This is a genomic window from Thermosynechococcus vestitus BP-1, from assembly GCF_000011345.1.
Taxonomy (GTDB): Bacteria; Cyanobacteriota; Cyanobacteriia; order Thermosynechococcales; family Thermosynechococcaceae; genus Thermosynechococcus; species Thermosynechococcus vestitus.
On the sequence record NC_004113.1, the window covers coordinates 854,067 to 908,336 of the forward strand.

Here is a 54,270-nt window from a genome sequence, read left to right on the forward strand (position 1 = left end):
CGCGCCACAATCATTCGCACGAATGATAGCCAGTACGTGATTGTTCCCAACAACCGCTTTATTGAAAAGAATGTCGTCAACTGGAGTTACGGTAGCCCCGATAGCCGCATCCATATCCCCGTAAGTGTTGCCTACGGCAGTGATACGGTTCTAGTCACCGAAGCACTCCTGAGTGCTGCCCGTCAGGATCCGCGCGTCCTACTAACCCCACCCCCTAGCGTTTGGTTTCGTGGTTTTGGGGAGAGTGCCTATCTCTTTGAATTGCTGGTCTGGATTAACCGCCCCCAGGATTCTGAACCCATTAAAAGTGCCCTCAATTTTCTCATTGAGCAGGAACTACGGCAGCGGCAGATTGAAGTGCCCTTTCCCCAGTTAGATCTGCGGTTGCGGGACTTGGGGGAACTGCGCTCCTTGGCTCATTATTACCACCGTTGTGCAGCCAGTGTACCTCAAACTTCAGCGGTGACTGCGCCAGCCGCTCCCGAAATGGCCAAAGCAGAACCCTCCCTTACTAATTTACTGCGCAATATCAGTTGTTTTTCCCGCTGCTCCAATGCAGAATTGCAAATGCTGATTGAGTTGGGCAATCGCGAATTTTATACTGTAGGGGAAGTTATCTGCCGTGAGGGGGATCCAGGGGATGCCTTTTACATCATCCTTGAAGGATCCGTCGAAGTCCGCTCCGAGCAATTGAATCAGATTTTAGCTACCCTCTATGAGGGGGAATTTTTTGGTGAAATTGCCGTGCTTACGGGGATGCCGCGATCGGCCACGGTACGCGCCTTAGAAGAAACAGTTCTATTTGTGGTCCATCGTGCAGCGGTGCAGCGACTGCTGCAGGCCCACCCCCAATTGGCGGAAGAGATTGCCCGCGAGCTCGCAGTACGACAACAGGTCCTCCAAGAGCTGGGCCTAGTGAACTCCCAAGAAATTAAAAGCCTGCCCCCTTTGCATTGGATTCGCCACCGTTTGAAAACCCTCTTTGATGTTTAGAAGGTTTAGGGCGTCAAGCGTTCAATTAATCTCTGGTGTTGGGGAAACTGCTGCTGCAACTGCTGGCGATCGCCCAATTCAAAATCGCGAAAGTCAAACCCCGGTGCCACCGTACAGCCGACAAGACTAAAACTGTCTGGCGCATCCACTGTGGCTCCAAACCATGCCCCCGCCGGCACCACCTGTTGCAATTGCTCCCCCTGATCCAGATTGATCCCCAACCGTAGGGCCTGGTACTCACCCGTTGGTAGAATCACATGAATCCTGAGGCTACTGCCCGTGTAAAAGTGCCACAGTTCATCACTGGCAATGCGGTGTAGTCGCGAGCAGGCCGTGGAGGGGAGCAAGAAATAGATGCTCGTACAGTAGGGGCGATCGCCCCCCTGAAAGCCTGAGGGCAAAACCGCTCTGGGAATGCTCCCTGCTGAACGATAGACCTCACGGAAATAGCCCCCCTCCGGATGGGGCTGCAGGCCAAGTGCCTCAATCCACGCCTTAGCTGGCCAAGTATTCATACATTTGCTGGCGCCGCCGCCGCAGGTGATCAAGGGCTTGCCGCTCCAGTTGCCGCACCCGTTCACGGCTAAGGTTGAGCTGCTCACCCACCTTGGCGAGGGACAGTTCTTGGCCATCCCCCAACCCGTAGCGCAGGGTGAGGACTTGCCGTTGTTGGGGCGTCAGTTCCGCCAGCCACAGGTTGACATCATCCCGCAGGGATTCCACTGTGGTAAATTGCTCTGGCGAAAGACTGTCATCCTCGAGCAGTTCACCGAGTTCAGTGTCCTGATTGTCCCCCACACGTAGATCAAGGGAAACCGGTTGGCGAGCTAGGGTCAGGTATTCCCGAATTTGCTCGGGTTCGAGTTCTAGAGCCTTGGCCACCTCAGCAGGCGTGGCACTCCGTCCCAGCTTTTGCGCCAGTTCCCGTTGGGTGCGTTTGATCTTGTTGAGCTTCTCAGTGATATGGATGGGTAGCCGAATGGTCCGCGCCTGTTGGGCGATCGCCCGTGTAATTGCCTGACGAATCCACCAGTAGGCATAGGTAGAGAACTTGTAGCCCCGCGTGGGATCAAACTTTTCCACACCGCGTTCGAGGCCCAGGGTGCCCTCTTGCACCAAGTCCAGCAACTCAAGATTACGTTTTTGATACTTCTTGGCCACCGAAACCACGAGCCGTAGGTTGGCTTCAATCATTTTTTGCTTGGCGCGTTCACCGCGCTTGAGGATATTGCACAATTCCGTAGGCGTCAGATTACAGGCCGCTGCCCATTCTTCAAAAGTGGCTTCACGTCCGAGTTCTTTGGTTAAGGCATCGCGTTTTTCCCGCAGTGCCATCATTTGCTGCACCTGTTTACCGAGAATAATTTCCTGTTCATGGGTCAGCAGCGGCACGCGCCCAATTTCCTGGAGGTAGGTGCGCACCATGTCGGTGCTAACGGTGGGTGTAGGGGATGCATTTTTAGAAGCGGAGTTCATCATAGCAGCACAGGTTCTAAACAGGGTTTGGTAAGGAGTAGATAAAAGATTGATCAGAGATTTATCGAGATGAAGATGACGACTGGTACTAATAAAGCTGAGGTTTGTATAGGGTTAGCCTAGCAGGGGAGAGGGAGTTAGCCTGTATCCTAATCTACTTAGACTTCAATTGTGCCCTGAAAGTTGCCAATTCATAACAGCCGATTCCTGAAATAAAGATTAAACTTTGTCAACTAGAGGTGGGGATCAGGAGATCAGCAAGGGCTTTGGGGGCAAATTCGAGCCCAAAAACACGGCTAAAGGCAGCAACAAACTGCTGCCGGACATCCTCCAGCTGAATGTCGGCACAAAATTGCCGCAGGTTGCCCACCGGGCGATCGCCAATGCCACAGGGGACAATGCGACCAAAACCCTTTAAATCGTTCACCACATTAAGGGCAATGCCGTGGAAGCTAATCCAACGGGTCACCTTGATCCCAATTGCGGCCACCTTGTACCCCTCTACCCAAACACCGGTCAGACCGGCAACGCGCTCTCCCTTAATACCGTAGTGTCTTAGGGTTTGAATGATGACTTCCTCCAACTGGTGGAGATACCAATGTAAATCGCAGCAGTGGCGGCGTAAATTCAAAATCGGATAGGCCACTAATTGGCCGGGGCAGTGGTAGGTGACATCGCCACCCCGCTCAATACGCAATACCTCAATGCCCGTAGCCACGGGATCAAAGTGAATGTGGGCGGTGGTTGCCCCTTGGCCAAGGGTGTAGATGGCGGGATGCTCAAGGGTGAGGAGAACATCTGGGGCTGCCAGATTTTGACGGCGCTCAGCCACCAGTTGCTGTTGCCAGCGCCAAGCATCGCGGTAGGGGATGATTCCCAAGGCACAATGCCAACCGAGGGCATTTTTCATAGGGGGGCCCAATTGTCAAAAGCTAGATGATAAGAATTATCACAGAACACGAATAAAGGTGAAGAGCCTCAGGATGCCCTGTAATCCCCGATACGAAGATGTTAGGGTGGAAGTAGATCAGCCTTAGATTTATCTGTTTTGCTCAGGGGAGGCAACCCTATGAGGCTAGTGATTCACGGTAAAAACATTGATATTACGGATGGCATTCGCAGCTACCTGAACCAAAAAATTGAGCGAGCCACCAGTCATTTCCAGAATGTGATTAACGAAGTTGATGTGCATCTTTCCGTGGCTCGTAACCGCAGCACAGCCCCCAAACAAACCGCTGAAGTAACTGTATTTGTTAATGGCTCAGTGATTCGCGCTGAAGAAAGCAGTGAAAATCTCTACGCCAGTATTGATCTCGTTGCTGACAAAATTGCGCGCAAACTTCGCAAGCTTAAAGAGAAACGCCAAGATAAGTCCCGCGCTAAAGACACCAATAGTGTTGTTGAACCTGAAGTGGTGACCGATTTAGTGGGCGATCGCACACCACAACTGCCCGAACAAGTGGTGCGCATGAAATACTTTGCCATGCCGCCGATGACCATCCAAGAAGCCCTTGAGCACCTAGAAATGGTGGATCACGACTTCTATGTCTTCCGCAATCGCGATACGGGAGAAATCAATGTGGTCTATGAACGTAATCATGGGGGCTATGGTGTCATTCAACCCCGGCCCACTTCCAATAACCACCATCACAATACTGCGGATGCCGCTGCCAAAGCCACCGCTAAAGCTGGTCCTTAACACAGGATAGACGCTATGGTGTAAAACTCCCTCTGCCAACCTAGGACGTCCCCTAGGGGCGGAGGATCAACTGCCACTCTTGAGTCTGGCGATCGCGCTCTAGTTCGCTATTTTCGCCAATCACATAGGGTCCCCAGTAGCGTTTGGAACCGTCGAGGGTAAAGGCCAGGACAATATCCCCTAACTGGAGGGTGAGCTGACCTTCGGGCAGTGTTAACAGTAAGCCCTTAACGTTACCTTCCATAGGCGCAAAATCCCAGTGAACTGCTCCTTTGTTGGGATGGGCGCGATCGCGGGCAGCAAGCAAGACCACGCGCACAGGAAAGGCCGTCTGATTACTGACGCGCAGACCATTTGGTTGCGGGTTGGTTGGCACCTGGGGAGGCGGTAAGGGCTCAACAGCCGTGGTTTCTGATTCTGCCTCAACAATGGGTGGCGGTTGTGTCAGCAGGTCTGGCTCCCACCACAGTGTAAAGTGCAGTTGGGAAAGGATAATCGCCCCAATGACCCCGATCAGCACTGCCACGAGGTAAGGAAGAAATTTAATTCGGATAGACATAGGGATAGGTTACTGCGGATGCCGCGCCTTTCTTTCCAGTTTAGGGAGTTGTCGCAGAAGCCGCAGTCGCCAAAAAGTTTGATCTCAATTGCCCGTGCCCTGAACTTCAGAGGAAAGCCGCTCCTGCAAGCGTTGCAAAGAAATCTGAGCTGCTAAGGCCACATGGGGATGCTCGTCTTTGGCGAGGCATTCTAGAGCGGCTTGAGTTTTGGGGCTAGGCAGGTTGCCCAGAGCTTCCGCAAGCCGTTGCCGTAGCAACCAATCCTCTGCGGTGACAAAGGGCAAAATATCTTCGACAACACAGGGGTCGCCAATTTCCCCTAGGGCAGCGATCGCCCCTTGAAGCATCACCACTTCCTGACTTTTCAGCGCCGATCGCAACACCTCCACTGCCCGCGGATCCTTGAGATTGCCCAGAGCGACAGCGGCGCTAAAGCGCACTAACCAATCGGTGTCTTCATAGAAGGCGCGCACCAGAGGTTCAAAGGCACGCCCGTCTTCAAGATAGCCCAGGGCCCCCGCCGCATCGGCACGAATACCATAGTCAGGCTCACTCTCAAGCAACTGCACCAGAATTTCAAAGCACTCCGGTGTGGATTTGACGCCAAGGGCAAAGACAGCCATTGAGCGAATTTGCAGATTTTCGTCCCAAAGGACTTTTTTAATCAGGGGTACGGCATCTGCAGAAGGGACATCCCGTAGTGCCGCTAGGGCCAGCAGGCGATCGCGGGAATTGGGACTTTCCAGTTGGTGGGCAAGCTGTTCGAGGGAAGGCATGGCAGTAACCTGAAAACTAATTTACAAAAGTTAACAATATATTCGCCATTATAAAAAATTCTCCCCAAAGTAAAACCAGGGGAAAGACACCTACCGATGGTTTGGGGAGAACTTGCCCACCAACTCTCTCCAATGCAAGTCCTAGGCTGCTTTTGCTTTTTGCAGCAGCTTTTGAACTTGCTTCACTGCATAGGGCAGAATATTGCGAACTGCCCAGCCCGCCGCCAGTAGGACAGGTAATAGGACAACCAGGACACGCCAATCCATACCCATAACCTCCCAAAATGTTTTCTGAAAACTTTATGAACTATTGTACAGCCTTCCCTCAGGAGAGAAAGGGGGGACACGATGTCACAAAGAAAAATTCTCAGGACAGACTTTCTAAACCATTGACAGGCTAGCTCATCCGAGTCCGGACTTTCGCAGTTTTAAGCGCGTTCTGCCCTTGAGAAAAGGTCTGTATGATTGGGTTAATTCCTTTAGGGCAAATCTTGATGGGCGAAGACAACATGACCCTCCGTGAAAACCAGACAGCGTCTGCTCTGCGTCCCAGTAAAGTGTTGGCAGCCCGCAACCGTTGGCGCATGGGTTGGCAGTCTCTGCGTTCCGTGTTGCTGCCCGTTGCCATGGTTGCGGTCTTGGTGGCTTGGGGACTGGATTGGCATGGGGGTGGGGTGGTGGCTGCGCTCGTGCTGGGGGGACTGAGTTTCCCCTTGGTCTGGACTTCCGCCTACCACTGGTTTACGGAGGATTTGACGGAAGAGCAGCGGCAGTTCATTTTAGCCTCATTGGGTTTGAGTTTGGCAGTGGTGGCACTCATGGCCATGACCGGGGCTATGGACTGGATTCGGGCACGGTTTCAAGGCACAAATTGGGAGGCAGTGGGGGCACTGGCTGAGGGCTTCGGTGCCCTGGGACAAATTTTGGTGGCGCTCTTGGCTGCCTATGTGGCTTGGCGACAGTACGTCATCTCGCGGGATTTGACGATCCAACAGAACCGCATTACCCAACAGCAAACGATTGACAGTTATTTCCAAGGGATTGCTGATCTCATCCTTGACGATGAGGGCCTATTGGAGGATTGGCCGCCGGAGCGGGCGATCGCCGAAGGACGCACTGCTGCGATCTTGGCGGGACTAGATGCCGAAGGCAAGGCCAAGGTTATTCGCTTTTTGTCAGGAGCAAAGTTACTATCGCCGCTGAAGCGCGATCGCCGGCTGGGACGGCCGATTTTTGATGGGCTGGGTGGCTACGAGGAAGACATTGAGTATGGTGTGCGGGTGATTAACCTTGGCAGTATGCTGGCGGGCGCAGATCTCAGTGGTACCGACTTGCGCTGGACCGAGTTGAGTGATGCCAATCTAACGGGAGCGCTCTTTCGCAACTGTAATTTGACGCGAGCCAATCTCGCAGGGGCGATTTTGCAGGGGGCGGATTTCACCAATGCCGATCTCAGTCGGGTTCGCTTATTTTATGGCACGGTCGAGCAGGCCAGTCCCCGCGATCGCCTGAATCCTCCGAATTTTCGCACGGGGGCACAGACGGGCGCAGTGGTCGAAGATGTGAACTTTACCAATGTCAAAAATCTTTCTGAGGAACAGCGCTACTATTGCTGTGCTTGGAGTGGTAGCCGCTCCCGTGAAACAATCCCCGGTGGCTGTGAGGGAATTCCTAATAAGCTAGGACGCTAGAGCCTCGGTGAGTCGGGCGATCGCGGGCAATAATTCGCTCCGGAGAGCACCCTACCTCAGCCAAGATCCGTCCCTAGCAGCGCTGAAATGACCGTAGTTGCCCAAACAGCCCCCAGCCGCAGCCATCCACGCCTCGCCAAGGCTAAAACCAGCTAGAAGTCCGCCGTCGGGGTCCTCCCCTAGTCATCAGCAACTCTCCTAATCTCTCTTAGGGGGGTCGTCTATCGATTGCCCCAAAAGGGTGCCAGCAACAGCTCCGACAACCGACAGGAAGCCTTGCGGTGGTGTATTATCCGAAAGGTTGATCTTTTTTAATATTCCGTCCGACAAGGAGCGATCGCAGTGGCAACCCTAGGGGTCAACATTGATCATGTAGCAACGATTCGGCAAGCCCGGCGCACGGTTGAACCCGATCCTGTCGCCGCAGCTCTCTTGGCAGAACTCGGGGGCGCCGATGGCATTACCGTACATCTGCGTGAAGATCGTCGCCATATTCAAGAGCGGGATGTGCGGCTCCTGCGGCAGACGGTACGCACCCATTTGAACCTAGAGATGGCTGCCACCCCCGAAATGGTCGCGATCGCCCTTGATATTCGTCCAGATTACGTGACATTGGTGCCCGAGCGACGCGAAGAAGTCACCACTGAAGGGGGGTTAGATGTGGTCAGTCAGCAGGAACCCTTGACCCAAGTGGTGCAAACCCTTCAAGGAGCGGGGATTCCTGTGAGTTTATTCATTGATGCGGATCCTACCCAACTGGCAGCTGCCGCCAAAACTACGGCTCAGTTTATTGAATTGCACACCGGCCGCTATGCGGAAGCCAAGGGGGAAGTGGCGCAACAGCGGGAATTAGCGATTTTAGCCGACGGTGTTCAACAGGCAAAAGCCTTAGGCCTGCGGGTGAATGCGGGTCATGGGCTGACCTACAGCAATGTCGGAGCGATCGCCCGCCTTGAAGGCATTGAAGAACTGAATATTGGCCACACGATTATCAGCCGCGCCGTTCTTGTGGGCATGGTACAGGCGGTACGGGATATGAAAGCCCTCATTAGCCCTTAAACTCAGCCCTAAGGGCGTCATCATAGTCATCGGCTAGGGTTGCCACAATCGTAATTAGGCGGGAAATTTCACCGGCAGTAATGCCTCCTAGGGTGCGGCTAGCCACCACCTGGACTTGCTCTTCGGCAATGGCAAAGTGGGCCTCGAAGGTGGTGAGCCAGTTCAACGTCAGGAGCTTGCGATAGAGTGCCAATTCATCTGCTACGGGCAGGGGCAGCACGGGGGACCAAATTGTGAGAAAGTCCTCCTCGGTGTGGCCACTCAACTGCACAAAGACCTCGGCACTGCCATAGCGAAACATCCAAATTTTGCCACTATCCGTTTGGCCAACGAGGGGAGCGTCCCCTTGATGGAGACTAGAAATAACCGTTTCAATAATCTCAACCGCGTTTTCTAGAGGTGCGTCCAGGGATGCTGGGGACACAGGCTGTACTTCACTGACCATGGTCATTCCTTGTTGTGAATCAGAACAACTCTTTAGAGGACTTGGTGGGTATAGGCGTGTTGTTTGACATTGTCGGCGGCGGTAACGATGCGCTCGGAGTTGAGCACCCGTTTGCGTTCTGTAGAGGTATTAAAGTTGCGGTAGGTTGCCCCAAGGGGAATATGACGGGTACTTTGGGGACGGGCAATGTAGGTGCGGGCGGCCGCTGCCAGGCGATCGCCATAGTCATCACACAGATGGGCATGGGGGGGAAACTGCTGTCGCGCCTGCTGCGGGTCTTGGGCAGTACCGTAGGTGAGGGCATGGGCTTCACTGTAAGACGTGGGCAAGCCGTGGAGCAAGGCTTCCAAAGCCGCTGAGGGAATTGGCTCAATGATCTCTACGGGCTGGAGTTTTCCCTCTACCTGCACAAAACAATGAGCCAGTCCAAGCACGACATAGGCTTCGGGGGGGGGAACTTCTTGACTCATTGCCACCTCACAATGATGGGGTTCCCCTCAAGTCTAGCCTGCTTTTTGAAAAATCAGCGCAGTGGGCAACCTAAGGATAAGCGGCAGTTGTCATTGGAGAAATGGCTAAGATCATTTAGGCCGATTTCATGAGTCCTGTCATTATTGCTGTATAGTGAGCACTCTAGAGCGTATGGAAACGGCAAACTCAATGCCAGCAGCAATCGAATCCCCTGAAGTGGAGCTATTACCCCCGATGTTGGCCGCACTGCCCGACCCCCAAGGGGTGAGTGTGTGTCCTCGGCGGGCCCGTTGGCAATTAGACTTATTGTTGCTTGCCCTAGAGTGCGTGGATTTGAATGCCTCTGAGTTGATGCTCCAAGTGCTGCGGGATCTGCAACTGCAAGTGATGATCCCCAATCGGGTCATCTTTTGGCAAATTCGCTGTACCAATCCCTTTCGCCAAGTGACCCAGCGTACCCCTTTGCCCTTGGCGGAAACAAAGGCACTCACCGCCGTCGTTGTCCAGGTGGCGCGGCGGCAGACGGCAATTCTGCGGCATTTACTTTTGGTGCTGGATCAGTTGCAGGCGCAAAATTTGCCCCCAGAAACCTATGCCCCCTTGGCGGAATATTTAGATCGCTTCCGCCGCCATTTTCGCAAGCGCATGAACCTCCAGCGATCGGGTCTCTTTCTCTACAAAAATAACCAAGCCCTCAATGAGTTGGCTCTGAAGCTTTTGGCACAACTTCTGCTCTGCGCAGGCACAAAGGGCATGGAACGCCTTTGGTTTAGTTTATTTGATGGGGAAGTGAGTTAATGCTGCTGCAACGCCAGTATTCATTGCCCAACTGCACCCTGCGAGTTGAAGGGCTCAGCGGTCCAGCCGGTGCACAACAGTTGGATATTGTCACCCTTTGTGAGTGGGAAATTGTTGGCCAGAATCAGCGGCTCAAGGGGGGCAAGGAATTCCTTGTTGCTTTGCTCAATAGCGTGCCAGCCGCTGCCCAAACCTGGTTGAGTGGTGTCAAGTTGCGGCGATCGCCCCAGCACCCGATTCAGGTCGAGATTCAGGGTTTTAACCAAGTATCCCTCCACATTCCGCGAAAATTGCTGCAAACGTCCGCCGAAGAGAATGCAGAGCCACCCCCTGAACCCCTAGAAGTGCGGCTCACTTGGCTGCAACTGGCGGATCTGGTGGAGGCGTTGGATCAACTCTGTAGTGATAGCCAGACACTGCCTACCCTGAGACCCACATTCCATTCCCTCCCTCGGCGGGCGATCGCCCCTGCTGTGCCCCTGCGCAAGCAACTCATGCCCTTAGGTATTGGCGCCGCTAGCTTAGCCGTCATGGCTGCGATCTTTTTCCACCTACCCGTGCCCGAGCGCCGTCCTTCCCGAGAGGAGGCTCTCCCTCCCACCCCCGAAGCCGTCACGCCCTCACCGGCACCCACGACACCAGCAGTTCCGAATCCTTAGGTTGAGGTTGGAAACAGTTGTTATACCGTTTTGAGGCTTGGGATACACCATGGTAATCACTGCTCCTAGTGCTTTTTGGCCACCCGTTGCCAGCGATCGCGCCGCCTTTATTGCCCCCAATGCCACCCTTGTTGGCGATGTTCGCTTGGGTGAAGGCTGTAGCATTTGGTACGGCGCTGTTTTACGCGGTGACGTCACCTACATCGAGATTGGTGCCCACACCAACGTGCAAGATGGTGCCATCCTCCATGGCGATCCGGGGCAGCCTACAATTCTCGGTGAAGAGGTCACTGTTGGGCATCGCGCGGTCATTCATGGGGCAACGGTGGAAGACGGCTGCCTAATTGGCATTGGCGCGGTGGTTCTCAATGGCGTTCGGGTGGGAGCTGGCAGTATTGTCGGTGCTGGGGCAGTCGTCAGCAAAGATGTTCCTCCCCGCTCTTTGGTTCTGGGCATTCCCGCCAAAGTCGTGCGCGAAGTGAGTGACACTGAAGCTGCCGATCTACGTCAGCATGCCCGCAAGTACGAACAACTTGCCCAGGTCCACAAGGGTACAGGCCGCAATTTAGGTTTCTCTGCCTAAATGGGCTGCTCGCTTTGACCGTGATTTGAAAGGAAAAGGTTCAGGAGGACTTCAGCCCCTTTTTTGCCAATTGGGCTAGGGATTGGGGGATTGAAGACCCTCTGCTCCTGGCCGCCCTGGGGGATTGGCCATCCATAGGAAAAGGGCTACCATCTGCTAAAATTCTGAAGGATTTTGTCGTAAGAGTGCAGCCAATGACTCGTGCACGGATTGCTGTGGATGCCATGGGGGGTGACTATGCTCCCGATGAGATTGTTGCTGGTGCCCTCAGAGCCAGTGAAGAATTAGATGCCGATATTCTCCTTGTGGGTAATCCGGTGCCCATTCAGCGCTACCTTGATGAACATGCCCCCACAGCCAAGCCCCAAATTGTTGCAGCCAATGATGTTGTTGACATGGGGGAAGAACCCCTCAGCGCCCTCAAACGTAAGCCCAAGGCCTCGATTAATGTGGCCATGGATCTGGTCAAAGCAGGTGCAGCCGATGCAGTGGTTTCCGCTGGTCACTCAGGGGCAGCCATGGCGGCGGCACTATTGCGCTTAGGTCGACTCCCCGGCATTGATCGCCCAGCCATTGGTGCAGTTTTACCCACCCTCCTCCCCGGCAAATCCGTTCTTGTTCTCGATGTCGGTGCCAATGTAGACTGCCGCCCCAAATACCTTGAGCAATTTGCGGTCATGGGCTCCATTTACAGCCAATACGTTCTGGATGTTGAAAATCCCAAGGTGGGCTTACTCAACATTGGCGAAGAGGACTGCAAAGGCAACGATCTGGCCCTAAAGGCACATCAACTCCTGCGGCAAAATCGCCAAATCTCCTTCTTGGGCAATGCAGAAGGCCGCGATGTCCTGTCGGGACAATTTGATGTTGTGGTCTGCGACGGCTTTGTTGGCAATGTTCTGCTCAAATTTGCTGAATCCTTGGGGAGTGTCCTTGTACAAATTCTCCGTGAAGAGTTACCTCGCGGCTGGCGGGGTCAACTGGGTACGGCGCTGCTGCGTCCCAATCTCCGCAAAATTAAGCAGCGCATTGATCATGCAGAACACGGGGGTGGCCTCCTTTTGGGGGTGGATGGCATCTGTATCATTAGCCACGGCAGTTCCCAAGCGCCCTCGATTTTTAATGCCATTCGCCTGGCCAAGGAAGCAGTGGATCATCGGGTTTCAGAGCGGATTCAGGCCTGTTACCAGGATGCGGTTGCCGTTGAGGATCAGGCTTAGTGACTGTGCAGGGCGTTAAATTTAGCGGCGTGGGTGCGGCAACCCCCCGTCAATGCTTGACCAATGCCCACCTCAGTGCTCTTGTGGACACCTCAGATGAGTGGATTCAGTCCCGTACCGGCATTCAAGAACGGCACGTAGCGGCTCCTGATCAGCGCCTTGTGGATCTAGCCAGCGAAGCCGCAGGTGCGGCCCTACAGATGGCGGGACTAGACCCCACAGCGGTAGACTTGATCATCTTGGCCACCTCGACGCCCGATGATCTCTTCGGTACGGCCTGCTTGGTGCAAACTCGCATTGGGGCGGTGAATGCCGTGGCCTTCGACTTAACAGCGGCCTGTTCTGGCTTTCTCTTTGCCTTGGTCACGGCGGCTCAGTATTTGCGCACCGGTGCCTACCGCAGTGCCCTTGTCGTTGGGGGAGATATTCTCTCCCGTTGGGTCGATTGGGGCGATCGCCGCACCTGCATTCTCTTTGGCGATGGCGCCGGCGCCATGGTCTTGCAAGCCAGCGATGTCGATCAGCTCTTGAGCTTTGAACTGCGCAGTGATGGTCGCCTCAATGAGCACCTGACCCTTGCCTTTGCGGGGACTCCCCAGACCCTAGGGGAAAATCTCGCGATCGCCCAAGGGGGATTTGCTCCCATTACTATGAATGGCCGTGAAGTTTATCGCTTTGCCGTCACCCAAGTTCCCGAGGTGATTGAGAAAGCCCTGCACCGTGCCGGGTGTACGGTTGAGGAAATTGACTGGCTGGTGTTGCATCAGGCAAACCAGCGCATCCTTGACGCGGTGGCTGAGCGTTTAGGTATTCCTCAGGAGAAAGTGATTAGCAATGTGGGTCAGTGTGGCAATACCTCCGCCGCCTCGATTCCCCTCGCCCTGAGCAAGCCGATTCAACAGGGGCATATTCAACCTGGAGATTTAATTGCCACCGCTGGCTTTGGCGCCGGTTTAACTTGGGGAGCTGCCCTGTTCCGCTGGCAATAGCCTATGCAAGGGGACACTGACCTGCGTACATTAACGATGCGGGTAGAGGCAATTCTATACCTGAAGGCCCAGCCCCTGACGCTGACTGAACTGGCAACCCTTGCCGGCACTGACCGTGAGGCCATTGAACTGGCGCTAATTGAGCTACTCAACGACTATGCCCATCGCCAGACGGCCCTTGAGATTGTCCAAATTGACGATAAATATAGCCTGCAACTAAAGTCCGCCTTTCAAGAACTGGTTCAGTCCCTTGTCCCCGTTGAACTGGGGGTTGCGGCACAACGCACCTTAGCCCTAATTGCCCTTCGTGGACCCATTCGCCAACCAGAGGTGATTGCCCTGCGGGGTGCTAACGCCTACCAACACATTCAAGAACTCCTTACCTTAGGGTTTATTCGGCGGCGGCGGGATAGTCAAAGTCGTTCCTATATCCTCCAAGTGACTGAGCGCTTTCACCAGTATTTTCAGGTGGATCACCTGCCAACTATTGCGGAGCAGAGGGCGGACGATTCACATACTCACTGAGCAACTGGGAGGGCAAATCATCAGTTATTGCCAATTGCAGATTCAAAAGAGTAACTGCGAGCTTGTCTTGATCTAGTGTGTTGCGCCCCAAGGCCTTGAGAATGCGCCGCAATTGAGCCGCAATTTCTGCCCCAAACATTGTCAGATTTTCATCGGGCAGTGCCGGCAACCAATCCATTGCCCCATGTTCTACTGCCCATTGTCGCTGCACGGGGGAAATATGGTTGTCGTAACGATCAATGAGGAAACTGCGCAGCTGGGGATACGTTGCCTTGATCCAATTCAAGAGGTTACCAATATCCGGTTTTTCCAGTTGCGAATCAAGGAGCAACAGGTCAGGGTTGCGCTGCATCACGGTCACAAAATCACTAATGATGCGGCGGCTGTTGATTTGTCCCGATTCAACGATAACTTCTAGACCCTGACTGCGCAGGAGTTCTTGCCAAATTTGTACCTGAATGCCGGTGGGTTGAATGATGAGAATGGTGGGTTGAAGAGTAGCAGAGGCATCTGGCGGTCTGGTGGAGACAGCTTCATCGGTGCGAAATTCAAGGGTTGTTTTGCCGATAATGAAGCGATCGCCCGTTTTGAGGAGCGTTGGCACCTGAATCATTTGGCCATTGAGAACAGAGCCATTGCGACTCCCCAAATCAATAAGGTAATAATCATCATTATCTAGACGCTGAATCATCGCATGGCGACGGGAAGCCCAGCGATCTGCCAAAACAATCGTGCAGTCTTTGCCCCGGCCAATCACCCATGAATTTCCCTCAATAAGAGGGACGATATAGGTACTCGCCTCTGTGGAGATGACCAATTGTGGATACTGTCGTAGCAAGGTGATCCCTCTGCCAACTGTCTATAGGAGGTGTTATTCCAAATGATAGTCGGGACACTGAATCGCGGCCTCGGTGCCTGCCCAATCGGGATGCAGTGAACACTTTAACCGATAGTCTCCTGAAAAGAAGCGACAGCGGGCACAGGGAATTTGATGCAACCGGCGAGCGATCGCCAGCCCCTCCTGTGTCAGCTGCCACAGATTCCAAGCCAAGATGGCCAGCAGTAACCAAGCAAAACAAAAACAAATGGGCACTAGAACTGGCCCTACTGCCTGTAAAAAAGAGACTAACCAAGCAACCATAGGCGGCCACGCCAAACCCTAAAACGGCAGGGTGCTAGCTATCTATTATCTTATTTTGTGATCTTGTAATCTGACCTTAATAGTTTTTCAGCATATACCCCCTATACTAACCACATATACTAAATTTGAGTGGGGCAAATGCCCCCAGAGATAATTACAGCGGAAACACCTATGGGCATTCAAGAGATTGTTGAGCAAGCACTGCGCAACGGTTATTTGACACCAACGCAGGAAGCAGAAGTAGGGCGCATTTGCGATAAAGCTACAGAACTTTCCATGGAAGATTACATGGCGTTAGATCGCCTCATGGGTGCCCTATTGACGGGTCAAGTGGTCGCTGTCCCCCGCAAGCAATTCATCAACGTCATGGAAGAACTGGTGCTCACCGAGGCCATGACCCGCATTGCCGCCATTGAAGCAGAGCAAAAGTGCGCCCTTGATTTGGGAGATATTGCTGCCTATGCCCTCAATCGTCTGCCGCCACTTTATGCCACCACGGAAGAGGGAGCACAGTACCAGCGGCAGCGGGCCCAAGAAGAGCTGATGGACTTAATTCGCAGCCAAGTTCAAGAGGCCATTAACCACAACATGGCGCGGCCACAATTTCATCCGGAGCGATCGGTCATTGGCAAAACCTCCGGCAAAGAGGTCTTTAGCCAAGTCAGTTCTCTCCTACAAGCCTACGCCAATGACTATGAGGGTCCCAAGGGAGAGTCGGCACGGTGAAAATTTGGCTGTACGATACCACCCTGCGCGATGGCGCCCAGCGGGAAGGTCTCTCGCTCTCCCTGGAAGATAAACTGCGGATTGCCCGCCACCTCGATCGCCTTGGCATTCCCTTTATTGAGGGGGGATGGCCGGGAGCCAATCCCAAGGACGTACAGTTTTTTTGGCAGTTGCAGGAGACACCCCTACAACAGGCAGAAATCGTTGCTTTTTGTGCCACTCGTCGCCCCGGTCGCAAGGCGGCAGAAGAGCCAATGTTTGAGCCGATCCTAGCAGCCGGCACCCGCTGGGTGACACTCTTTGGTAAGTCTTGGGATCTCCATGTCACCGAGGGGCTTAAGACCAGCTTGGCGGAAAATTGCGCCATGATTGCCGATTCCATTCAGTTTCTGAAATCCCACGGACGGCGGGTGATCTACGATGCTGAGCATTGGTTTGATGGTTACCTTGCCAACCCTGAATATGCGCTCCAAACCCTTGAAACGGCTCTGGCCGCTGGTGCCGATTGGTTGGTTCTCTGTGATACCAATGGCGGTTGCCTCCCCCATCAAATTCAGGCAGTGGTGGCAGAGGTGATGGCGCACTTGGGGGGTCTTGACTGTTTGGGGATCCACACCCACAATGATGCAGGGACGGCAGTGGCCAATGCCCTGGCGGCAGTACAAAGCGGTGTGCGGATGGTGCAGGGAACTATCAACGGCTATGGCGAACGCTGTGGCAATGCCAATCTGTGTACCTTGATTCCCAATCTGCAATTGAAACTCGGCTATGACTGTGTCACCCCAGAGCAGTTGGCGACACTGACGGAAGTCAGCCGCCATGTGAGTGAAATTGTCAACCTTGCCCCCGATGATCATGCCCCCTATGTGGGGCTGTCGGCTTTTGCCCACAAGGGGGGAGTCCATGTCAGTGCTGTGCAGCGCAACCCCCGTACCTACGAGCATATTGAGCCGCATTTGGTGGGCAATCAACGGCGCATTATTATTTCTGAGCAGGCAGGTATCAGCAATCTCTTGGCGAAAACCAGTGAACTCGGCTTTGAGTTGGATCGGCAGCATCCCCTGAGTCGGACGATTTTGGAACGCATTAAGCACCTAGAAAGCGAAGGCTATCAATTTGAGGCGGCGGAAGCTAGCTTTGAACTGCTGATTCAGGAGGTCCTAGGGCAACGCCAGCGACCCTTTACCCTCAAGGGCTTTGATGTCTTTTGTCGCACCGATTCACGCCAACTGGAGGCCACGATTCGCAGCCAGTCTTTGGCCACGGTCAAAGTTGAAGTCAATGGTGAGGAGATGCTCACGGCGGCGGAGGGCAATGGCCCTGTCTCGGCATTGGATCAGGCACTGCGCAAGGCCTTGATGTCCTTTTATCCAGAGATTGCCGAGTTTCACCTGACGGACTACAAGGTGCGGATTTTAGATGGTCATGCGGGCACGGCGGCCAAAACTCGGGTACTGGTGGAATCCAGTAATGGGCGCGATCGCTGGGCAACGGTGGGCGTCTCTGCCAATATCATTGAAGCCTCCTACCAAGCGGTTGCCGAAGCCCTCGAATATGGCCTACAGCGCACTCGGCGATCGCAGGCTTTCCCTTTAGTCCCCTCCTAAAGCCTCCTAGGGCTGAGCTTGGCAAAATCCGCTAAGATCAAAACTGGTGTTTAGGTTGCATCACTGCCAAGGAGCCCCGTGTGCTCAGCACCCTCAAAGCAGATTTCCAAATTATCTTTGAGCGGGATCCTGCTGCCCGCAATTGGTTAGAGGTTGTTTTTTGCTATCCCGGACTGCAGGCCATTGTTCTCCATCGGTTGAGCCACTGGCTTTGGCGGCGGGGCATTCCCTTTATCCCCCGGTTCATTTCCCACATTGCCCGCCTCCTCACGGGGATTGAAATTCACCCCGGTGCCACGATTGGCAAGGGGGTTTTCATTGATCATGGCATGGGGGTCGTCATTGGTGAGACGGCCGTTGTGGGGAACTACTGTTTGATTTATCAAGGGGTGACCCTCGGCGGTACCGGTAAAGAAACAGGAAAGCGCCACCCCACCCTTGGTGAAAATGTGGTTGTTGGTGCAGGGGCAAAGGTGTTGGGCAACCTCACCATTGGGGACAATGTGCGCATTGGCGCAGGGTCTGTGGTGCTGCGGGATGTGCCTTCCGATTGTACGGTGGTGGGGATTCCCGGGCGGATTGTCTATCGTGCAGGAGCCAAAATTGCCCCCTTGGAACACGGTCAACTGCCTGACTCTGAGGCCGAAGCCATTCGCTATCTTTTGGATCGCATTGAACTCCTAGAGCAACAGGTGCAAACACTGCAACAGCAGAAAAAGGTGCCTGCCCTTGTTCAAGGACATTTGCAACCATCCCAAGGACAGGCCTGTCGCCTCAGCGATCGCCCCATTGAAGAGTTTCTCAACGGCGCTGGTATTTAGGCTGACCGCGCATAACACAGCCCGCAAACTCCCCAGCGCTGGAGTTCTTTGAGCGGCGTGGGGCACTGACAGCGGGGACACAGAGGATAGTCTCGCAATCGCTGGCGGACTTGGGCTTGCCACCGTTGAAAGGCCTCCTGGGGAGTGGCTGCAGGTGCCACATTGGGAAGATGCCCTACTTTCGGTAAGGCCTCATGGTGGGCGATCGCCGGGCTTTGGGGGCGCCAGTCCCGATTGGAAAAGCGAATATCCCTGAGGGTAATGCCTAGGGTCTGCTGAATTTTAGCGATCAGGGGCGATCGCGAGAACATTAGATGATGTGCCCAAGTACTACTGGCAACCGCCACGAGCAAAACCCCTTGAGCGGTAAGTTCCAGCGGTACAGTGTGCTCAGCCACAATCGTCCCCACCAGCTCTGGCCAGTGCTTTAAGAGACGCAAAAAATCCCGTGGCTGCTGCCATTCAGGAGCCTGCTGCCATTGCTGAAGTACCGTGGCCAGGGGGGTATAGGCCATTGGGGACTATTTCCGACTATTTCCGACTATTCGTGATCGTATTCCTCTTGCTTTTGCCGCTGCTCAAGGCGAATCGGTTGCTGTTCTTCCCAAGGATCCGCAGAGGGTTCTGATTCCGGTAGTTCTACGGGCATGGCTTGGGCTGGAGGTTTAACTTGGCGGGGGCGAGGACGCTCTTCGTACTCATACTCCTCCTCCTCGTACTCCACATACTCGGGCTGACGACGGCGCCGCCGTGGAGCAGTTTCCCAATCGACTTCGTAATCGCTGCGGCTGCGTTGGGGGGGATAGACGGGCGATCGCGCCCCTGAAGGCAGTTGATTACTGCTCGGCGTAACGGGTTGATAGTACTCATCCTCGTCGCTTTCCCAAGGAGGTGCTCCTAGACCAATCCGTTCTAAGAGTCCCACTGTCAATTGCCGCAGGCGGGTTTCTGCCCCTTCAAAGACGATAATGCGATCGGGTCCGGTGCTGACAATTTCCTCAATGGGCAATTCGTAGGTGCTAATCAGTTGGGCCGGAATCCATGGCAAGCCAATGGACGCCAAAATCAAATCCGTAATGTCGCCCGTGTCTGGATCAAACTTAAAGCCCCGCACCTTACCCAGCAATTCGCCGGTTTCCGTCACAATCTCACTATCAATCAGTGTGCTGTAGTTGTAGGTATTCAGAGCCTCGATGACATCATCATCGTGCTCAACGAGAATGACATCGCCAATTTGGCGAATACTGTCGAGAAGAATGTAGCGTTGCTCTCCGGTAAAGAGGGTATTGCGTACCCCCAAGGCCACCACTTGCCGCTGGTCAGTATCGACCCAAACTTGATTAATGACGCCTAACTTCCGACCAGTATCACGGGTAATTACCTGTGTACCGATCAAATCTGCCCGTTGCAGCAATTGCGTCGATATGGTCATGCCTTTGTGTATCCCAATGAATCTTAGTAATACTATAGCGGCGAATACCGATGGTACGCCAAAGGCGATCGCAGGAGTCATCCATTCCCCATGCCATCGGTGCTTCTAGGCTAGCGCATTTTTGCCAAACTGCTGCGTTGGATCGGACTATTTCCCTAGGATAGACTGGGTCAGTGCCATCACAGGCTGCATGAACGGTACTTCCTCACCCGAGAGCACTTGATGGACGACTTCGGGCAGAACTTGGTACGTCGCCTGAGCCGCCTTCTCATCCTTGAAGGCCTTGATGATTGTGCGGTACCACAGCAAGAAGCCATCCCGCAGGGCATCCAGATCTGCAAATAACATCGCGGTTGCCGCTAGGCGCAGCACATGCTTGCGATCGCGCCGACACACCGCTGCATAGTCCTGATTACCCTTACGGAAGATGTGGGGATTTTTGAGCCGCAGTTGCTGATCTACCTGATCAAGGATTTTCTCCTCAGCATCCCGGATTTTTTCGTAGGCACAAATGCGCTGCTCTGCCGCCGCTAGATAATTTCTGAGAAATTCTAGTTCCGTCGCACTGGCATAGCGACCGTCGGCCTCAAGGCTGAGTTTTTCCAGTTGACGCAGCATAAGTCTTGCCCCAGAGCAATTCTATTCTGACAAAATTGAACTGCCGAGGGCAAGGACAGGCTGCATCACCCGTTGTTCTTCGGGCGTGAGCAGTTGCTTGATCATGGTCGGCAGGTACTTGCCATAGGTGGAGGAAGCGGCGGCCTCATAGTTGAAGGATTTGACAATCGTGCGATACCACAGCAGGAAGTTATCCCGCAGCAAATCTAACTCGGAAAAGAGCATTGCCGAAGCACACAGGCGAATCGTATCCACCAAGTCGCGACGGCAGATTTCTGAGCGATCGCCATTGACGAAATGGAAACAGTGGGGATTTTCTGCCTTTTGCATAGATTGAATTTTATCCGCCATCATTTCCGCCTCAGCACGGATTTTTTCGTAGGCACTGATGCGAGTCTCCACCGAGGCCAGATAATCATGCAGAAAGTTTAACTCCTCAGGACGAGCATAGCGACCATCGGCAACAACGGTTAAGTGATTCAACTGACGGAACATAGGGCAATCCTCGCTAGAAAATCAATGAACACACTTCCCTATCGCTTATCGTTTCACCAGCTCCCCTTGGCGCAGGCGTTTTTCAATATCCCGTGCCGTCGCTCCTTCGTTTTGCCAGAAGGCAGCAGCATCAATGCGATCCTGTTTACCGACGAGGAACTTACAGTAGGTTTCCCCCATGGCGTAGCACTGCAACTCAATGCAACCCAGGGGCTTTTGAATCAAGCCCGAAAAGAAGCCGGCAAATAGACCAGCATAGATATAGCAGACCGGTTTGCCCACATCCCCCAGAGTGCGTGCTACCACGGAGTCAAAGATATTGATGAACATAAAACCGTTCTTTTGCTCCGTGAGATCCACTTCCCAGTTTCCCCAGCCTAGGGTTGTAAAGGGCCACCACCAAGCCTCTAGAATAAATGTCAAAGCAGCCTTGCGTAGCTCCCGCTGGTACTCCTGCTCAAAGTGTTGCTTAAAGACAACTGCATCGCGCTTACCCCATTCTTCGCCAATTCTGTACATAACGAGGGTCGAGGCAGGGCCAACTTCCTCTTCGAGACCTTCCACTAGACCAATAACAAAGTCTTCGGTCGCTAAGGCAATCCGCTGATCATACCAGTCAGTAATGCTGCCCCGTTGGCTATCAAATTGGAGATAGTCCCGCAGGCTATAGTGATTGGTGCGGCTTGGATGGATTTGGTGTAACCGATGCTGATAGCCCTGGGCAGGGATCATAGGATTGGCACTTTCAGCAGCGTGAGACGGCGTGACAGAAACCATAGATCAGCGAATTGCCCCCTATTGTGCTTCAACGTTAGGTACTAAGCAGCCACACTTTTTAGGCTAAAAGATTTTTCAGAGTCGTGACTCCGTACTGCCACGGATTTTTTGCCTAACGACACATTTGTATAAGTTCTGTTTCATTGATGCAGGGGATGCCCAATTCTTGAGCACGTCGTAATTTGCTCCCTGCTTTTTCGCCCACCACCAGATAATCCGTTTGCCGACTCACACTCTCACTCACGTGGCCGCCGTGTTTTTGGATCAGGGCTTTTGCTTGCTCACGGGTGAGGGTGGGCAGGGTGCCGGTAATCACAAAACGTTTGCCATTGAGGGATTTCTCCGTCGTCAGGGCCTTTTGCGCAGGGTGAAGCGCTGCCGCCAGTTGCAGTCCCAATGCCTGCAGATCAGCAATTAGAGACTGGTGATCAGGGTCTTGAAACCACTCCTGAACTGCTTGGGCAATTTCCTCACCAATGCCATCAACCCCACACAGATCGGCGACGGTGGCGGTGGCGAGTTCCTCAACAGACTTGAATCGATCGGCAAGCAGTTGGGCATTGACACTCCCCACATGGCGAATGCCTAAGCCGTAGAGCACCCGTGGCCACGGTTGTTGTTTCGAGTTGGCGATCGCCACCAACAATTTATCAGCGGACTTTTGACCCATACGCTCGAGGCTCAACAATTGTGCTGCCGTCAGGCGATAGAGATCCGCAGGGGTGCGCACCAATTCCTTCGTCACCAATTGCTGTACCAGCTTTTCCCCTAGGCCTTGAATATCCAAGGCATCCCGACTTGCCCAGTGCCGGATCTGGCCGCGCACGATCGCTGGACACCGAGGATTGCCACAGCGACTCACCGCCTCATTGGCAGGACGCACCACTGGCTGGTGGCATTCGGGACAGGCGGTGGGCATCGTAAAGGGTCGAGCCGTTGGCGGTCGCAATTCAGGAAACACCCGCACAATCTCTGGAATGATTTCCCCTGCTTTGTGGATGACGACTTTATCGCCAATGTGCAAATCCAACTCAGCAATGTAGTCTGCATTGTGCAACGTTGCCCGTGATACAGTGGTACCTGCTAATTGCACCGGCGCCAGTTCAGCCACGGGAGTAAGGGCCCCTGTGCGTCCCACCTGAACCGTAATCGCCAGCACATCGGTAATGGCCTGCTCCGGTTCGTACTTCCAAGCAATAGAACCTCGGGGAAACTTTTGCGTAAACCCAAGGGTCTGTTGCAGCTTTAAGTCATTGAGCTTGACCACAATGCCATCGGTCAGATAGGGCAGTTGGTGGCGTGCGGTTTGCCAGCGATCGTAGTAGGCTTTCACAGCCTCGAGGTCAGGGCAGTCGGCATGGTGGGGATTGACCCGAAAGCCAAGGTGTTGCAGTGCATAGAGCACTTGCCGCTGCGATTGGGGTTCCCCTGCTTGGTTCTCCCCCAAAGGAACGCTACCCCCTTCAGGCAAATGCAGGGCATAGGCAAAAAAGTCTAATTGGCGTTGGGCAACAATGCGGGGATCCAGTTGACGCAGGGTACCAGCTGCGGCATTGCGGGGATTGGCGAAGGGGGGCTCCCCCTGGGCTTGGCGTTCTTGGTTGAGTTGATGGAATCGCTCCAAAGGCAAAAAGGCTTCGCCGCGAACCTCAACGACAGGGGGTGGATTGTCAAGGGCTAAGCGCAGGGGAATTGGGCGAATTGTGCGCACATTGCTGGTAACATCCTCACCGCGTTGGCCATCGCCCCGAGTCGCTCCCCGCACGAGTAAACCGTTTTCGTAGGTTAAGGCAAGAGCCACGCCATCCATTTTGAGTTCGCAGACATATTCTGCTGGGGGGAGGGGCTCCTCTTGCCGTAGGGTGCGCCAATAGCGCTGCCAGCGTTCCTGCCACGCCACCATGTCGGCAAAGGTAAAGGCATTTTCAAGGCTATAGAGGGGAATGCGATGGCTAACACTCTCAAATTGACTGACGGGCGCTTCACCGATCCGCTGGGTGGGACTGTCGGGGGTAATGTACTCGGGATAAGCGGCCTCTAATTCCTGAAGCTCGCGATAGAGTTGGTCATAGACCTCATCTTCCATGATCGGCTGATCGAGGGCGTAGTAGGCGTAGCTCGCACGCTGAAGTAAGCGCCGCAGTTGTTGAATTCGTTCAGCGGGGGGTTCCTTCAAGACCATTTGCCCTATGAATCTGTACTCTTTTTGGCGCGTGGCTTGGCCACATGGGGCAGTCCCCAGCCCAGTTTTTGCTGCAGCACATGGAAGAATTCTGGCGCCCGCAGGCGAATAAAGCGGGCGCGGTAGGGGGCACGTTGCACAAAAACCTGATCCTCTGGCTGAATGTAGCAACCCGCATTGCCATCCACCACAAGAATCAGATGCTTGAAGGGGTTCGCTGGGTAGATCCACACTGGTTCGCTGTTGGAAAAGACAAGGGCACGGGAGGCTAAAGAGTGCGGACAAATGGGCACCAATTGCAAAGCTGCCACGCCTGGGGTAATCACAGGACCCCCTGCCGAGAGGGCATAGGCCGTAGAACCCGTGGGGGTAGAGAGAATTAGACCATCGGCAGCAATATCAACTCGGGCATGGGCACCCACATCCACTTCAAAGTGGCACATTCCCGTCAGGGGTTCTTTGTGGATCACCATTTCATTGAGGGAGAGAGCTTCCCAAATGACGGTTTGATCCCGCAGGACTTGAACCGTGAGCATCGTGCGATCTTCAATCGTGTAGTCGCCGCGTAGCACTTGATCAAGGGCAGGTTCTAGATCGGCCACGTAGCCCTCGGTAAGAAAGCCCAAGTGCCCGGTGTTGATGGTGAGCAGGGGAATCTCGCAGGGAGCCAACTGCCGAAAGGCAGAAAGCACCGTGCCATCGCCGCCAAGAACAACCGCAAAGGCCATGGAGGCATCAAAGCCAGGGGGCACCAGTTGATCAATGGGGGTATGGCAGACGGGACTATCGGGACGGGAATAGCCAAGAATGCCACCAATTCCCGTGGCCATGTGTACTTCCCAGCCCTGAAGTTCTAAAATTCGGCGGACATGGGCAGCTAACTCGACCGCAAGGGGTTTGCCTTCGTTGTAGATGATCCCCGCCTTCACAGCAACTCCTAGGGGGTGGACTTAAAGGGACTGCGTTTTTTGCGTCCAGATTTTTTCTGTTTGGCTTTTTCGTAATCCAATTCTTTGAGTTTACGCAGAATTCGGGTGAAATAGTCCTGTAAATACTCCTCAAGGGTCAGGGTTGCGTTGGGATCGAGGTCAAAGGTGCGATAGACGTCCTCCATCGGGGCATTGAAAACTTGACCACTGGCAATCACTTCCGTAAAGGCCAGGCGATCGCTAATGTTCCATGTCCACTGAAACCACTGGGTGGCCTGCCGTGCTGCTCGCAAGACGCCAATGGGCAAGCGGGTAATTTTTGCCTGCTGTCCTGAGAGGTTTTCACATAGCTGAATAATTTCATCCGCTGTCCAAGCGCGGGTGCCCGCTAAGTCAAAGGTTTTGCCATAGGTGGCAGGCCGATCAATGGCCCGCACTGCAAATTTGGCCACATCCTGGGTATCCATGTAGGCAATGGCGGTGGACTCTCCTAAAACCCAAATGGATTGATTTTCCAAAATCGGGATCGCATATTGGCCAATTAAGCCCTGAAAGAAGCCACAGGGACGCAGAATCGTGTAGTTTAGCCCCGATTCGCGCAGGAAGTCCTCGGTACAGTGTTTGATTTGCATCAGCGGCACCTGGGGATAATCCTGCGCCCTCATAATTGAGAAAAAGATCAAGTGTTCAATATCAGCAGCCTGGGCAGCCTGAATCAGGTTGACTTTGCCTTGCCAGTCCACTGCTGCGATGGTTAGCGTATCGGTGGGACGAGTGGCAGAGGCATCAATGACTACCGCGGCTTTGGCGTACTTCAGTGCCTCAAGAATACTGTCGGCGGCACAGAGGTTTCCCTGAAGAATCGTGGCGCCCCACTCCCGCAGAAATGTGGCTTTGGCCGGACTGCGGACAAAACAATAGACGTGATGTCCTTCATCTAGGGCACGGCGGACAATTTGCCGCCCTAGGGTACCTGTACCGCCAACGATAAAAACGTTCATGAAAAACTCTAGTCATAAATCTTAACTTTTGTAATACTTTATCAGAATTCCCGACGGAGGCGATCGCCCTTGGGGATCATTGTCCCTTAGGCAAAGGAAGACGGATTAAAGGGCAAAGTCTTCGCAGTGGAGCGTTTCCCATGTTTTGCGCCCCGTTACGGGATTGGTGCCACTGGCAACCTTGCAGAGTTTGCGTTGGGCGTCTTCCCGCAGTTCCACATCGGTAAAGTCAGCACCGGTGATAATGGCATCGTCAAAGTTGGTATTAAAGGCAAAGGCACCCTCAAGAATGGCATTGGTGAGGTTGGCCTTGGTCAGCCGTGCAGTGTCCAATGTGGCGTAGCGCAGATCAGCACCTTCGAGGTTAGCGGTTTCCAGGTTGGCACCAAAGAAGCTCACCCCCTGGAGATTGGTGTGGCTGAGGTTGCTATGGAAGAGATTCGCTTTTGTGAATTCCGACCCCCGCAGATCCCGTCCGGAAAAGTCCATGTTGATCAGGGCTTCTTTCGTATAATCTTCGGCGATCGCTCCTGGGGGTGTGAGCAAAATCCACAGGATGGCCAATAGCAGTGCTACCCACCAGCGCCAGTAACGGCTAATGGTGATTATAACAGCGGAGGATAACAGTAGCATAGGCAACACTATATTCTAGGGGAAGTGTCTATTGTTCAGATTATCAGCATGGAGATTTCTCAGGCTGAGTGGGTACGCGATACCTTTATTGATCATCGCTATGCCCAAGGCTACTTTCTCATGGGGGCGGGCGATCGCCTAGAGTGGTACACCAGCCGCCAGCGAGCCCTAATTCCCTTGGATGAGCGGTTTCGCTATCCCGCCTCACTGCGACGGGTGCTCAATCAAAATCGCTTTCAAGTAGCCATTAACCGAGATTTTAGTGCTGTCGTGGAGGGGTGCGCCGATCGCCCGATGACCTGGATTACCCCCCGTCTCAAGGAAGTGTACCATCTGCTTTACGCCACAGGTTGGGCGGTGAGTTTTGAAACGTGGCAGGGGGATGAACTCGCAGGGGGTATTCTCGGTATTGTTATTGGCGGTGCATTTATTGGTGAGTCTATGTTCTATCGCATTCCCAACGGCTCAAAAGTAGCGATGGTAAAACTGGTAGAACATCTGCGGCAGCGGGGCTTTTTACTGTTTGATGCTCAACTGCAAAATCCTCATCTTGAGCGCTTTGGGGCATATGTTGTCAGCCCTCGCAAGTATCGTCAGTTATTGGCACAGGCCATTCGTAAGCCCTGTCAATTTCTCTAATGTTTTAGGACAGGTACCTGCCCTATTTATCTATTAAAAAAATTAATCTATTCTTAAACCAAATTTAATTCTTGAAGTTAATTATTAAGTTGTTTATCAATCCACTCATTTTGGCAATTTTTATGAATGTTTTTGAGAAGAAAAGCTACACTGTTAGCCAAGAAGCATTCCTCTCAAAAAGATGATCACTCTACGCCGGCAAAAGCCCCTGCTTTTTTTGTTGCTTTCTCTGGTCAGCGGTTTGATTGTCAGCTTTGCTCCATCTCCTGTCCAGGCCTACGTGAATTTCCCAGCCTTGCCGGACACCTATGTCAATGATCTGGCCCAGGTGTTAGATGACTCCCAGCGAGAGCAGGTGCGTTCGCAACTTCAGGCCTTTCATCAACGCACCAATCAACAGGTACTGCTAGTCACTATTAATTCCTATCAGGACCACAGCAACGAACACGCCAGTTTTGAGGCGTTTGCTAGGGATTTGTTTAATCATCGAGGGGTGGGGAGCCGTTGGCGCAACGATGGTGTGATGCTGCTAGTGGCTCCGGGCAATCGCAAGGTGCGCATTCAATTGGGCAGTGCCTACGGCAGCGGTTGGAACTCCCGTATGCAAGCAGTGATTGACAACAACATGTTGCCGGATTTTCGTCGTGGCCAACTGGGGCAGGGGATCATCAAAGGTGTGGGCGCCTTACTCAATACATTGCAGACCGGCGAGCTAACAAACTCCGGTAGCAGTGTTCCGGCAACTGGCCTGTTCAGTTTTCTGAGCTCTTTTGTTGTCTTTCCGGGGCTGTTTATTGGAATTTTCTTTATTGGAATTTTCTTCTTGCTTATTACCATCTTAGGCTTAAGGCTTGCGGCCAAGATTGCCCCGTCCAACTTTGTGCAATCCGGCGATCGCTCTCGCGCCTCCCACAGCAATGATGACGATGATCGCTACTACAGTGACACCAGCGATGACACTTACTCCAGCTATAGTGATAGTGATAGTTTCTCGAGTAGTAGCGATGAAGGTGGGCAGTCCTCTGGCGGTGGTGCCGAGGGCAGCTGGTAAACTGATTGCCCCCTACTAGAAATGGCGATCAAGGTGCTAAAATAGCGTCGTTCCGTAGCACATGAGACACTCTCTTGACGCAGGCGACAAATCTCCCGGGTCTTGATTCCCCCCAAATTGATGAGTTTTTGCAGGAATTAGCGACCATCCAAGACTCTGGTCCTAAACGGATTGCGCTCCTTGGCTCGCGTCATGTCCCCATTACCCATCAGCACCTTATTGAAATGATGAGCTATGCCCTGGTGCTAGCTGGAAACCGCCTGATAACCTCAGGTGCCCTTGGAACCAATGCGGCGGCCATTCGGGGGGCAATGCGGGCAGACCCCAATTTGTTGACGGTGATCTTGCCCCAGAGTTTAGAGCGCCAGCCTCGGGAATCCCGCCAACAGCTGGATAAGGTAATGCACTTGGTGGAGAAACCCGAAAATGATCATCTCCCCCTTGCAGAAGCCAGCTCCCTCTGCAATCAGGAGATTATTGCCCGCTGTCAGCAACTGATTTGCTTTGCTTTCCACGATAGCCACACGCTACTGCAAACCTGTGAACTAGCGGAAGAGCAGCACAAGGTGGTCACGCTCTTTTACTTTGATTAACTGAGATGAATTGGGGACGGTTTTCCCCACCTAGGGCAATTGAGTCCCTATGCCAGAATAGGAGCAGGATTCAAGGTTGATAGTCGATGAGCGGCTTCTACAACTGGTATCGAAAGCTATTGCGGCACCCGAAGTATCGCTGGTTCATTATTGCCGCGAGCTTGATCTATTTGCTGAGTCCTCTGGATATTTTCCCCGATCTAGTGCCGATCGTTGGCCAGCTGGATGACGTCACGGTGATGGTCATCCTTGCCAGTGAGCTCGTGCAATTGCTGGTGGAGCGGATGAAAAGCCGGCGATCGCCCAACCTTACCACGACAGTAGATGTGGAAGCAGAACAAGTTTAAGGATTAATCCCGCGATCGCCAGTCACTGCCGACAGAGCGCAGCAGCCAGCGGTTTTGCACATAGCTGAGGAGACCGCTCATCAGTGTGGCTGCCATCAAAAGACCAATAGCGGGCATAAAGAGGGGTTCCCAGAGGCGAATCCACAGATTAAAGCCCAGGGGTAGATTCAAGGAGCGGCCAACAAGGGCAGCCACAAACCAGCCAAAACTGGCAAGGACAAAAAAGGTATCTGCGACTAAGAGCCAATGGATCACGTCCCGCAGCCGTGCCATGATTACCCCCCCAGTACCCATTGTTTGACGCGGGCAAGGCTCTCCCAATCGGGTTTACGCCTCAGGCCGTCGGCAAAGTTATCGATGACCTCTTGGCGCAGCTCGGCCACAGCGGCAACAACGGTTTGCGCCAATTCAATGTGGGGACGAACGCCCTTTTGTCCGGTTTCTAGCATGGCCACCGCAAGGTTAATGCGCGCTTGGGGGTCTTCAGGGTTGAGCTTGACTGCTTTTTGGGCAGCCTTTAGGGCAGATTGGGGCTTGTCCTCCAGAAGGTAAAGCCATGCCAAGCAGGTCCAAGCGGAGCTACTTTTTTGAGCACGCTGGCAAATCTCTTTGAAAGTAGGAATTAACTCTGAGGCAGGCGCTCCCTCTTTGTAGCGGGCGATCGCCGCCTCAAATTGACGTTCAACGTCACTTACAGACTGAGATGGGGTCAAGGGCAGGACTCCTTAGGCAGAAAATGAGGTACCACAGCCACAGGTTTGGGTAGCATTGGGATTCGTAAACTTAAAGCCGCCACCAATCAGGGCGTTGCTGTAGTCCAGAACCAAGCCATAAATGTAGAGCATACTCTTGGGATCGGAGACCACCTTGAAGCCGTCATAGTCAAAGACTTCATCATCGGGACGGATATTAGCGGGGTCTTCAAAGTCCATGGTGTAGGACATCCCTGCACAGCCACCCCCCTTGACGCCCACCCGCAAACACAGGTCTTTGCCGTGCTTATCGCGGAGCTCGAGCAAATGCTTGAGGGCAGCTTCGGTCATCATGATTCCCTTGGCGGGTTGTGTGGCCTGGGTCATCACCCACTCCTAAAAGACTCCAAACTTTATCGTAGCAAGTTCAGCGGTGGGTCACCATCTCGTGGGCACGCTTGAAAGCTTCGTCAAGGACCTCCGAGAGGGTGGGATGGGTGTGGACATTGAAGGCCAAGTGGCTCACCGTCTGGCGATCGCGAATGGCATTAGCCGCCTCTTGAATTAAATCCGCAGCATGGAGACCAAAGATATGCGCCCCCAATAGCTCGCCGGTATCAGCGCGGAAGATCACCTTGGCTAGGCCATCGGTTTCCGTTTCCGCCAATGCCTTGGAGTTGCCCTTAAAGTAGGTGCGTGCCACCTGCACCTCAAAGCCTTCTTTTTCCCCTAGCTCCCGGGCTTGGGGTTCCGTCAGGCCGACAAAGCTCATTTCTGGGTGAGTAAAGGCCGCCGCAGGAATACTGCGATAGTCCACTTGGCGAGGCCGTCCGACAATGGTTTCAACAACGGCAATCCCCTGCGCCGAAGCGGCATGGGCCAGCATCATTTTCCCTGTGGCATCGCCGATCGCCCACAAATGGGGAACGGGTTTCCCTTTTTTTGTTACCGCCAAATACTCATTGACGGGGATAAAGCCACGCTTATCGGTGCTCACACCTACACTCTCTAGGCCAATGTCTTGGGTAGCGGGAATGCGACCGGTGGCCACAAGGCAGGCATCCACTTCGAGAACATCAACCACTTCTTGGGTTTTCCCATCTGCGAGTTCAATGACCACCGGGCTACCGGGGATGACGCGCTTGGCGAGGGTGCCGCTGTAGGTTTCAATATCGCGCCCAGCAATCAAGATCCGCTGTGCCTGTTTAGCAATATCTGGATCAAAGGTGGGCATCAGTTGATCCAGGGCCTCAATCATTGTCACTTCACTGCCGAGGGCCGTGTAAATATCGGCAAATTCTAGACCAATGTAGCCGCTGCCAATAATGGCCACCCACTGCGGCAACCAATCCAGCTTAATGGCATCGTCACTGGTATAAACCGTCTTGCCATCCACTTCAATACCGGGGGGCACCCAAGGCACTGACCCCGTCGCAATGATGATGTCCTTGGCCGTAATGATTTTTTCCCCCGTGGGGGTGGTGATGCTCACTTTTTGGGAACCCGCTATTTTCCCTCGGCCAATGAGGATATCCACACCGAGGCGCTTGAGACTGTTGGTGAGATCACTGCGGATCTTTTGAACTAAGTTGGCGGCATGGGCAGCAACGCCGGCGCGATCCACATTCACCTGCCCCAGTTGAATCCCCAAGGCTTGCCAGTGGCTGGCTTGGCGAAGTTCCCGTACCCGTCCGGCTGCCGCCAGGAGTGCCTTTGAGGGAATGCAGCCGCGGTTGACGCAGGTGCCCCCCATCTCTGCCGCTTCCACTATCGCTGTTTTTAGGCCAACACTGACGGCATGGAGGGCAGCCCCATGCCCCCCGACACCAGCACCAATAATGACGAGATCGTAGTCAAAGCTCAAGGACGCTTCTCCCCAACTGCATTCCCTTAGCTTATCAAAGGGCGTCCCCCCTGAGAACTTAGGCCTTTTGGCTATAGGCAGTTAGGGGCTCTTTGATCCAGCGAATGTAGAGATGTTTGAATGTGGATTTGAGGACGCGGGGGGCGCCAAAGTCAATGGGCATCATTTGCTGCGGCAGTTGCCAATCGCGAATTGTTAGTTCATGGGGCTGTGCCAAGGGGAACTCAATCTCACTCAGCTCATAGTTGTAGCCGAGGGCGGTGGCAGCGCGTTGGGTGGGAATGCGCTCAGGGTCAACATTCAAGATAGCCACAAAGGCGCGATCGAGGGCAAAAACATCGCGACTGGCACCCAAAACATGCAGGGGTCGCGGCGTGCCACCACTGGGGCCGTTGCCTTCATGGCCAATAATGCCATCCATAATTGTGAGGTCGGGGGCGATCGCCCGTGCGGTTTCCACAAGCATGCGGCCAAAGCGATCGGCATCCTTACCTGCTTCCATGTGCCACCATGCCTTCATTTTGCCGGGGACACAGCCAAAGAGATTCTTCACCCCGAGGGTGAGGGTCAGTTGCACGTGGGATTTGACTTTGGGGAGGTTAATGACCACATCGGCGGCCATTGCTTCTTTACTCAGGCGCAGGTGGGCAAATTCGGGATTATCTGTGGCATAGCGATCGCCATGGAATTCAATGACGGGTAAATTTAATGCCTGAATATAGGGCAGGTATCCATTGCTGCGGGCAACCCCCAATGCGGAGCCAAAGGCAGGTCCATCCCCAAGAAAGGGTTTGCCACCGGCGGCTTGTACCATTTTGGCAACGCAATAGACCAGTTCAGGACGGGTCACGCATTCCTGCTTTGGCCGTGCCCCCGTGAGTAAATTGGGCTTGAGGAGCACGCGATCGCCCGGTTTAACAATTGCCGCCATTCCCCCCAAGGGCGCCAGGAGTTCTTCAAGAGAGCCACTGAGAGGGTCAAGGTCATAGGAGGTTGCCCGCAGTAAGCTTACACTTGGCATTAGAGGTTCCTCATTGCTTGGCAGTCTTTCCCCACAGTGTGCCACAAAGCATTATAGAGCGACATCCTCTAGCCACCTCCCTGATCCACCTCAATTCACAGGTGAAAATAAAAAAATAGCCAAAAAATACCCTAAGGAGAATTGATGCCCCCCAGGGAGCGATCGCAAATGTCCCAAGGCCCTGAGTCAGAATTTCGGCAGCAGGTGGAGCGCCTGCATCGCTTTACTGTTGTCATGCGCTGGAGTGTGGTGCTCTTTCTTTGGCTGACTGTCGGCATCTGGAGTCTTTGGGGCTTCCGTTATGAAATTAGCCTCATGGGTGAGCATTTTACGTGGGCAGCGTTGCGCTATGGCATTCTTTTCAATCGGCTGCCGGCGATCGGTTTGGCGCTGTGTATTGCCATGACCCTGAGCGTTCTGTACTGGCAGACCCGCAACATTTTCTGGGGGAGATCCCCGCGGTGGCAGCAACGTCTCGAAAAACAAGTCCTGCGCATTCGTCAGCAGGGGCAAGGTCATCCCCTATGGCATTGGGTGTGTCGGCAGTAGCAGCGCTGCAAGGGGCCCCGGCACCGGGAAAATAATTAGCAATAGCAACACCAGCGCCATCAGGCCAAGGGCATCGCGCCAGTTATCCAATTCACTGACATCATTGAGGGCAGGTTCATCAAAAGCGGGCATAAAGAACAAGATCAGTGCCCAAACAAAAAGCCACGGTTGAATAAAGGAGAGAATCAGCACTAGTAAACGGCTGACTTGGCCAATGACTGCCCCCGTCCGATGACCGTACATCCCATGGACAATGTGACCCCCATCCAATTGACCCACAGGCATCAGGTTCAAAGCTGTCACTACCAAACCTAGCACCCCCGCCACTGCCATCGGATGGAGGTGTAGCGCACTGTTACTCTTGAGGGCAGTGCCAAAAATGGCTTTGGCAATCAGGGTAAAAAGAATCGAAATACGGGGACTAAACAGGTGGGGATTCAGGGGCTGTCCCGAAGCATTGACTGGCAGTTGCACCACCTCGGACTGCTGTAACCCCCAAACTAGAATTGGTAGCGTCACGATCAACCCAGCAATAGGACCCGCAATACTAATGTCAAAGAGGGCACGGCGATGGGGAACTGGCGATCGCATCTGGATAAAGGCCCCCAGTGTGCCCATGGCAAAGGGCAGGGGAATAAAGTAGGGCAGCGTTGCCTTCACACCGTAATACCATGCAGTAGCAAAGTGTCCCAGTTCATGGATGCCCAAAATCAACAGCAGACTGACGCTGTAGGGCAACCCCTGCCAGAGCAAACTGGGATTGAGCCGCAGTTCCGCCGCCGTTAGATCAGGCGCCACAAGTGCCAAGCCAGCAACGGTGGTTGTGAAAAAAGTTAAGGTCAAAAGGCCAAGGCTGAGACCAGGACGAAAAAGCTGTTGGGGCTGGGGCAGACGATCGCGGGGAATCAGGGCAAAAAAAGGCTTATTCCTCAAACCCATTTGAAACATAACCAGAAAGCGATCGCCAAAGCGTTGGGCAATATTGCGCTCCACTGTTTCATAGACTTGGTTGGCATCACCGCGCAGTTGCCCACGGCAGATCACCGCCTGTGGACGATACTCAATTTGCTGCAGGTAGTACATTCCCCAGGGGAAACAGCTCTGCAATTGCGTTTCTTCCTCCTGATTGAGGAGCTTGCCATTGTCCGTCAGTGGGGGTGGCGGCGGAGCCGGTAAGGAGGACTGGCCTCGGCGCAAGAGCACAAGGTAGAGCACCGAACTGCTGACAAAGATCAGGATCAGCCATCCCGAAGGCACAGGTGTATTCCCCAACAGCAGCAGCCAACCCGCAATAAAAAAGGCTGGCAACATCAGCACTAGCCACAGGAGCCACCAAGGGGTTTGACTGACACGGGCAGCACTCTGGCGGACAATAAAGACCAAGATTAAACCCAATACAATAAGGGAAATCCATGTCATGATTTCGATACCTGTGGCTCAACAACAGAAACTGCCCCGCCTTGTATTACCGAGGGTCTATGGGTTTCCACCCAACCGCGAGACACTGGGAGGTACTGCTTATCTCATTGTAGAAAACGATGGCAATACCCTGATTGATTCCCCCCCTTGGACAGATGGCAGCCAACATTGGCTCAGGGAGCAGGGTGGCGTTAAGCGCCTCATCCTTACCCACCGGGGGGCGATCGCCCGCGTCAGGGCCATTCAGGACACCTTTGACTGCGAAGTGATGATCCATGCCCAGGAGGCCTATCTGCTGCCCCAAGTGACGGTAACCCCGTTTAACCACCATCTGGCCATTGGTGAAACCCTGGAAATTCTCTGGACCCCCGGTCACTCTCCCGGCAGTGCCTGTGTCTATTGGTCCTGCCAAGGGGGCGTTCTCTTTACGGGTCGTCACCTCCTGCCTACGCCCACCGGAGAATTAGCACCGATTAAAACGGCTACCACCTTCCACTGGCCGCGGCAACTGCGCAGCGTTGAGGCACTAAAAGCCTTCTGTCGGCAGAAGTCCTTGAGTTATCTGTGTCCGGGGGCAAATATGGGTTTTCTGCGGGGGACGCTGGCGATCGCCAACGCCCAAGCCGTCCTGCAAGGACTCTCAGTTGATAACCTTCTTTGCGACAAGTTTTAATGTTTTCTTAATTTCCTCTTCAGGGTAATTTTCAGGGCCACGGGTTCGGAAATAAGAACTTAGAGAGATCGTTAAACCCCACTTGTATCAAGACTTGCATCCTCTATAGTGAAGGTGGGTAGAGGGAATCAGCCCAAGTCACGAGCAAAGGCAATACAAGCAAATTTAGTTGTTGGTGCTGTTCTCTCTGTCAACCATCCCGCGGGCAATCTAAAACTAAAACGATACAGGAGGATAAGCGTATGGCACTCGTTCGTTGGGAACCGTTCCGCGAAATCGATGCAATTCAACGCCAAATGAACCGTCTATTCGATGAATTGATTCCCTTGACGGAGCGACGCAGTGATCTGAGTTTTCTGCCTGCTGCAGAACTGGAAGAAACCCCTGAAGCGCTTCTTTTGAAAGTAGAGCTTCCGGGAATGGATCCCAAAGACATTGACGTCCAAGTTACAGCGGAAGCCGTTTCCATTAGTGGCGAACGCAAGTCTGAAACCAAAACTGAAACAGAGGGCATGAAACGGACAGAATTCCGCTATGGCAAATTCCAACGGGTCATTCCTCTGCCAGTTCGGATTCAAAACACCAGTGTTAAAGCTGAATACAAAGATGGCATCCTGCACCTGACCCTGCCGAAAGCGGAAGAAGAGAAAAACCGCGTCGTCAAAGTGAGCCTTGCCTAATCTGCCCCGTTTTAGGCCAAAGGGTCAAGGTTCTTGAACAAATAATGACGATCCCCCAGTAATGGGGGATTTTTTTGAGTTTCAGTGAATGGGAGAAAAAACTATGAAGCTAAGGCCACCTCAACCAGTTGTTGCAATTCACCACTTTGGTATAGCTCGATGAGAATATCGGAGCCGCCAATGAACTCGCCGTTGATAAACACTTGGGGAATCGTTGGCCAGTTGGAATACTCCTTAATCCCTTGACGAATCTCAAAATCCTCAAGGACATCCACTGTCTCATAGGGGACGCCGAGGGCATTCAAAATTTGCACCGCATTGTTAGAAAAACCGCATTGGGGCATCAGCTTGCTCCCCTTCATGAAAACAATAATCTTGTTGCTCTTGACGAGGTTATCAATTTTGGCGTGGAGTTCGGGTGTCATCGTTCGCTTTTCCTCTTGAGTTGACCAGTTACAAAATTGCATTCTAAATCACTGACGTTGTGCCCATTGTTCGGGAGTATAGGTCTTCAGGGCCAGGGCGTGGAGTTCATTGCTGGCCATGAGATCCTTGAGGCTGCTATAGACCAATTGGTGCTGCTGCACCAGTCGCTTCCCCTCAAAGGCGGCAGAGACCACTACAGCTTCGTAATGATCGCCACCCCCCGTTAAATCCTGCACTTGCACAAAGGCATCGGGTAAGCGGGATTGAATTAAGGTGGTCAGTTGTTCAGGAGTAACCATAGATAATCATTTATTTTCGCTGGAATCGATAACTTACTGAGTCTATTCTTTTTAGTGTATCGCTAAATGTTAAGTTGTTGGGGTCTGGAGGGGCTGACACTGACGAAGGGCACGCACCAATTCCTCAAGGCGAATAGGCTTGCTCACATAATCGTCCATGCCTGCGTCGAGACAAAGCTGGCGATCGCTCTCCATGGCATTGGCGGTCATGGCAATAATTCGCGGACGGGGTTTCTTGAGCCCTTGAAACAGTTGAGTCACTTCTCGGGTAGCCGTAATGCCATCCATCTCCGGCATTTGCATATCCATCAAAATTACATCGTAGGGTTGCCGCTGCACCGCATCCAGGACCTCCAAGCCGTTGGCCGCAATATCGCCGCGATAGCCCAACTTTTCCAAAATCCGCAACGCCACCATCTGGTTGACCTTGTTATCTTCAGCCACCAGAATGCGCAGGGGCGGTAATTCTGCTTTTAGGTGTTCAAAGGATGGTGCCGCCGCTGGTTTGGGGGATACCGTTTTCTGCTTTTCGCAAAATAAACTGTTGAGGGCATTGTATAGTGTCGATTGTTTCACAGGCTTGCTAATCAGGCTGGAAAATAGAGCCTTTTCTGACTCCGTTAGGGTATTTCCCAAGGAGGTCAGTAGGATCAGGGGCAATTCACCATAGGCTGCGCGAATTTGGCGAGCAAGGGTAACCCCATCCATCTCAGGCATTTGTAGGTCTAGAATGGCCAGATCCACCCACCCTTGTTGTTGGAGGAGGGCAAGGGCACTGGGGCCACTCTCTGCCACAAGGGGTTGCATTTTCCATTTTTTGATTTGTAGCGCTAAAATTTGGCGGTTGGTTGCATTATCGTCGACAATAAGAACGCGGCGATTTTCAAGGTAACAAGTGTCATCAGTTGGCTCTGGTGCTGGATTCGGATTGAGCAAAAACCGTGCTGTAAAGTAAAAAACTGATCCGCTCTCGGCTATTGGAATTGACTCGTAGACCGCCAGGGGTGTGCCGCCTACAACGAGAGATTCTCCCGTCTTTTTGCTTTCTACCCAAATTTGCCCCCCCATCCGCTCCACCAGACGTTGGCAGATCACTAAACCCAGTCCAGTGCCGCCATACTGGCGAGTGGTTGAGGCATCCACTTGGCTAAAGGGCTTGAAAAGGCGATTCATACCGGCTGCAGAAATACCGATGCCCGTATCCTGAATAGCAAATAAATAGGAATAATATGAGGGCATAAATTCATACTGGCTCATCGGCATTGGTTTTGCCTTTACGTAAAGTGTGACATTGCCCTTTTGGGTAAACTTGATGGCATTGCCGATGAGATTGACAAGCACCTGTCGCAGCCGTCCCATGTCGCCAATGACAGCGCAAGGAACCCCTGAATCTATGTGGGCAGCCAGTTCGACCTCGCGTTCGGCGGCACGGCTTGCCAGCAGATCTAGGACCTCTTCGACGCAAGTGCGCAGATTAAAGGGATAGCTCTCCAGCTCTAACTTGCCGGACTCAATTTTCGAGAAATCGAGAATATCGTTGATCACTCCTAGCAGTGCATCACCACTGAGGCGAATGGTATTGACAAACTCCTGCTGTTGGGGATTGAGGGGGGTGTCGAGCAGCAATCCGGTCAGACCAATGATGGCGTTCATGGGAGTGCGAATTTCATGGCTCATGGTGGCCAAAAACTCGCTCTTGGCACGGCTGGCTTCCTCGGCGGCTTGACGCGCTACCTCTAGAAGTTCCTGTTGCTGCATCATTTGTGAGATATCTTCCCAGGTACCGACAAAACTATCTGTGGCGCTGCTTTCCTGGAGGGGAATGATGCGGGCATTAATCCAGTGACTGCTGCTGTCGTTGTGGACAATCCGGAATCTTTCGTGAAAAGGTACTCTTTTTTGCTGGCATGCTGCCCAGGCTTTCAAGACGCGATCGCGATCCTCAGGATGGAGACGTTCTATCCACTGCTGTTGAGCTTCCTCTAGGTTGTGGACCTGCAACAGTTGCAGTAACCGCTGGTTGAGAAATGTCGGTTGTCCTTGGGCATCAAGGGTAAAAATCCCCACAGGTGCCATTTCACTGACACTGCGAAAGCGGGCGTTACTTGTTTCCAATAGCTTCTGTAGGCTACGTTTGCGTTGGCGATCGCGGGTGATGAGTAGGACAGCGACGGCTGCCAAAATGCAGAGTGCAGTAAAGGAGACCAGGAAGTCTCGATTTAAATGGTCGAGGTATTGTTCTAGGGCGCTGCTGGGTAGGAATCCAATCAACCACCAACGGACGTTACTTTGGCGGCGAGAGGAATGAGCACTCCTCTCAGCAGAGATCCAGTTCTCTTGCAACAGAGAAAAACTCTGAAAGACAAATAAGCCATCGGGGCCAAACAGGCCGCCCCTCAACTGATGTTGCATTTGCTGCCACAGGAGGGGATATTGATGGCGGACAGTGAACTGCCGTCGCTCAGGAAAATCGAATCCCCACTGCTCCCTAATATCTTCGCCGAGGAGCCAATACCCTTGATCGTCTGCAACCAGGCACCACCCCATTTGTATGTTGCACCGGCTGAGGAGGTTATTGAAAAGATGGTTGAGTTGGTAACGGACAACTAGGACGCCCTTGGGTGCGGACTGATGGTACAGAGGGACCCCAATGTAGAGCACAGGGAAAGGCAAACCCGAGCTTTTTGTGGCGGTGACCTCCACAGGGGAGACAAAGACTTGATCAGGAGTTAATTCCCGCAGGATCGGCCAGTAGGAGTTAATGGCTTTCACCGTAGAGGGAGGATCACTTTGGGGTGTGCTAGTCCACTGAAAACGGATTCTGCCCCTGGTGTCCAACACATAGAGTTGATCGTAGTGTTCCTTTAGGCGGTGCCACTGATCTACCAGTTCCTGCACTTCTTCAGCTAGCTCCCCTTGGGAGGGGCTATCAATGAGCTCGTGCCAGAGATGAAAGCTACCCAAACCCTTAGGATCAGTGACAGCATCATCAATGTCATTTGCTATTGTCAACTGGATTTCCTCTAGTTTGCCTTCCTGTCCTACTCGAAAATCCTTGAAAAGCGCCTGCCGTTGCCCAACGTAAAGTGGCGTCAAAAGAGCAGCAATCACGGCGGTTGTCGGCAAAAAAAGCTGAATGAAGGAGAGCAAAGGAAAGCGAAACATGAAGATTCTCACCCGCGGTGACGATTCTTTTGAGAGGGAACTGCCGATGCAACACTCATCAAATAGTGTATCGTGGGGAATGGAGTGATGGTTGAGTTCAGATCGAGCAATGATTGAGCCTTTACTATGCGGGATTGTTTTAGGGCTGATTCCAGTGACGTTGGCAGGGTTATTCTTTGCTGCGTACCAACAATACAAGCGGGGCAGCCAGCTTGAACTCTAGGGCCTTGCCCAAAACACGATTTGCGAAGGTCACTCCTGACTATGGCTTTACCGATTGTTGCTGTCGTTGGTCGCCCCAATGTGGGCAAATCAACGTTTGTTAACCGCCTTGCCGGTGAACGGGATGCCATTGTCCACGATGAACCGGGAGTAACCCGCGATCGCACCTACCGACCCGCTTTTTGGCAAGATCGGGAATTTCTGGTCGTGGATACCGGGGGCTTAGTGTTTGATGATGACAGTGACTTTTTGCCCCTGATTCGTCAGCAGGCAGAGCTTGCCCTTCAGGAGGCCACGGCAGCAATTTTCGTCGTGGATGGTCAAGCAGGGCCTACGGCGCTCGACTATGAGATTGCTGCCTGGTTGCGCCAGCTTTCCCTACCGGTTTTAGTGGCGGTGAATAAATGCGAGTCGCGTCAAATGGGTCAGGTACAGGCGGCGGAGTTTTGGTCCCTGGGCCTGGGAGAGCCCTACCCGATTTCTAGTATCCACGGCAGCGGTACGGGGGAGTTGCTGGATCAATTGATTACCTACTTGCCAGCGGGGGAAACGCTTCCCGAGGCGCCGGAGATTCAGGTGGCCATTGCGGGGCGTCCTAATGTGGGTAAATCCAGCTTGCTCAATGCCCTAATTGGGAGCGATCGCGCCATTGTCAGTCCGATTTCAGGGACCACCCGCGACGCCATTGACACAGTCATTGAACACGGGGGCACCCAGTACCGCTTCATTGATACCGCTGGCATTCGGAAACGGACTCATGTGGCCTATGGGCCCGAGATGTTTAGTGTCCATCGTGCCTTTAAGGCCATTCACCGCTCCGATGTGGTGCTGTTGGTTTTGGATGCCCTTGAAGAGATTACCGAACAGGATCAACGCTTGGCAGGGCACATTGCCGATCAGGGGCGTGCCTGTGTGCTGATTGTCAACAAGTGGGATGCTGTCCTCGACAAAGATACCTATACCATTAACGCTTATCGCGATCGCCTATATCAGCGGCTGCATTTTCTGGAGTGGGCAGATGCCCTCTTTGTCAGTGCCCATACGGGTCAACGCCTTGAGAAAATTTTTGCAGCGGTGGATGCGGCGGTTGAACAACATCGTCGCCGAGTCACTACAGCAGTGGTCAATGACGTCATTCAAGAAGCCCTCCACTGGCATACTCCCCCCGCCACTCGCCAAGGCCGCCAAGGCAAAATCTACTACGCCACTCAAGTTGCCACCCAACCGCCAACATTTGCGATTTTTGTCAACGATGCCAAACTCTTCAAGGAGAACTATCGCCGCTACATTGAGAGCCAAATTCGTCAGCAGCTAGGATTTCGGGGTACCCCCATTCGCCTCCTTTGGCGGAGCAAGAAACCTCGTGAAGCCGCGGAGTTGGTTGCCCGTTAGGGCTGGCGTTCAACTCTTTTCACCAAACGAAATTTTCCGCTTTGGCCATCGTCACTCATCTCAATCTGACCGACGTAAAAGAAGCGTTGCAGGACCTCTCCTTGAGGTGTAAAGCGAATTTCTCCAAGGGGAGTTTCATAAACTCCCTTGAGAATCTCTTGGTTCAAGGCCTGACGCAAATCCGCCAGGGGCAATTCCGACAAGTTCTTTGCTTGGGAAAGGCGGGCTAAGGAGTCCGCGAAGACCTGAACTGCCGTAAAGGCTTGGGCACTGAACTGAGAGGGGGCTTGGCTATATTTGGCTGCAAAGGCGTTGCGGAACTTGACGTTCATCGGATCGGGGTTTTCGGAATTATAGGCCTGCGCCACCAGAACGCCATTACAGAGGCGACGACAAACAGGGAAGATGTTGACGGTATTGACGCCATTCCCCCCCAAAATTAACCCTTGGTAGCCCAGTTCCCGCAGTTGACGAATGAGGTTACCGCCGTCCGCTGCTAGGCCAGAGATGACAATTAAGTCCGGTTTGAGGCTGAGGGTGGCATTGATTTGGGCTTGGAAATTCGTATCAGTGGTTTGGGTTTGCTGGACAGTCACCAGTTCAAGCTTGGGATGCTCACGAATGGCTTTTTGAAAGATCTCGGTTTCTGAGCGACTAAAGGCATCATCTTGGGCAAAGAAGACAGCCACTCGGCGAATGTTGGGGTTAATCTCAAGGGCCGCTTGAATCGCCGTGGGCGCCACCACCTCCACCCCTGCGGAGACGCGACTAATGAAGGCACCCATTTCAGGAATGCCACGGGCTGTATTGGAGGGAGCGACAACCGGTACACCCGCTTGCTCGGCAATGGGATCGGCACTAAAGGCTTGCTGCGAGAGGGTAGGGCCAACAATCCCAATCACGCGATCGCCATTGATCAAGGTTTGAAAAACGTTCACTGCCCCGGCCTCATCACTGCCGGTATCCTGAATCACCAGCCGCAGGGTCCGCCCCTTGATCTGGCCTGATTGATTAAAAAATTCCTCGGCGACTCGCACCCCCTGTAGTTGCTCTTGGCCATAGAGAGCCGCATTACCTGTTTGGGCGAGGGCAACCCCCAGGGGCAATGCATTGCTGTTTACTGAGGGAGACTCGGTGGCCGTACAACCACTGAGGGCGATCGCCCCCAGTGCAAGCATGAACCAGGGAGACTTCACCACCAATTAGACCCGTGCTTCCAAAGACTTGAGGTATTCTGTATTCACCCCGGACTCGCGCACAAGGGCAATTTTACCGGTGCGGGCAATTTCGCGAATCCCAAATTTATTCAGCATTTGCACTAGGGCAACCATTTTGCCAGGGTCACCGGAGACCTCGATGATGAGCGAATCGTCGGACACATCCACGACCTTAGCGCGGAAAATTTGCACCAATTCCAAGATTTCAGAGCGGGTGCTGGCAGTGGCATTCACCTTCAGGAGCATCAGCTCCCGTTCTACACAGGGAATTGTGGTAATATCCTGCACCTTGAGGACATTGATCAGCTTGTAGAGTTGCTTGGTCAACTGCTCAATGACAGCATCATCTCCAGGCACCACCATCGTAATACGGGAGATGCCAATTTGCTCCGCAGGTCCTACCGCCAAGCTCTCGATGTTAAAGCCACGCCGCGCAAATAGACCGGCAATGCGAGTGAGCACACCCGCCTCATCTTCCACCAAAACCGATAGGGTATGTTTCATAACTGGGATTGAATCCTGCTGCCGTGCTGGGATGCTGGTTCTCTTTAGTTTAGCGGACAAGCCGACACTCTGCGAAGAGGCGATGGCCAATGCGAAAGAGTTCCTGCCCCCTATGCAGATAGCGATCGTCGTAAGTGTGGCTAAATTGCTCTAGCTCCTCGAGACCATCCACCAGTTGATGCAAACAGTAGTAGAGGTGGGCTGCCACCTTGGCGACAGCTGCAGGGTTGGGTTGGGCTTGGAATGCATAGCGGGCACGGGTAAGGGCGCGGCGACAGTCCTGCAGGTAGGTGAGGAACTGCTCCATGAGGTCATCATCAAAGGGATCGGCAGCAAGGGCATCAATCTGCTGGGGGAGCGATCGCAAGACCGCTGCAATAATCCGACGCACGGGCGTGTAGGTGAGGGCCAGCCATTGTTCTAGCTCGCGATCGGCCGCTTGGGAACGCTGAACATCGGGCCTAGCATTTCTTGGCTGGACACGGTGCCGGGCATCATAGGCCCGCCGAGACTGCTCATCCCCCAAAATTTCATAGGCGGCGTTAATGGCCGCCATTCGCTCATGGCGAGAGCGATCGCTGGGATGGTAGTCGGGGTGATACTGCTTGACTAAGCGCCGATAGGCGGCCTTAATCTCGGCTTGGGTGGCCGTTACTGCCACCTGTAGGGTGACGTAGGGATTGGGCTGAGACATGGAAATTGTGGGCAGACCTCTGTATTTAGGTTAAAGTGCTGATTTGGCGGTGTCGAGAAATGGTTATCTATGAAACTGCAAGAACGTCTTGGGGGAGCCAATATCTATCTTGTGGGCATGATGGGTGCTGGTAAAACCACCACGGGTCGCCTCCTGGCCCAACGCTTGGGCTATAGTTTTGTGGATACCGATGCTGTGATTACGGCGTTTCGCCAACGACCGATTCGCGAAATCTTTGCCCAAGAGGGGGAGCCTGCCTTTCGGGAGTTGGAGCAACAGGTCCTAGCACAGGTCTCTAGTTACCATCACTTAGTGGTGGCCACCGGTGGGGGCATTGTCCTCAACCCGATGAACTGGAGTTATCTGCATCACGGTATTGTGGTCTGGCTTCATGTCCCCCTTGCGGTGCTCTGTCAACGCCTGCGCCAAGATCGGGAACGTCCCCTGTTGCAGGAGCAGCCTCTTGAGGAACGCTTGGGTGAACTGCTGCAGGCGCGTCAACACCTCTATGCTCAGGCAGATTTAGAGCTCAGGATTACGCTGGAAGATACCCCGGAAACGGTGTGCGATCGCCTGTTGGAAACCCTACCCTGTATCTTGAAACCAATGGAACCATGCTAGAGGTTTTGGCCATTCTTTCAGCGGCCGCAGCAGGGGGACTTCGCCTGGCACTTCCCCTACTGTTGATCGGTCTATTGCAGGGGGAACAACTCTGGTCACAGGTCCCTTTGTTGCGTCACTGTTCCCCCTATTGGGTAGTTGGTGTGCTGGCTGCTTGGTCGTTCCTGGAGATCTTTCTTTCTGGGAACCTCTGGGGCTACCGCTTCATTATCCTTGTGCAACTGTGCTTTAGCCCCCTTGTGGGTGCGCTCCTGGGCATGACGGTGGCAACAGCCACAGATACACCCCAGTGGCTCATTGCTACCTTTAGTGGTCTTTTTGCCTTTGTGTTGCAATTGGTGCAGGTGGGTTGGTTTTATCGCCTAGGGAAGCTACCCCGTTGGGTCATTGTCGGACAGGATATCCTGTGTGCGCTGTTAATTTTATTTGCCCTGAGGGCACCCAAGCAGGGCGGGTTGATTGCCTTACTCCTGTTGTGGTTGGCCGTTCGCAGTGCTAAGGATTGGCAGCAACGACATCGCTACTCCCGTCGCCGCCGCCTAAATTCTTAGGACTTGTGCTAGAGTCTCTCTAGCGTGGCAGGAGGATGGGGATGTGAAGCGACAGGTATTCGTTGCAATAGCAATGATGAGTGGGGCGATCGCTAGCCCTACCGCCTTTGCCATGCCTGCCTCCATGCAACAACTTCTGCAAACCAATGCTTGTCCCGGCTGTGATCTGCGGAATGTTGATTTGCGCGGCTATAACTTGGCGGGGGCCAATTTGCGCGGTGCCAATCTTCAGGGCGCCAACCTCCAGGATACCAACCTCATGGTGGCCAATTTGGTAGGGGCAAATCTGAGTCATGCTAACCTCACCGCCGCCTATTTAGAACGAGCCAACCTAGAAGAGGCCAATCTCAGTGGTGCTAACCTTAGCCGTGCAATTTTGCGCCATAGTCATGCTCGCCGTGCCAATTTCAGCAACAGCAACTTAACGGGAGCCGATGTCCGCTATGGGGATTTTCGCCGCGCCCATCTCAACGGCGCTACCTTTGAGCAAGCCAATATGCAGTGGGCACGGTTAGACAATGCCACTGTCGGTCAGACCAACTTTAGGGATGCTTACCGTCCCCGTATGCCCTATCGCCTCAATCTCCCCTAAAGGCGGGGGTGGCACCCATCAGTTCGTAGGGAACCTTGGTGCCCCCAAGGCCACAGTAGCCATTCACATTGCGCTGTAGGTATTGCTGGTGGTAGGGTTCGGCAAAGTAGAATTCAGGCGCCGGTAGAATTTCAGTGGTGATCGTGCCATAGCCAGCGGCTGTTAGGGCTGCTTGGTAGCGATCGCGACTGGCCTCGGCAAGGGCTTTTTGCTCAGGGGAATAGTAGTAGATACCGGAGCGATACTGCGTCCCCACATCATTGCCTTGGCGCATGCCTTGGGTGGGGTCATGGTTTTCCCAAAAGACCTTGAGCAATTCCTCATAGCTGACTATCTGGGGGTCAAAGACCACCCGCACGACCTCATTGTGACCTGTCATGCCCGTGCACACCTCTTCATAGGTGGGATTGGGGGTATAGCCGCCTGCATAGCCCACAGCAGTAACATAGACCCCCGGCACCTGCCAAAACTTGCGCTCAGCCCCCCAAAAGCAGCCCATGCCAAACATCGCTAACTCCATGCCTTCGGGATAGGGAGGGGTGAGGGGATGACCATTAACCAAGTGAGCCTTTGGCACGGGCATTGGTTCTGCTCGGCCGGGTAAAGCCTCACTGGGGCTAGGCATTGTCAACTTTTTGTTTTTGAATCCGAAGAATCCCATGATTGATGTGCCCTCGATAGTTCACGACGCTTTATATATTCTGACGAGCTTTGGGTGAATCATGCGAGGATGGACTACCCTCTCAAGCTTTAGTTGGCTGCTTGCTGACGCTCCCATTCCCTTAAGGGGCGCTGGAGGGCATTTCTGAGATCAAGGGGAACGAGGGTTACCGTCATTTTTTGCCGTGGTGCTGCGGGAGGGTCAATTTCGGCGTAGAGTTTGAGGCCGTCAAAGGTGGTGTCCCCCAAGTGTAAACGGTGCTGCTGGCCGTCTTTGAGGGTGATATCCACAGTGGCCCTGGGGGGAGCAAGGCCATAATCTCTGGCACGTTCAGTAGGTACATCGAGGGAGCGATCGCGCTGACCCGTGGCCAATAGGTTTAATAAGAAGACAACCGTACCCTCTTGCGCGGGGATTTGTTTTTCCCGATCAATCACCCAGTTGCCTGTAGCCAGCTTTTTCAAGTTCAAGCTGTAGTCAGGGGCAATAATTTTCAGTGCCACAACATCCGCCTCTTGGAAGTGGAAGAGGGGTTTCTTGATGGGCGTATCACTACGGTTGGGATTGGGCAGTTGTTGCTCAAACAGCAAGAGACCGCCGCCTAAGATGGCCGCCGTTGTTAAAAGAACTAGCGTTTTTGTGCGGATGCCACTTGCCATTAGCGACCCAATTATCAGCCCATTGATAGGGGAGACGTTCAACTCCCTTGGCGCAGCCTATCGAGGACTGAGCGATCCTCCAAGGTTGAAGTATCGCCAACTACCTCTTGACCTGCGGCTAGGGAACGGAGCAGCCGCCGCATGATTTTGCCTGACCGTGTCTTGGGTAGGGCATCGGTAAAGCGAATCTCCGCTGGACGTGCCAAGGCACCAATTTCATTGACAACGTGTTGCTTTAATTCCTGTTGGAGGGCATCACTGGGGGTCGCCGATCCTTCAAGAATCACAAAAGCAACGATCTCTTCCCCTTTGACCTCGTCGGGTTTACCCACAACGGCGGCTTCAGCAACGGCAGGGTGGGAGACCAATGCCGATTCAATTTCCATGGTGCCCAGGCGGTGGCCCGAGACATTGATCACATCGTCAACCCGTCCCATCACCCAAAAGTAGCCATCTTCATCCCTGCGGGCACCATCGCCGGCAAAGTAAAAATACTGACCATCGCGAGGGGGAATGTGCTCCCAATAGGTGCGGCGGAAGCGATCGGGATCCCCATACACCGTGCGCATCATCCCCGGCCAAGGATGACGAATGACCAGATAGCCACCCTCATTGACGCCGACCGGGTTGCCCTCAAGGTCCACGACATCGGCGAGAATCCCCGGAAAGGGCTTGCTAGCAGAGCCGGGCTTCATAGGAAGTGCCCCCGGCAGTGAGGTGATCATGTGACCCCCGGTTTCCGTTTGCCACCAGGTATCCACAATCGGGCAGCGCTCACCGCCGATGACGCGGTAGTACCACATCCATGCTTCGGGGTTGATGGGTTCACCCACGGTTCCCAAAAGGCGTAGGGAGGAGAGGTCGCGCGCCCGCGGCAAGTGTTCACCCATTTTGATGAAGGCACGAATAGCAGTGGGAGCCGTGTAAAAAATCGTCACCCCATACTTCTCAATCACATCCCAGAAGCAACCGGGGTTGGAGGGGCGGGGTGCCCCTTCATACATGAGGGTGGTGGCACCATTGGACAGCGGCCCATAGACAATATAGCTGTGACCCGTAATCCAGCCAACATCGGCGGTACACCAATAGACATCGGTATCTTGGAGGTCAAAGACCCATTGAGTGGTGATATGGGTGTAGAGGTTGTATCCTGCGGTGGTGTGGACAACACCCTTGGGTTTGCCGGTGGAGCCGGAGGTGTAAAGGATAAAGAGTAAATCCTCGCTGTCCATAGGTTCGGCAGGACAGTCGGCACTGACTCCCTTTTGCAAATCGTGCCACCAGTGATCGCGACCGGGCACCATGGTTACTGGCTGCTGGGTGCGCTGCACCACCAAGACATTTTCAACGCTGGGAACGCCTTGATGGGCAAGGGCTTTATCCACCTGATCTTTCAGGGGTACAATGGCATCTTTACGCCAGCCACCGTCAGCGGTAACAACCAGTTTGGCTTGGGCATCAATGAGGCGATCGCGCAAGGCTTCAGCACTAAAACCGCCAAAGACCACTGAGTGGGGCGCACCAATGCGCGCACAGGCCAACATGGCAATGGCTGCCTCTGGAATCATCGGCATATAAATACCAACGCGATCGCCCTTTTTCACCCCTAGTTGCTTGAGAACATTGGCAAATTGGCACACCTCACGGTGCAGTTGGGCATAGGTGAGAGTGCGGCTATCACCGGGTTCGCCTTCCCAGATTAAGGCGGCTTTATTCTTGCGCCATGTTTTGAGGTGGCGATCCAAGCAGTTGTAGGTGATGTTGATTTTGCCATTGACAAACCACTTGGCATTGGGCGGCTGCCAATCCAGTACTTGCTCCCAAGGTTGAAACCACTCTAGCTCCTGCTGGGCAAGCTCTCCCCAAAAAGCGGCGGGATCAGCTTTTGCCTTTTCGTAGAGGGCATTGTAGGCCTCAAGGGAATGAATCCGCGCCTTGGCCACAAAATCATCGGGGGGATAAAAAAGGCGGTTTTCCTGAAGAATCGACTCAATCGTGGGATGACTCATCCGTTTTATCCGTGGCAGCAGGATCTATCATAAGGGGCGATCGCCTCACCCCTTGCTATCCCCGCTGAATCCAATCCAAACCAATTCCCCGGGCCATCATGGCTGCTAAGAAGGGAATGGCACTGAGAAAGGCCAATTCAGCCCGAATCACCCAGGTCAAACGCTGCACCGTCGGCAATTCCAGGGTTGGGGCTTTCTCTTCCCGCAGCGGTTTAATCCACAGTAGGAACGAGATCGTCGGATACAGCGACAATAACCCCACTAAAATAAATAAGCCCACTTTCAGGTGAAAGACGGGGTTACCTAAATAGTATTCAGTCCCTTTGCCAAAATAGAGAACCCGCAAAATACCGGTCACAAGAACGGTAACCGCAGCAATGCCATAGAGGGCATCAGTAATCACCAATCGCCAAGCCTGTTTAAGATCTAAATCCTTGCGCAGGGTCAAGTGTTCGACTACGAGGGCAGCAAAGGCTACCATAAAGCTGAGGTAATGCAGGTAGGCGATCGCAGCACTGCTCCAAAGGGCGTTCATCCGAAGTGTTCCTTGGCGACTAAGGGAGTTTGCAAAAAGGGCTGTACTAATCCTAGGGGGCAGCCTCGGCATGCGCAAGGGCCAGCCCCACGAGTTTTTAGGCTTTAGCCACGGCGCAGATCTTTGGCCATGGCGCGAAAGAGATCTAAGCTGGGATCTCTGCGGCGGCGTTCCTCTTCTTCCACCGCAGGGGGGATGACATCACTGACACTGGGTTCGGGTTTGCCTTTGTTTTCGGCCTCGGGATTCACCTTTTCAAGGGAGGAGACCAACTCCACCACTTCGACTTCTTCTTTGGCACCGCCAGTTGCAGGGAACGTTTTTTTCACGACCTTGGCGGTGCGCATGTACTCAATGTTGCCGTAGGTCTTGGCTTCATCGGGATCGAGAAAAAAATCTTTGCTGGGCCGGGCATCAGCTTGCGTGCCCCGCCGGAAAAGGCCATCAAAGAGTCCCATAGCGCAATTGTTACCTTTTGTGAAGAAACCGCTGATCAGTTTACAATAAAAGCCCAAGGAGGGGCTATCAGAATTCCGCAAGGGCGTGGCGATCGCTAACTGTAGTGTCAGTTGTTATCCCCTTGGCTCCCCAACCCTTGGCTGCTCATGGTAGGTTAACGGTGGAAATGCCAGAGGATGCAGGACCATGCCAGCCAAAACTAAAGGAGAGTCGCTCGTCCGCTTGCTGAATGTTGGCAAAGCCTACCGTCAGCCCAACGGTCAGGTCATTAGCATTATGGAAAATATTAACCTGGAGTTGCGCACGGGGGAAATTGTTGCCCTCTTGGGGCCCTCAGGATCGGGTAAGTCAACCCTAATGCGCATTATTACAGGTTTAGTTGCACCTACGTCTGGGCAGGTCTTGTACCGCGAGCAGCCAATGCAGGGTTTGAATCCGGGAGCCGCCATCGTCTTTCAAAGTTCGGCGCTCTATCCGTGGCTAACCGTTTTGGAAAATGTGGAACTGGGGCTAAAGGCCTTGGGAGAAGGCCCACATGAAGGCGCACATGAAGGTCAACATTTTGTAACAGCGCTAGGCCGCTGACTGCTGCAACAGTTGTACAATTGGCAACTCAGTAATGTCCCTGCCCAGCAGGGGCTGCACCTGTTCCAAAATAGAGAAAATTTCTTGGCGGCAGTTCCATTGGGAGTTCTCACCGTACTGAAGAGTGAGGTGTGTCAAAACTTCCAAAGCATAGTCAGGAAAGTCTAGTGCATCCGCGATCGCTGCCAGTTTTAGTAGGTGTACTGGCGTTTGTAGGTGAGCATTTTGCAGCTGTTGATCATGACCGAGTAAATCTCGCAGGTAAATGGCATCTGCCCATAGAAGTTGACCTGATCGTCGTTGAGACTGTAAAGGTGAGAGGTAGCGCGGCAAGCGGCACCAACCATCATTAGTCAGCAGGTCAAAGAGCACAAAGCCTCGCGCACGTAAGTAAGCATCAATGTCGCTAAATAGGGGTTGACCTTTGTAGACCTGTGAGAACTCCACTTCAATAACAATACCTAAAGTAGTTGCAGCTAAAAGATGCTCCCCACCTTGCAAAACATCAAGATCGGCACCTTGAACATCCACTTGGAGAACATCCACGCTCTCTAGTCCCTCCGCTTGGGCAAAAGCGCTCAGGGTGGTTGTTTCCACCTGCACAGTCGCCTCAATATTCAAACTGGGATTAAATCCTTGAAAGCGGGATGTATAGCTTGAATTGGGCTCATAGAGAGAGCTGCAGTGGGTTGCGCGCGTAATATAAAGGGTTGCTTCCCCCACTGCTTTACCAAGGGCAAGGGGATAGTGCCGCTCAAACCAATCGATTCCTTGGGCTTCGAGGGCAGCATTTGCCTCATCGCAAGCCTCCGGGTCCGCGTCAAAGCCATAAATCTTTAGGTTAGGAGCAAAAATATGCCACGGGGATTGAGCATAATTATCCTCACGGTAAATTTTGCGAGAACCCACAATGCATAGGGTCAAGGAAATAGGATCGAGCTTCCCTGCACTTTTCAGCGTATTGTTAATAAGTCCCATAGCGCAGTAGACAGTGTACAGCTGACCTAGGATTCTAAATCATGTTTCAAGACGGGGTCTATTTTCTCAAGCCTAGCTATCTAGGCTAGATAGCTGCTCCAACATAATTGCTTAATTGATGTTCTAATTTTTATCCCCTTGGCTCCCCAACCCTTGGCTGCTCATGGTAGGTTAACGGTGGAAATGCCAGAGGATGCAGGACCATGCCAGCCAAAACTAAAGGAGAGTCGCTTGTCCGCTTGCTGAATGTTGGCAAAGCCTACCGTCAGCCCAACGGTCAGGTCATTAGCATTATGGAAAATATTAACCTGGAGTTGCGCACGGGGGAAATTGTTGCCCTCTTGGGGCCCTCAGGATCGGGTAAGTCAACCCTAATGCGCATTATTACAGGTTTAGTTGCACCTACGTCTGGGCAGGTCTTGTACCGCGAGCAGCCAATGCAGGGTTTGAATCCGGGAGCCGCCATCGTCTTTCAAAGTTCGGCGCTCTATCCGTGGCTAACCGTTTTGGAAAATGTGGAACTGGGGCTAAAGGCCTTGGGAGAAGGCCCGCGATCGCGCCGCCGCAAGGCACTGCGGATGATTGATATTATTGGCTTGGATGGCTTTGAAAACGCCTACCCCAAGGAACTGTCGGGGGGCATGCGGCAGCGGGTGGGATTTGCCCGGGCTTTGGCAGTGGAGCCGGAACTCCTGTGCATGGATGAGCCATTTTCGGCCTTGGACGTGCTGACGGCGGAGAACCTGCGTTTTGAACTTCTTGATCTGTGGCTAGAGCACAAAATTCCTACCCAGAGCATTTTGATTGTCACCCACCACATTGAAGAGGCCGTCATTCTCGCCGATCGTATTATTGTTTTGGGGAGCAACCCCGGTCGCGTCCGCGCTGATTTTCCAGTCACCCTGCCCCACTATCGCGATCGCAAGACGCCGGAGTTTCAAGCCACCGTGGATCGCATCTATAAAATTCTCACTAACCCCCATGTAGATGAATTGGAGGAACTAGAACCCAGGCCGACTACCGTTGCCAGCAGTCAGGAACCCCGTTATCCATTGCTGCCCCATGTGCGCATTGGTTCGATCGCCGGTCTATTGGAACTCCTAGAACACCGCAAAGAAGACCTCTACCGCATTGCCCAGGAGTTGCAATTGGAGCTAGACGATATTCTGCCCATTGTCGAAGCTGCCCAGATGATGGAACTGGTGGAGCTGAAGGAGGGGGATATCAGTGTGACCCCTATTGGCAATGCCTTTATTCAGGGGGACATTGACCAGCGCAAGCTGATTATTCGTCAGCAACTCCTCAAGCATATCCGCCTTGTGCAGCAAATCCATACTTTTCTGATGGCTAAGCAAAACCACCGCATTCCCGAAAGTTTGGTGCTGGATATTTTAGAGCGGCACTTTACGCCGCAGGAGGCCGAGCGCCAGCTCAATACCGCCATTGACTGGGGACGCTATGCCGAACTCTTTGGCTATGACGAACCATCTAAGGAAATTTTCCTTGAAGTCAGTGAACCAGAAGAGCCATTGTCCCTTGAAACGACGGCTGTTTGACAACCGCCTACGGAGCCTGCCCTTGGCTAAATTCCTCTAGGGCTTCCAGGACGTGGGTAGCATACATCAGGGCAGGACCGCCGTCCATGGCTACCGTGACCATCAGGGTTTCCATAATTTCCTCAGGGGTTGCGCCCGCCTGCAAGGCAGCGCGGGTATGGAACGCGATACAGCCATCGCAATGCTTAGCCACACCAATAGCAAGGGCAATCAACTCCTTGGTTTTCGTGTCAAGGGCACCGGGGATTGAAGAGGCACGACTCAAGCTATAAAAGGCTTTCATGGCGTCGGGCATCGCCGCCGCTAGCTTTGCCGTGTAGGATTTGATGTGGTTAATTTGCTCAGTGTACATCGCTGTTTTCAAACATTTCGTGTTCCCCCTATCATCCCCCATAGGAAGGCTGACGCTGCTGAAATTTCAACGTTTTTTCTTAATTCCTCTTCCTTTGAATTCCTCTTCCTTTGACGGCAAGAACAGCTTGGGGAATGATTGAGGAGTTGGGGATCATTTTGAGCAGAATTTAGGGTTGGCCTATGGGCTTTAGGTGGATGAGCACAACCGGTTTTTTGAGCGGATTGCTCCTGGTGCTGGGATGTCAAGCAGCGACCGTATTGCCAGGAACCCTAAAAACTCCTGGGAAAGTGCCCCCTTTTGCCCCTCGCTCCCTGTACACAACCATTGATGAGTTTGGCCAGCCTCAGTTTCAAGTTGATGGCCGCAAACTATTTCGCGATCGCCCCCTGCCCCCGCACCGCATTAGTACTGTCCCCATAAAGCTGCTGCAGGTGTTGCGCAGCACTCGCCAGTATTTTCAAGACTTTAGTGAAACCGACCCCATTACCCAACGGGAAGGTATTCTGGGGATTCAAGGGGTTACTCTGCCCCAGGTCCTCGACACACTAGATTTCATGATTGCGACGCTCACGGAGGATATCAGCCGCAAGCGCCCGATTCGTTTGCAGGACCCCGCATTTATTAATCAGCACTTTCGTGTCATTCAATGGCTGCCCCACAATCCCCGTAATCCAAACCAAACTGAGGAATTGCGCCTCACCAACTACGCAGTCTTTACCCATCGCGGCTCCCACACCCCCACACAGACATACAATACGGCCCTTTATGCTCTGCCGCCCCGGGTTTCCAATCAACCAGAGGATAGGTTTTATCAGCAACTGACAAAACAACAGGTTCTTGCCGGGATTTTTGAACCGGGGGGTGCCCTCCATGGCCGGGTACAACCTTTGGCCTACCTGACGCGAGCCGCCTTTGAAGATGCCCTCATGCAGGGGACAATTCTTGTGGAATTTACC

At 53.4% G+C, this 54,270-nt stretch carries 65 protein-coding genes and 1 pseudogene (2 of these 66 running past the window's edge); 28 read left to right on the top strand and 38 right to left on the bottom strand.

All coding sequences use genetic code 11. The features are described from left to right. Window positions 1-993, top strand: the 3' portion of a protein-coding gene (locus tag TLL_RS04205; protein ID WP_011056673.1) for a cyclic nucleotide-binding domain-containing protein. The gene continues 792 nt to the left of window position 1, outside the view; the window shows 993 of its 1,785 coding nt (coding positions 793-1,785); the start codon falls outside the window, past its left edge; the stop codon is at window positions 991-993. Between the two features lie 5 nt (window positions 994-998). Here the strand turns inward: TLL_RS04205 and TLL_RS04210 are convergent, their stop codons facing one another. The 3 genes from TLL_RS04210 to lipB form a co-directional block, all read right to left on the bottom strand. Next, window positions 999-1,508 (bottom strand): cupin domain-containing protein, encoded by a 510-nt coding sequence (locus tag TLL_RS04210; RefSeq protein ID WP_011056674.1) that lies wholly within the window; start codon window positions 1,506-1,508, stop codon window positions 999-1,001. Next, complete coding sequence (locus tag TLL_RS04215) at window positions 1,489-2,472, bottom strand: RNA polymerase sigma factor, RpoD/SigA family (RefSeq protein WP_126986072.1); 984 nt, start codon at window positions 2,470-2,472, stop codon at window positions 1,489-1,491. The genes TLL_RS04210 and TLL_RS04215 overlap by 20 nt, the downstream gene beginning before the upstream one ends. 226 nt (window positions 2,473-2,698) lie before the next feature. After that, window positions 2,699-3,379 carry a lipoyl(octanoyl) transferase LipB gene (gene lipB / locus TLL_RS04220; protein ID WP_011056676.1) on the bottom strand — a complete coding sequence of 227 codons (681 nt, stop codon included), beginning with the start codon at window positions 3,377-3,379 and terminating at the stop codon, window positions 2,699-2,701. Between the two features lie 159 nt (window positions 3,380-3,538). On the opposite strand from lipB, the gene hpf reads away from it, so the two are divergent. Continuing rightward, the gene (hpf, locus tag TLL_RS04225) at window positions 3,539-4,168 is read left to right on the top strand and encodes a ribosome hibernation-promoting factor, HPF/YfiA family (protein ID WP_011056677.1); all 630 of its coding nucleotides are present in this window, start codon (window positions 3,539-3,541) and stop codon (window positions 4,166-4,168) included. A gap of 52 nt (window positions 4,169-4,220) precedes the next feature. On the opposite strand, the gene TLL_RS04230 is transcribed toward hpf, so the two are convergent. The 3 genes from TLL_RS04230 to TLL_RS04240 form a co-directional block, all read right to left on the bottom strand. Further along, entirely contained in the window at window positions 4,221-4,727 is a 507-nt protein-coding gene (locus TLL_RS04230; protein ID WP_011056678.1) for a hypothetical protein, read from the bottom strand. A gap of 84 nt (window positions 4,728-4,811) precedes the next feature. Beyond that, complete coding sequence (locus TLL_RS04235) at window positions 4,812-5,504, bottom strand: HEAT repeat domain-containing protein (RefSeq protein ID WP_011056679.1); 693 nt, start codon at window positions 5,502-5,504, stop codon at window positions 4,812-4,814. A 141-nt stretch (window positions 5,505-5,645) separates the two neighbouring features. Beyond that, window positions 5,646-5,777 (bottom strand): photosystem II protein Y, encoded by a 132-nt coding sequence (locus tag TLL_RS04240; RefSeq protein ID WP_011056680.1) that lies wholly within the window; start codon window positions 5,775-5,777, stop codon window positions 5,646-5,648. 221 nt (window positions 5,778-5,998) lie between these two features. Here TLL_RS04240 and TLL_RS04245 point away from each other — a divergent pair, with 221 nt between their 5' ends. Continuing rightward, window positions 5,999-7,195: a pentapeptide repeat-containing protein gene (locus TLL_RS04245; RefSeq protein WP_231833824.1), complete on the top strand. Its 1,197-nt coding sequence runs from the start codon at window positions 5,999-6,001 to the stop codon at window positions 7,193-7,195. A gap of 342 nt (window positions 7,196-7,537) precedes the next feature. Beyond that, a complete protein-coding gene (locus tag TLL_RS04250) occupies window positions 7,538-8,254 on the top strand; it encodes a pyridoxine 5'-phosphate synthase (protein ID WP_011056682.1) in 717 nt (238 codons plus the stop codon). On the opposite strand, the gene TLL_RS04255 is transcribed toward TLL_RS04250, so the two are convergent. Both TLL_RS04255 and TLL_RS04260 read right to left on the bottom strand, forming a co-directional pair. Then, complete coding sequence (locus TLL_RS04255) at window positions 8,244-8,705, bottom strand: YbjN domain-containing protein (RefSeq protein ID WP_011056683.1); 462 nt, start codon at window positions 8,703-8,705, stop codon at window positions 8,244-8,246. The two genes, TLL_RS04250 and TLL_RS04255, sit on opposite strands and share 11 nt — an antisense overlap. A 26-nt stretch (window positions 8,706-8,731) precedes the next feature. Next, window positions 8,732-9,169 carry a hypothetical protein gene (locus TLL_RS04260; protein ID WP_164920763.1) on the bottom strand — a complete coding sequence of 146 codons (438 nt, stop codon included), beginning with the start codon at window positions 9,167-9,169 and terminating at the stop codon, window positions 8,732-8,734. Window positions 9,170-9,341: 172 nt separating this feature from the next. Here TLL_RS04260 and TLL_RS04265 point away from each other — a divergent pair, with 172 nt between their 5' ends. The 6 genes from TLL_RS04265 (at window position 9,342) to scpB (ending at window position 13,944) form a co-directional block, all read left to right on the top strand. After that, entirely contained in the window at window positions 9,342-9,968 is a 627-nt protein-coding gene (locus tag TLL_RS04265) for a DUF3038 domain-containing protein (RefSeq protein ID WP_231833826.1), read from the top strand. Beyond that, entirely contained in the window at window positions 9,968-10,627 is a 660-nt protein-coding gene (locus TLL_RS04270) for a DUF4335 domain-containing protein (protein WP_011056686.1), read from the top strand. Before TLL_RS04265 ends, TLL_RS04270 begins: the two co-directional genes overlap by 1 nt. A 49-nt stretch (window positions 10,628-10,676) precedes the next feature. Beyond that, a complete protein-coding gene (locus TLL_RS04275; RefSeq protein WP_011056687.1) occupies window positions 10,677-11,210 on the top strand; it encodes a gamma carbonic anhydrase family protein in 534 nt (177 codons plus the stop codon). A 194-nt stretch (window positions 11,211-11,404) separates the two neighbouring features. Next, window positions 11,405-12,430: a phosphate acyltransferase PlsX gene (plsX, locus tag TLL_RS04280; protein ID WP_011056688.1), complete on the top strand. Its 1,026-nt coding sequence runs from the start codon at window positions 11,405-11,407 to the stop codon at window positions 12,428-12,430. Beyond that, window positions 12,430-13,419 carry a beta-ketoacyl-ACP synthase III gene (locus TLL_RS04285; RefSeq protein ID WP_011056689.1) on the top strand — a complete coding sequence of 330 codons (990 nt, stop codon included), beginning with the start codon at window positions 12,430-12,432 and terminating at the stop codon, window positions 13,417-13,419. Before plsX ends, TLL_RS04285 begins: the two co-directional genes overlap by 1 nt. Before the next feature lie 3 nt (window positions 13,420-13,422). After that, the gene (gene scpB / locus TLL_RS04290) at window positions 13,423-13,944 is read left to right on the top strand and encodes an SMC-Scp complex subunit ScpB (protein WP_011056690.1); all 522 of its coding nucleotides are present in this window, start codon (window positions 13,423-13,425) and stop codon (window positions 13,942-13,944) included. On the opposite strand, the gene TLL_RS04295 is transcribed toward scpB, so the two are convergent. Beyond that, entirely contained in the window at window positions 13,904-14,782 is an 879-nt protein-coding gene (locus TLL_RS04295) for an FHA domain-containing protein (RefSeq protein ID WP_164920764.1), read from the bottom strand. The two genes, scpB and TLL_RS04295, sit on opposite strands and share 41 nt — an antisense overlap. Window positions 14,783-14,815: 33 nt before the next feature. Beyond that, window positions 14,816-15,085, bottom strand: coding sequence for a hypothetical protein (locus tag TLL_RS04300; RefSeq protein WP_011056692.1), 270 nt, complete (start codon window positions 15,083-15,085; stop codon window positions 14,816-14,818). Window positions 15,086-15,256: 171 nt separating this feature from the next. Between TLL_RS04300 and TLL_RS04305 the strand changes: the two genes are divergently transcribed. The 3 genes from TLL_RS04305 (at window position 15,257) to cysE (ending at window position 18,239) form a co-directional block, all read left to right on the top strand. Continuing rightward, the gene (locus TLL_RS04305) at window positions 15,257-15,811 is read left to right on the top strand and encodes a late competence development ComFB family protein (protein ID WP_011056693.1); all 555 of its coding nucleotides are present in this window, start codon (window positions 15,257-15,259) and stop codon (window positions 15,809-15,811) included. Continuing rightward, window positions 15,808-17,418: a citramalate synthase gene (gene cimA / locus TLL_RS04310; protein ID WP_011056694.1), complete on the top strand. Its 1,611-nt coding sequence runs from the start codon at window positions 15,808-15,810 to the stop codon at window positions 17,416-17,418. Before TLL_RS04305 ends, cimA begins: the two co-directional genes overlap by 4 nt. Before the next feature lie 80 nt (window positions 17,419-17,498). Continuing rightward, entirely contained in the window at window positions 17,499-18,239 is a 741-nt protein-coding gene (gene cysE, locus TLL_RS04315) for a serine O-acetyltransferase (protein WP_011056695.1), read from the top strand. Here the strand turns inward: cysE and TLL_RS04320 are convergent. The 9 genes from TLL_RS04320 to TLL_RS04360 form a co-directional block, all read right to left on the bottom strand. After that, complete coding sequence (locus TLL_RS04320; RefSeq protein WP_011056696.1) at window positions 18,236-18,754, bottom strand: DUF721 domain-containing protein; 519 nt, start codon at window positions 18,752-18,754, stop codon at window positions 18,236-18,238. The two genes, cysE and TLL_RS04320, sit on opposite strands and share 4 nt — an antisense overlap. A 26-nt stretch (window positions 18,755-18,780) precedes the next feature. After that, window positions 18,781-19,671 carry a PRC-barrel domain-containing protein gene (locus TLL_RS04325; RefSeq protein WP_164920765.1) on the bottom strand — a complete coding sequence of 297 codons (891 nt, stop codon included), beginning with the start codon at window positions 19,669-19,671 and terminating at the stop codon, window positions 18,781-18,783. 147 nt (window positions 19,672-19,818) lie between these two features. Next, window positions 19,819-20,289: an allophycocyanin subunit alpha gene (locus TLL_RS04330; RefSeq protein ID WP_011056698.1), complete on the bottom strand. Its 471-nt coding sequence runs from the start codon at window positions 20,287-20,289 to the stop codon at window positions 19,819-19,821. Between the two features lie 21 nt (window positions 20,290-20,310). Then, on the bottom strand, window positions 20,311-20,784 hold the full coding sequence (locus tag TLL_RS04335) for an allophycocyanin subunit beta (protein WP_011056699.1): 474 nt from the start codon (window positions 20,782-20,784) through the stop codon (window positions 20,311-20,313). Between the two features lie 45 nt (window positions 20,785-20,829). Beyond that, window positions 20,830-21,516, bottom strand: coding sequence for a V4R domain-containing protein (locus tag TLL_RS04340; RefSeq protein WP_164920766.1), 687 nt, complete (start codon window positions 21,514-21,516; stop codon window positions 20,830-20,832). Between the two features lie 157 nt (window positions 21,517-21,673). Next, window positions 21,674-23,743 (bottom strand): NAD-dependent DNA ligase LigA, encoded by a 2,070-nt coding sequence (gene ligA / locus TLL_RS04345; protein WP_011056701.1) that lies wholly within the window; start codon window positions 23,741-23,743, stop codon window positions 21,674-21,676. A 5-nt stretch (window positions 23,744-23,748) separates the two neighbouring features. Beyond that, the gene (locus TLL_RS04350) at window positions 23,749-24,672 is read right to left on the bottom strand and encodes an NAD(+) kinase (protein WP_011056702.1); all 924 of its coding nucleotides are present in this window, start codon (window positions 24,670-24,672) and stop codon (window positions 23,749-23,751) included. A gap of 8 nt (window positions 24,673-24,680) precedes the next feature. Then, window positions 24,681-25,673 carry an NAD(P)H-binding protein gene (locus TLL_RS04355; RefSeq protein ID WP_011056703.1) on the bottom strand — a complete coding sequence of 331 codons (993 nt, stop codon included), beginning with the start codon at window positions 25,671-25,673 and terminating at the stop codon, window positions 24,681-24,683. 105 nt (window positions 25,674-25,778) lie between these two features. Beyond that, window positions 25,779-26,306: a pentapeptide repeat-containing protein gene (locus TLL_RS04360; protein WP_164920767.1), complete on the bottom strand. Its 528-nt coding sequence runs from the start codon at window positions 26,304-26,306 to the stop codon at window positions 25,779-25,781. A gap of 48 nt (window positions 26,307-26,354) precedes the next feature. Between TLL_RS04360 and aat the strand changes: the two genes are divergently transcribed. From aat to TLL_RS04380, 4 genes are all read left to right on the top strand, one after another. Next, the gene (aat, locus tag TLL_RS04365; RefSeq protein WP_164920768.1) at window positions 26,355-26,945 is read left to right on the top strand and encodes a leucyl/phenylalanyl-tRNA--protein transferase; all 591 of its coding nucleotides are present in this window, start codon (window positions 26,355-26,357) and stop codon (window positions 26,943-26,945) included. A gap of 181 nt (window positions 26,946-27,126) precedes the next feature. Continuing rightward, on the top strand, window positions 27,127-27,996 hold the full coding sequence (locus TLL_RS04370) for a TPM domain-containing protein (RefSeq protein WP_011056706.1): 870 nt from the start codon (window positions 27,127-27,129) through the stop codon (window positions 27,994-27,996). A 74-nt stretch (window positions 27,997-28,070) separates the two neighbouring features. Next, the gene (locus TLL_RS04375) at window positions 28,071-28,589 is read left to right on the top strand and encodes a DNA-processing protein DprA (protein WP_164920769.1); all 519 of its coding nucleotides are present in this window, start codon (window positions 28,071-28,073) and stop codon (window positions 28,587-28,589) included. Window positions 28,590-28,675: 86 nt separating this feature from the next. Next, window positions 28,676-28,936 (top strand): YkvA family protein, encoded by a 261-nt coding sequence (locus TLL_RS04380; RefSeq protein ID WP_011056708.1) that lies wholly within the window; start codon window positions 28,676-28,678, stop codon window positions 28,934-28,936. Window positions 28,937-28,939: 3 nt separating this feature from the next. Here TLL_RS04380 and TLL_RS04385 read toward each other — a convergent pair whose 3' ends face one another. From TLL_RS04385 to TLL_RS04405, 5 genes are read right to left on the bottom strand one after another with little or no spacing between them, the layout of a single operon-like run. Then, window positions 28,940-29,209 (bottom strand): hypothetical protein, encoded by a 270-nt coding sequence (locus TLL_RS04385; protein WP_164920770.1) that lies wholly within the window; start codon window positions 29,207-29,209, stop codon window positions 28,940-28,942. Between the two features lie 2 nt (window positions 29,210-29,211). Next, window positions 29,212-29,649, bottom strand: a complete 438-nt coding sequence (locus tag TLL_RS04390) for a tetratricopeptide repeat protein (RefSeq protein ID WP_164920771.1) — start codon at window positions 29,647-29,649, stop codon at window positions 29,212-29,214. 12 nt (window positions 29,650-29,661) lie between these two features. After that, a complete protein-coding gene (locus TLL_RS04395; RefSeq protein WP_126986038.1) occupies window positions 29,662-30,015 on the bottom strand; it encodes a HesB/IscA family protein in 354 nt (117 codons plus the stop codon). Between the two features lie 40 nt (window positions 30,016-30,055). Next, a complete protein-coding gene (lpdA, locus tag TLL_RS04400) occupies window positions 30,056-31,492 on the bottom strand; it encodes a dihydrolipoyl dehydrogenase (RefSeq protein WP_164920772.1) in 1,437 nt (478 codons plus the stop codon). A gap of 58 nt (window positions 31,493-31,550) precedes the next feature. Further along, window positions 31,551-32,513, bottom strand: coding sequence for a DUF362 domain-containing protein (locus TLL_RS04405; RefSeq protein ID WP_164920773.1), 963 nt, complete (start codon window positions 32,511-32,513; stop codon window positions 31,551-31,553). 144 nt (window positions 32,514-32,657) lie between these two features. On the opposite strand from TLL_RS04405, the gene TLL_RS04410 reads away from it, so the two are divergent. Further along, window positions 32,658-33,062: a hypothetical protein gene (locus TLL_RS04410; RefSeq protein ID WP_011056714.1), complete on the top strand. Its 405-nt coding sequence runs from the start codon at window positions 32,658-32,660 to the stop codon at window positions 33,060-33,062. Here TLL_RS04410 and TLL_RS04415 read toward each other — a convergent pair. Beyond that, window positions 33,036-34,481 (bottom strand): site-2 protease family protein, encoded by a 1,446-nt coding sequence (locus tag TLL_RS04415; RefSeq protein ID WP_011056715.1) that lies wholly within the window; start codon window positions 34,479-34,481, stop codon window positions 33,036-33,038. The genes TLL_RS04410 and TLL_RS04415 overlap by 27 nt on opposite strands. Here TLL_RS04415 and TLL_RS04420 point away from each other — a divergent pair. Both TLL_RS04420 and TLL_RS04425 read left to right on the top strand, forming a co-directional pair. Next, window positions 34,480-35,154 carry an MBL fold metallo-hydrolase gene (locus TLL_RS04420; protein ID WP_011056716.1) on the top strand — a complete coding sequence of 225 codons (675 nt, stop codon included), beginning with the start codon at window positions 34,480-34,482 and terminating at the stop codon, window positions 35,152-35,154. The genes TLL_RS04415 and TLL_RS04420 overlap by 2 nt on opposite strands. Before the next feature lie 242 nt (window positions 35,155-35,396). Beyond that, window positions 35,397-35,834, top strand: coding sequence for an Hsp20/alpha crystallin family protein (locus TLL_RS04425; protein WP_011056717.1), 438 nt, complete (start codon window positions 35,397-35,399; stop codon window positions 35,832-35,834). Window positions 35,835-35,935: 101 nt separating this feature from the next. On the opposite strand, the gene grxD is transcribed toward TLL_RS04425, so the two are convergent. From grxD to TLL_RS04440, 3 genes are all read right to left on the bottom strand, one after another. Next, a complete protein-coding gene (gene grxD, locus TLL_RS04430) occupies window positions 35,936-36,259 on the bottom strand; it encodes a Grx4 family monothiol glutaredoxin (RefSeq protein WP_024125804.1) in 324 nt (107 codons plus the stop codon). Window positions 36,260-36,307: 48 nt separating this feature from the next. Next, complete coding sequence (locus TLL_RS04435; RefSeq protein ID WP_011056719.1) at window positions 36,308-36,559, bottom strand: BolA family protein; 252 nt, start codon at window positions 36,557-36,559, stop codon at window positions 36,308-36,310. A gap of 69 nt (window positions 36,560-36,628) precedes the next feature. Further along, window positions 36,629-39,724 (bottom strand): response regulator, encoded by a 3,096-nt coding sequence (locus tag TLL_RS04440; RefSeq protein ID WP_164920774.1) that lies wholly within the window; start codon window positions 39,722-39,724, stop codon window positions 36,629-36,631. Between the two features lie 109 nt (window positions 39,725-39,833). Between TLL_RS04440 and petG the strand changes: the two genes are divergently transcribed. Then, on the top strand, window positions 39,834-39,947 hold the full coding sequence (gene petG, locus TLL_RS04445; protein WP_011056721.1) for a cytochrome b6-f complex subunit V: 114 nt from the start codon (window positions 39,834-39,836) through the stop codon (window positions 39,945-39,947). 41 nt (window positions 39,948-39,988) lie between these two features. Continuing rightward, complete coding sequence (gene der, locus TLL_RS04450; protein ID WP_011056722.1) at window positions 39,989-41,338, top strand: ribosome biogenesis GTPase Der; 1,350 nt, start codon at window positions 39,989-39,991, stop codon at window positions 41,336-41,338. Here der and TLL_RS04455 read toward each other — a convergent pair. Genes TLL_RS04455 through TLL_RS04465 form a run of 3 tightly spaced genes read right to left on the bottom strand, consistent with a single transcriptional unit; the run spans window position 41,335 to window position 43,753 of the window. Then, window positions 41,335-42,537: an ABC transporter substrate-binding protein gene (locus TLL_RS04455; RefSeq protein WP_011056723.1), complete on the bottom strand. Its 1,203-nt coding sequence runs from the start codon at window positions 42,535-42,537 to the stop codon at window positions 41,335-41,337. The genes der and TLL_RS04455 overlap by 4 nt on opposite strands. A gap of 3 nt (window positions 42,538-42,540) precedes the next feature. Beyond that, complete coding sequence (gene ilvN / locus TLL_RS04460; protein WP_011056724.1) at window positions 42,541-43,059, bottom strand: acetolactate synthase small subunit; 519 nt, start codon at window positions 43,057-43,059, stop codon at window positions 42,541-42,543. 49 nt (window positions 43,060-43,108) lie between these two features. Then, on the bottom strand, window positions 43,109-43,753 hold the full coding sequence (locus tag TLL_RS04465) for a J domain-containing protein (RefSeq protein ID WP_011056725.1): 645 nt from the start codon (window positions 43,751-43,753) through the stop codon (window positions 43,109-43,111). Between the two features lie 69 nt (window positions 43,754-43,822). Between TLL_RS04465 and TLL_RS04470 the strand changes: the two genes are divergently transcribed. From TLL_RS04470 to TLL_RS04480, 3 genes are read left to right on the top strand one after another with little or no spacing between them, the layout of a single operon-like run. After that, window positions 43,823-44,374, top strand: coding sequence for a shikimate kinase (locus tag TLL_RS04470; protein ID WP_011056726.1), 552 nt, complete (start codon window positions 43,823-43,825; stop codon window positions 44,372-44,374). Beyond that, complete coding sequence (locus tag TLL_RS04475; RefSeq protein WP_011056727.1) at window positions 44,368-44,925, top strand: DUF4126 domain-containing protein; 558 nt, start codon at window positions 44,368-44,370, stop codon at window positions 44,923-44,925. Before TLL_RS04470 ends, TLL_RS04475 begins: the two co-directional genes overlap by 7 nt. A gap of 43 nt (window positions 44,926-44,968) precedes the next feature. Beyond that, window positions 44,969-45,517: a pentapeptide repeat-containing protein gene (locus tag TLL_RS04480; protein WP_011056728.1), complete on the top strand. Its 549-nt coding sequence runs from the start codon at window positions 44,969-44,971 to the stop codon at window positions 45,515-45,517. Here TLL_RS04480 and msrA read toward each other — a convergent pair. The 5 genes from msrA to TLL_RS04505 form a co-directional block, all read right to left on the bottom strand. Next, entirely contained in the window at window positions 45,504-46,178 is a 675-nt protein-coding gene (msrA, locus tag TLL_RS04485) for a peptide-methionine (S)-S-oxide reductase MsrA (protein ID WP_011056729.1), read from the bottom strand. The genes TLL_RS04480 and msrA overlap by 14 nt on opposite strands. An 89-nt stretch (window positions 46,179-46,267) precedes the next feature. After that, window positions 46,268-46,837, bottom strand: a complete 570-nt coding sequence (locus TLL_RS04490) for a DUF4340 domain-containing protein (protein WP_011056730.1) — start codon at window positions 46,835-46,837, stop codon at window positions 46,268-46,270. 38 nt (window positions 46,838-46,875) lie between these two features. Then, window positions 46,876-48,846, bottom strand: a complete 1,971-nt coding sequence (gene acs / locus TLL_RS04495) for an acetate--CoA ligase (RefSeq protein WP_011056731.1) — start codon at window positions 48,844-48,846, stop codon at window positions 46,876-46,878. 55 nt (window positions 48,847-48,901) lie between these two features. Continuing rightward, on the bottom strand, window positions 48,902-49,381 hold the full coding sequence (locus TLL_RS04500) for a DUF2214 family protein (protein ID WP_164920775.1): 480 nt from the start codon (window positions 49,379-49,381) through the stop codon (window positions 48,902-48,904). Window positions 49,382-49,485: 104 nt separating this feature from the next. Then, window positions 49,486-49,839, bottom strand: a complete 354-nt coding sequence (locus tag TLL_RS04505) for a hypothetical protein (RefSeq protein ID WP_011056733.1) — start codon at window positions 49,837-49,839, stop codon at window positions 49,486-49,488. A gap of 187 nt (window positions 49,840-50,026) precedes the next feature. Here TLL_RS04505 and TLL_RS04510 point away from each other — a divergent pair. Continuing rightward, window positions 50,027-50,419: pseudogene (locus tag TLL_RS04510) on the top strand (ATP-binding cassette domain-containing protein); the annotation flags it as partial. Here the strand turns inward: TLL_RS04510 and TLL_RS04515 are convergent. Then, window positions 50,414-51,403, bottom strand: a complete 990-nt coding sequence (locus TLL_RS04515; protein WP_011056735.1) for an FkbM family methyltransferase — start codon at window positions 51,401-51,403, stop codon at window positions 50,414-50,416. The pseudogene TLL_RS04510 and the gene TLL_RS04515 overlap by 6 nt on opposite strands. 203 nt (window positions 51,404-51,606) lie before the next feature. Here TLL_RS04515 and TLL_RS04520 point away from each other — a divergent pair, with 203 nt between their 5' ends. Continuing rightward, window positions 51,607-52,959 (top strand): AAA-associated domain-containing protein, encoded by a 1,353-nt coding sequence (locus TLL_RS04520; RefSeq protein ID WP_011056736.1) that lies wholly within the window; start codon window positions 51,607-51,609, stop codon window positions 52,957-52,959. 7 nt (window positions 52,960-52,966) lie between these two features. On the opposite strand, the gene TLL_RS04525 is transcribed toward TLL_RS04520, so the two are convergent. Beyond that, window positions 52,967-53,311, bottom strand: coding sequence for a carboxymuconolactone decarboxylase family protein (locus tag TLL_RS04525; protein ID WP_231833827.1), 345 nt, complete (start codon window positions 53,309-53,311; stop codon window positions 52,967-52,969). Between the two features lie 197 nt (window positions 53,312-53,508). Between TLL_RS04525 and TLL_RS04530 the strand changes: the two genes are divergently transcribed. Further along, window positions 53,509-54,270, top strand: partial view of a hypothetical protein gene (locus tag TLL_RS04530; protein ID WP_164920776.1) — the 5' portion only. The gene runs 423 nt beyond the window's last position; 762 of the gene's 1,185 nt are visible here — the first part of the coding sequence; the start codon lies at window positions 53,509-53,511; the stop codon falls past the right edge of the window.

Excerpts from the sequence above, each read along its gene's own strand:
- TLL_RS04210 (WP_011056674.1), bottom strand. The coding sequence starts at position 1,508 with ATGAATACTTGGCCAGCTAAGGCGTGGATTGAGGCACTTGGCCTGCAG.
- TLL_RS04215 (WP_126986072.1), bottom strand. The coding sequence starts at position 2,472 with ATGATGAACTCCGCTTCTAAAAATGCATCCCCTACACCCACCGTTAGC.
- lipB (WP_011056676.1), bottom strand. The coding sequence starts at position 3,379 with ATGAAAAATGCCCTCGGTTGGCATTGTGCCTTGGGAATCATCCCCTAC.
- hpf (WP_011056677.1), top strand. The coding sequence starts at position 3,539 with ATGAGGCTAGTGATTCACGGTAAAAACATTGATATTACGGATGGCATT.
- TLL_RS04230 (WP_011056678.1), bottom strand. The coding sequence starts at position 4,727 with ATGTCTATCCGAATTAAATTTCTTCCTTACCTCGTGGCAGTGCTGATC.
- TLL_RS04235 (WP_011056679.1), bottom strand. The coding sequence starts at position 5,504 with ATGCCTTCCCTCGAACAGCTTGCCCACCAACTGGAAAGTCCCAATTCC.
- TLL_RS04240 (WP_011056680.1), bottom strand. The coding sequence starts at position 5,777 with ATGGGTATGGATTGGCGTGTCCTGGTTGTCCTATTACCTGTCCTACTG.
- TLL_RS04245 (WP_231833824.1), top strand. The coding sequence starts at position 5,999 with ATGGGCGAAGACAACATGACCCTCCGTGAAAACCAGACAGCGTCTGCT.
- TLL_RS04255 (WP_011056683.1), bottom strand. The coding sequence starts at position 8,705 with ATGACCATGGTCAGTGAAGTACAGCCTGTGTCCCCAGCATCCCTGGAC.
- TLL_RS04260 (WP_164920763.1), bottom strand. The coding sequence starts at position 9,169 with ATGAGTCAAGAAGTTCCCCCCCCCGAAGCCTATGTCGTGCTTGGACTG.
- TLL_RS04265 (WP_231833826.1), top strand. The coding sequence starts at position 9,342 with ATGGAAACGGCAAACTCAATGCCAGCAGCAATCGAATCCCCTGAAGTG.
- TLL_RS04270 (WP_011056686.1), top strand. The coding sequence starts at position 9,968 with ATGCTGCTGCAACGCCAGTATTCATTGCCCAACTGCACCCTGCGAGTT.
- TLL_RS04275 (WP_011056687.1), top strand. The coding sequence starts at position 10,677 with ATGGTAATCACTGCTCCTAGTGCTTTTTGGCCACCCGTTGCCAGCGAT.
- plsX (WP_011056688.1), top strand. The coding sequence starts at position 11,405 with ATGACTCGTGCACGGATTGCTGTGGATGCCATGGGGGGTGACTATGCT.
- scpB (WP_011056690.1), top strand. The coding sequence starts at position 13,423 with ATGCAAGGGGACACTGACCTGCGTACATTAACGATGCGGGTAGAGGCA.
- TLL_RS04300 (WP_011056692.1), bottom strand. The coding sequence starts at position 15,085 with ATGGTTGCTTGGTTAGTCTCTTTTTTACAGGCAGTAGGGCCAGTTCTA.
- TLL_RS04305 (WP_011056693.1), top strand. The coding sequence starts at position 15,257 with ATGGGCATTCAAGAGATTGTTGAGCAAGCACTGCGCAACGGTTATTTG.
- TLL_RS04320 (WP_011056696.1), bottom strand. The coding sequence starts at position 18,754 with ATGGCCTATACCCCCCTGGCCACGGTACTTCAGCAATGGCAGCAGGCT.
- TLL_RS04325 (WP_164920765.1), bottom strand. The coding sequence starts at position 19,671 with ATGACCATATCGACGCAATTGCTGCAACGGGCAGATTTGATCGGTACA.
- TLL_RS04330 (WP_011056698.1), bottom strand. The coding sequence starts at position 20,289 with ATGCTGCGTCAACTGGAAAAACTCAGCCTTGAGGCCGACGGTCGCTAT.
- TLL_RS04335 (WP_011056699.1), bottom strand. The coding sequence starts at position 20,784 with ATGTTCCGTCAGTTGAATCACTTAACCGTTGTTGCCGATGGTCGCTAT.
- TLL_RS04340 (WP_164920766.1), bottom strand. The coding sequence starts at position 21,516 with ATGATCCCTGCCCAGGGCTATCAGCATCGGTTACACCAAATCCATCCA.
- ligA (WP_011056701.1), bottom strand. The coding sequence starts at position 23,743 with ATGGTCTTGAAGGAACCCCCCGCTGAACGAATTCAACAACTGCGGCGC.
- TLL_RS04355 (WP_011056703.1), bottom strand. The coding sequence starts at position 25,673 with ATGAACGTTTTTATCGTTGGCGGTACAGGTACCCTAGGGCGGCAAATT.
- TLL_RS04360 (WP_164920767.1), bottom strand. The coding sequence starts at position 26,306 with ATGCTACTGTTATCCTCCGCTGTTATAATCACCATTAGCCGTTACTGG.
- aat (WP_164920768.1), top strand. The coding sequence starts at position 26,355 with ATGGAGATTTCTCAGGCTGAGTGGGTACGCGATACCTTTATTGATCAT.
- TLL_RS04370 (WP_011056706.1), top strand. The coding sequence starts at position 27,127 with ATGATCACTCTACGCCGGCAAAAGCCCCTGCTTTTTTTGTTGCTTTCT.
- TLL_RS04380 (WP_011056708.1), top strand. The coding sequence starts at position 28,676 with ATGAGCGGCTTCTACAACTGGTATCGAAAGCTATTGCGGCACCCGAAG.
- TLL_RS04385 (WP_164920770.1), bottom strand. The coding sequence starts at position 29,209 with ATGGCACGGCTGCGGGACGTGATCCATTGGCTCTTAGTCGCAGATACC.
- TLL_RS04395 (WP_126986038.1), bottom strand. The coding sequence starts at position 30,015 with ATGACCCAGGCCACACAACCCGCCAAGGGAATCATGATGACCGAAGCT.
- TLL_RS04405 (WP_164920773.1), bottom strand. The coding sequence starts at position 32,513 with ATGCCAAGTGTAAGCTTACTGCGGGCAACCTCCTATGACCTTGACCCT.
- TLL_RS04410 (WP_011056714.1), top strand. The coding sequence starts at position 32,658 with ATGCCCCCCAGGGAGCGATCGCAAATGTCCCAAGGCCCTGAGTCAGAA.
- TLL_RS04420 (WP_011056716.1), top strand. The coding sequence starts at position 34,480 with ATGATTTCGATACCTGTGGCTCAACAACAGAAACTGCCCCGCCTTGTA.
- TLL_RS04415 (WP_011056715.1), bottom strand. The coding sequence starts at position 34,481 with ATGACATGGATTTCCCTTATTGTATTGGGTTTAATCTTGGTCTTTATT.
- TLL_RS04425 (WP_011056717.1), top strand. The coding sequence starts at position 35,397 with ATGGCACTCGTTCGTTGGGAACCGTTCCGCGAAATCGATGCAATTCAA.
- grxD (WP_024125804.1), bottom strand. The coding sequence starts at position 36,259 with ATGACACCCGAACTCCACGCCAAAATTGATAACCTCGTCAAGAGCAAC.
- TLL_RS04435 (WP_011056719.1), bottom strand. The coding sequence starts at position 36,559 with ATGGTTACTCCTGAACAACTGACCACCTTAATTCAATCCCGCTTACCC.
- TLL_RS04440 (WP_164920774.1), bottom strand. The coding sequence starts at position 39,724 with ATGTTTCGCTTTCCTTTGCTCTCCTTCATTCAGCTTTTTTTGCCGACA.
- petG (WP_011056721.1), top strand. The coding sequence starts at position 39,834 with ATGATTGAGCCTTTACTATGCGGGATTGTTTTAGGGCTGATTCCAGTG.
- der (WP_011056722.1), top strand. The coding sequence starts at position 39,989 with ATGGCTTTACCGATTGTTGCTGTCGTTGGTCGCCCCAATGTGGGCAAA.
- ilvN (WP_011056724.1), bottom strand. The coding sequence starts at position 43,059 with ATGAAACATACCCTATCGGTTTTGGTGGAAGATGAGGCGGGTGTGCTC.
- TLL_RS04465 (WP_011056725.1), bottom strand. The coding sequence starts at position 43,753 with ATGTCTCAGCCCAATCCCTACGTCACCCTACAGGTGGCAGTAACGGCC.
- TLL_RS04470 (WP_011056726.1), top strand. The coding sequence starts at position 43,823 with ATGAAACTGCAAGAACGTCTTGGGGGAGCCAATATCTATCTTGTGGGC.
- TLL_RS04475 (WP_011056727.1), top strand. The coding sequence starts at position 44,368 with ATGCTAGAGGTTTTGGCCATTCTTTCAGCGGCCGCAGCAGGGGGACTT.
- msrA (WP_011056729.1), bottom strand. The coding sequence starts at position 46,178 with ATGGGATTCTTCGGATTCAAAAACAAAAAGTTGACAATGCCTAGCCCC.
- TLL_RS04490 (WP_011056730.1), bottom strand. The coding sequence starts at position 46,837 with ATGGCAAGTGGCATCCGCACAAAAACGCTAGTTCTTTTAACAACGGCG.
- acs (WP_011056731.1), bottom strand. The coding sequence starts at position 48,846 with ATGAGTCATCCCACGATTGAGTCGATTCTTCAGGAAAACCGCCTTTTT.
- TLL_RS04500 (WP_164920775.1), bottom strand. The coding sequence starts at position 49,381 with ATGAACGCCCTTTGGAGCAGTGCTGCGATCGCCTACCTGCATTACCTC.
- TLL_RS04505 (WP_011056733.1), bottom strand. The coding sequence starts at position 49,839 with ATGGGACTCTTTGATGGCCTTTTCCGGCGGGGCACGCAAGCTGATGCC.
- TLL_RS04515 (WP_011056735.1), bottom strand. The coding sequence starts at position 51,403 with ATGGGACTTATTAACAATACGCTGAAAAGTGCAGGGAAGCTCGATCCT.
- TLL_RS04520 (WP_011056736.1), top strand. The coding sequence starts at position 51,607 with ATGCCAGCCAAAACTAAAGGAGAGTCGCTTGTCCGCTTGCTGAATGTT.
- TLL_RS04525 (WP_231833827.1), bottom strand. The coding sequence starts at position 53,311 with ATGTACACTGAGCAAATTAACCACATCAAATCCTACACGGCAAAGCTA.